The organism is Limnohabitans sp. (genome assembly GCF_034680285.1).
Taxonomy (GTDB): domain Bacteria; phylum Pseudomonadota; class Gammaproteobacteria; order Burkholderiales; family Burkholderiaceae_C; genus Limnohabitans_A.
This window is the reverse complement of the sequence record NZ_JAXITC010000013.1, coordinates 1-57671: the sequence shown is the minus strand read 5'-3', so window position 1 is coordinate 57671 and position 57671 is coordinate 1. Positions and strand designations below refer to the sequence as shown.

Below are 57671 nucleotides of genomic sequence, written 5' to 3'. Positions count from 1 at the left end.
GGGGAAAACACCAAGCAGCAAATGGCCATCGGCTGATCACAATATGGTTATCAATAATAACCTTCTTGGCCTTTAGGTCAAGTCTGCTGAAAGCGCTTGCGATGACAAATACCAACCACCCCATCCTCGAACGTGCAGCCGCCAACGGCGTGGCTTTGGACATGCAAGGAGCCGTTGCCGTGGTCCGCCTGTGCCGTCCGGCCAAGCGCAATGCCTTGAACGATGGCCTTATCGAAGCGCTGCGAGATGTGTTCCAGAATTTGCCACCAGAAGCGGGTGCTGCCGTCATCCACGGCGAGGGCGACCACTTTTGTGCCGGCCTGGATTTGTCTGAATTGAAAGAGCGCGATGCCGGCGAAGGCATTCACCACTCGCGCAGCTGGCATGTGGCCTTGAACGCGGTCGAGCAAGGTCGCGTGCCCGTGGTGGCTGCTTTGCATGGGGCGGTGGTGGGCGGCGGCCTGGAACTGGCCAGCGCCAGCCACATCCGCGTGGCCGACGAGAGCACTTTTTACGCGCTGCCCGAAGGCACACGCGGCATCTTCGTGGGTGGTGGTGGCTCCGTGCGTGTGCCCAAGCTGATTGGCGCAGCCCGAATGACCGACATGATGCTCACCGGCCGCGTGTACAACGCGCAAGACGGTGAACGCGTGGGTTTGGCGCAATACCTCGTGCCCACGGGTACTGCATTGGCCAAAGCCATCGAGTTGGCCACCCGCATTGCCACCAATGCGCCACTGACCAACTTTGCTCTGACGCACGCCCTGCCTCGCATCGCCGAGCAACCCGCTGACCACGGCTTGTTCACCGAAGCATTGATGGCCTCGATTGCCCAATCCGCTCCAGAAGCCAAAGCCCGCGTTCGTGCCTTCCTGGAAGGCAAGGCCGCCAAGGTGCAAAAGAGCTGAATCGGAGACACGCATGAACGCCCCCAAATTCCGCCCACTCAAATTTGGCGTGACCCGTGTCAACTTGCAAAGCGGTGAGCCCGGCACGCAGTACCTCAAAGCTGACCAAGACCTGCAAGCTTTTCCAGACCGCCTGACTGACCGCCTGCAACATTGGGCGCAAACCAAGCCCCAACACACCTTCATGGCTCGCCGCGTTAAAAACGCCGATGGCACCTTGGGCAACTGGCGGCATGTCACTTATGCAGAGGCTTGGACCCAAGCACGCAGCATTGCGCAAAGCCTCATCGACCGCGGCTTGAGTGAAGAGCGACCTGTGGTCATCCTGAGCGAAAACAGCCTGGAACATGCCTTACTGGCTTTGGGTTGTCTCGTGGCCGGCGTGCCCTACGTGCCCACCTCGCCCCCCTATTCCTTGGTCAGTGTGGACTATGACAAGCTCAAGCATGTGCTGAGCACCGTCACGCCTGGAATGGTGTTCGCCTCGGACGATCGTTATGCCAAAGCCATCGCCGCCACGGTGAGCGACGACATGGAAGTCGTGATGGTCGAGGGTGGTGTGCCCGGCCGAAGTATCACGGCCTTTGAGAGCCTGTGTGCACTGCCCGCCACACCCGCCGTGGATGCGGCCATGGCCGCTACCGGGCCTGACACCATCGCCAAGTTCTTGTTCACCAGCGGCTCCACCAAGCTGCCCAAAGCCGTCATCAACACCAACCGCCTGTGGTGCGCCAACCAGCAACAAATTGCCCAGTCCATGCCTGTCTTGGCTGAACAGGACTTGGTGCTGGTCGACTGGCTGCCCTGGAACCACACCTTTGGCGGCAACCACAACTTTGGCATGACCGTGTTCCACGGAGGCACTTTGTACATCGACGATGGCAAGCCGACGCCTGCCCTGATGCACGAAACCCTGCGCAACCTGCGCGAGATCGCTCCCACGGTGTACTTCAACGTGCCCACGGGTTTTGAAGCCATCGCCAACGCGATGAAGACCGACGATGCGCTGCGCAAAACCCTGCTCTCGCGCGTCCAGATGTTTTTCTACGCCGGTGCCGCTTTGGCGCAACCCATCTGGGACAGCCTCTACGAATCGCAAGAGCGTGAAGTGGGCGAGCGCATCGTCATGGGCACGGGCCTGGGTATGACCGAATCCGGGCCGTTTGGCATCTTTGTGACCAACCCTTTTGTGCAGGCGGGCGACCTGGGTGTGCCCACACCTGGCCTTGAACTCAAGCTGGTGGCCATGCAAGGCAAAACCGAGGTGCGCTACCGCGGCCCCAACATCACGCCGGGTTACTGGCGCAACGCCGAAGAAACCGCTGGCGCCTTTGACGAAGAAGGCTTCTTCAAAACGGGCGACGCGGTGAAATGGATCGACGAAACCGATGTGCATTTGGGCCTGAAATTCGACGGCCGCATCGCCGAGGACTTCAAGCTGGCCACAGGCACCTTCGTGAGCGTAGGCCCCTTGCGCGGCAAGATCATTGCCGCTGGCGCGCCTTACATCCAGGACGCGGTGTTGACGGGCATCAACTTGAAAGAAGTCGGCGCCATGATTTTCCCGACTCCGGCTGTGCGCGCTTTGAGCGGCTTGCCGGCTGACGCCCCCATGTCGGATGTGCTGGCATCAGCTCCTGTGCTGGCCAAGTTCCAGGACATCGTGAACACCTTGGCCCAAACCGCTACCGGCAGCGCCAACCGCATTGCCCGGCTGTGCCTTTTGAGCGAACCACCCACCATCGACAAGGGCGAGATCACCGACAAAGGATCGATCAACCAACGCTCAGTGCTCACGCATCGGGCGAGTACCGTGGCGGCTCTGCACGAAGGCACATTGCCACACATCGTCCAACCACAATGATTCCCCTGTAGGAGCGACGCCCCCGTCGCGATGGCTCAAGCAGCCCCTTTTCAGGGGCACCGCTCCTACACAAACGAAAGAGAAAAAATGACCGCCAAAGGATTTTTCAACGCATTTGCCGATGTGTGGATGCACGAAGGCGTGCGCACACCCATGGTCGATTACTGCGGCGCATTGGGTCACATCTCGCCTACCGATCTTGGCATCAAGGCCGCACGCGAAGCCTTGAAGCGCGCAGGCATTGCGCCGACCGAGATCGGCTCGGTCATTACCGGCAACATGGCCCCTGGCGACTTCGACCAGTTCTTTTTGCCGCGCCACATCGGCTTGTATGCTGGTGTGCCAGAAGAAGTCCCCGCCATCATGACCCAGCGCATTTGCGGCACCGGCTTTGAGCTGTTCCGCCAAGCGGGCGAACAGATTGAAGCGGGCGTGTGCGATGCCGCACTGGTGGTGGGCACTGAGAGCATGACGCGCAACCCTATTGCCGCCTTTGACCACCGTACAGGCTTCAAACTGGGCGCTCCCGTGGGCTTCAAGGACTACATGTGGGAAGCGCTGAAAGACCCGGCCGCTGGCATCAACATGATCCAGACGGCCGAGAACCTGGCCAAAAAATACAACATCACCCGCGAAGAGGTGGATCAGTTTGCCTCCGACTCATTTGCCAAGGCCATGGCCGCGCAAGCAGCCGGTTTCCATGCGGGCGAGATCGTGCCTGTGGTCACTGAAAAGTTTGAACTCGAAGGCTACAAAGCCCGAGGCATCAAGTTACAAGGCAAAGTGACCGAGGTCAGCACCGACACCCACCCCCGCATCTCGCCGCCCGAAGTGTTGGCCAAGCTCAAATCGGTCTACGAAGGCGGCGTGCAAACCGGAGGCAACAGCTCGGCCTTGGTCGATGCGGCTGCGGCCTGCGTGGTCACCTCAGGCGCTTATGCCAAAGCACAGGGCAAAAAGCCGCTGGCCCGCGTGGTCGCTGCAGCCGCTGTGGGCGTGCCGCCCGAGATCATGGGCATTGGCCCTGCGCCCGCCATCCGCCTGCTGCTCGAGCGCACGGGCCTGAAGCTGTCCGACATTGGCCGCTTCGAAATCAACGAAGCCCAAGGCGCGCAAACCCTGGCCGTGGGCCGTGAGCTGGGCCTCGACTTGGCCAAACTCAACGTGAATGGCGGCGCGATTGCGCTGGGCCACCCGCTGGCTGCGACGGGCGTGCGCCTGACCATCACGCTGGCACGCGAACTCAAGCGCAGCGGCTTGCGCTATGGCATCTCCAGCGCCTGTGTGGGTGGCGGTCAAGGCATTGCGCTGCTGATCGAAAACCCGGAAGGCGTTTGAACCATCCTGTAGGAGCGGCGCCCCGCCGCGATGAATCACTGCAATCGCGGCGAGGGCGCCGCTCCCACAACAACTGAAAAGGCAAGCAAATGAACATTCAAGGACAAGCAGCACTGGTCACCGGCGGTGGCTCCGGTTTGGGCGAGGCCACTGCCCGCGAACTCGCCCGTCTGGGCGCCAAGGTCGCGGTGCTCGACCTCAACATGGAGAACGCTGAGCGCGTTGCCAAAGACATTGGCGGCGTAGCGGTGCATTGCAACGTATCTGACCCGGACAGCATGGCCAAAGCCATCGAGACCGCAGCAGCAGCCCACGGCCCGGCCCGCATCTTGATGCAAATCGCAGGTATCGGCACCGCCAAACGCGTGGTCGGCAAAGACGGCACTGCAGCACCCTTGGAAGAGTTCGCCAAGGTGATCAACGTAAACCTGATCGGCACCTACAACGCGGCCCGTCTGTTTGCAGCCGCCTGCGCCAAGCTCGACCCCATGGACGACAACGCCCGTGGCGTGATGGTCTTCACCGCCTCGGTCGCGGCCTTTGATGGTCAAGTCGGCCAGCAGGCCTACAGCGCCTCCAAAGCCGGGGTGGTCGGCATGACCCTGCCCATGGCCCGAGACCTGGCGCAACACGGCATCCGCGTCTGCACCATCGCCCCCGGCCTGTTCGCGACCCCTCTGCTCAAAGGACTGCCCGAGCCCGTGCAGCAATCGCTGGCGGCCAGCATCCCCTTCCCGGCACGTCTGGGCAAACCCAGCGAATTTGCCGAGCTGGCCTGCCACATCGTGAGCAATGACCACTTGAACGGCGAAGTCATTCGGCTGGATGGCGCACTGCGCATGGCACCCCGCTGAAAGCACCAGATGAGCAAAACCGTTGTTTACGAAGTTCAGGTGATGTTCGGTGACTGCGACCCCGCAGGCATCGTCTTCTTCCCCAACTTCTCCAAGTGGATGGACGCCTCTTCACTGAACTTCTTTGTGAAGTGTGGCGTTTTGCCATGGCGGGAGCTGGTCAAGACGCGCGGCATCATCGGCACGCCCCTGCTGGAGATCAACACCAAGTTCATCCGCCCCGCTACCTATGGTGAAACCCTGCAGATCCACACCAGCGTGCAAGAGTGGCGCGACAAAGTGTTTGTACACAAACATGTGGTCATGCGTGGCGAGACGGTGCTCTGCGAAGGCACCGAGGTGCGCGCCTTTTGCATCAAGCACCCTGACGATCCCGACCGCATCAAAGCCATCCCGGTGCCCGAGGACATCAAAGCCTTGTGCAGCTGAAGCAAAGATCTGAGCCATGTACTACGAACCCGGCGTTACCCCCCACGGCTTGCCGCATGACCCGTTCAAGTCTTGCGTGATCCCACGCCCTATCGGCTGGATCTCGACCGTGGATGCACAAGGCCGCCACAACCTGGCGCCTTACAGCCAGTTTCAGAACGTGACCTTTGATCCCCCGATTGTCATGTTCAGCGCCAACCAAACCACCCAAGGTGAGCGTAAGGACTCGGTGCGCAACGCTGAGCAGACCGGTGAGTTCGTGTGGAACATGGCCACTTACGCTTTACGCGATGCGGTCAACATCTCGACCGAAGAAGTGCCCCATGGTGTGGACGAGTTCGAGCGTGCAGGCCTTGAAAAACTGCCCAGCCACCTGGTCAAGCCCATGCGGGTCAAGGGCTCGCCCATCCAGTTCGAGTGTGTGTACCTGAACAGCCTGCGCTTTCCCGGCAAACCGCCCATGGGCACCGCCGATGTGGTGTTTGGCCGCGTGGTCGCCATCCATATCGACGATGAAATCATCAATGGTCAAGGCCTGATCGATGTGCTCAAGATCCAGCCGCTGGCGCGAATGGGTTACTACGACTACACCTTTGTCGAGAATCAATTTCAAATGGTCATCCCCGGCAACAGCAAAGCTTTGTTGGCAGGGCTGGAAGGCTCGGCCGATAAAGCGGCCCGATCATCAACCCCCTGAAATCATCTATCCCCTTTCACCCTTTCATCCACCTGTTTTTTTACCACCCTAAAAGGAGACAAGCATGACCAACCGTCGTGAATTCATTCAATCCACCATCGGAGCTGCCGTCTTGGGCAGCACCGCTTTCCAGCAAGCTTGGGCACAAAGTGGCTTGCCGATCGAGCAAGTCAAAGTGCTCTACGGTTTCCCCCCCGGCAGCTCGGGCGACATCTGCGCCCGCCGCGTAGCGGAAAAATTTGGAGGCACGCCTTACAGCAAGAACGCCGGCATCATTGACAGCAAGCCAGGTGCGGGCGGCCAGATTGCCCTGAACCTGCTCAAAAGCGCCCCAGCCGACGGCTCGGTGCTGGCCATGACCCCCTTCTCTGCCATCTCTCTCTACCCCCACATCTTCAAGAACTTGCAGTACAAGCCCTTTGAAGACTTCACGCCCGTGGGCACCGCTTCCATGATCCACCATGGTTTTGCCGTGGGCCCTATGGTGCCTGCCAGCGTCAAAAACGTGAAAGACTTCATCGCTTGGGCCAAAGCGAACCCAGCACAAGCGAGCTACGGCTCGCCTGCTGCAGGCTCCACACCCCACTTCATCGGCGCTTTGCTCGGTCTGAACCAGAACTTCGAGTTCAAGCATGTGCCTTACCGCGGCTCGGTGCCTGGCGTGACCGATGTGGTGGGCGGCCAGATCGCTTGCATGTTCACCCCACACGGCGATTTCATTGCCAACCACAAGGCTGGCAAGATGCGCATCTTGGCCACCTCGGGCAAAACCCGCTCGCCATTTGTGCCTGATGTGGCCACCTTTGCCGAGCAAGGTTTCCCAGAACTGACCGTCGAAGAATGGTTCGGTTTTTATGCCCCCGCCAAAACGCCGTCCAACGTGATCCAAGCCGCCAACACGGCCATCAATGCAGCCCTGAAAGACAAGGGCGTGCAAGACGCTCTGACCGTGGTGGGCCTGATTCCGTTTGGTGGCTCTGCTGCTGACCAGCTCAAGAGCTCGCAAGTGGAACTCGAACGCTGGGGCCCACTGATCAAGCGCATCGGCTTCAGCGTGGACTCCTGATCGGCTGGTCTGATGACCCTCCCGGAGCACCCCTCGGTGCTCCGGCGTCTTTGATTGAACCCAACATCCCATGAACGCCTACCAACCCCGCACCGACGACATGCAGTTTGTATTGTCCCGCGTCCTGAACGCGCCCGCCCAACTGCAAGACCTGCCCGCCTTTGCCGAGGTGGATGCAGACTTGATGCAACAGGTGCTGGATGAAGCTGGCAAATTCGTGGGCGAGGTTGTGGCCCCGCTCAACCGCGATGGCGACGAGATCGGTGCCCAGTGGAAAGACGGCGTGGTCACCATGCCGCCGGGCTTCAAGGACGCCTACCAATCCTTCTGGCAATCGGGCTGGCCCGCCTTGGCCGCCAGCGCCGAAGACGGCGGCCAAGGCCTGCCCACCGTGCTCGAAGCCATGCTGTACGAAATGCTGAGCGCGGCCAACCACGGTTGGACCATGGCGCCCGGTCTGCTGCATGGCGCTTACGAGTGCATCAAACACCACGCCAGCGACGAACTCAAAGCGCTGTACCTGGACAAAGTCGCTACCGGCGAATGGCTGGCCACCATGTGCCTGACCGAGCCCCATGCGGGCTCCGACCTGGGCCTGGCCCGTACCAAGGCAGTCTCTATGCCTGATGGCCGCTATGCCGTTAGCGGCACCAAAATTTTCATCTCGGGCGGCGAGCACGACCTGACCGACAACATCGTGCACCTGGTACTGGCCCGCCTGCCCGACGCACCGCCCGGGCCCAAAGGGCTGTCGCTGTTTCTGGTGCCCAAGTTCTACCCGGACGGCAGCCGAAGCCGTGTGCACTGCGACCGCATTGAAGAAAAAATGGGCCTGCACGGCAGCCCCACCTGCGTGATGCGTTTTGACGAAGCGGTCTCTTCAATAGTGGGCGAGCCGGGCAAGGGCTTGGGCGCGATGTTCGTGATGATGAACGCCGCCCGCTTGCATGTGGCCCTGCAAGGCATTGGCCTGCTGGACGCTGCTTGGCAAAAGGCCGATGCCTATGCACAAGAGCGTCGCCAAATGCGTGCACCGGGCAAAGGCAAAAGCCCGGGTGAAGCCGACCTGATTGGCGAGCACCCCGCCATGCGCCGCATTTTGGACACGCAGCGTGCCTGGGTCGATGCCGGTCGTGTACTGGCCTACCGCACCGCGCTCGAACTCGACCTGATCAAGCACAGCCCCGACGCCGCCACGCAAGCCGCCGCCCAGCGCTGGTGCGCCCTGGTCACGCCGGTCATGAAATCGGTGTTCACCCACCAGGCCTTCCACGGCGGCAGCGACTGCCTGCAGGTGTTTGGCGGGCACGGCTATGTGCGCGAATGGGGGATCGAGCAAATCGTGCGCGACGCCCGTGTGGCCATGATTTACGAAGGCACCAACGAGATTCAGGCGATCGACCTGCTGGTGCGCAAGGTGATGGCCGATGGTGGCCAGAGCATGAACGCCCTGCTGGACACGATCGCGGCCGACTTGCCAAAAGGCGCGAAAGCCAGTACCGCCGCGCAAGCACGCATCCAGACACTGCGCGCCGTGACTGAACAGATCGTCAAAGCCGCGCCGCAAGACGCTGCGCTTGCCTTCCGCGTGGCCGACGATTACCTGCGTGCTGTGGCCCTGGTGCTGATGGACTGGGCTTGGCTGCGCATCGAGGCAGGTGTGGACGCCGAAACACCCAACGCACAGACGCGCTGGTTGGCCCCGGCCCAAGCCCTGCGCAGCTGGGTTTTGCCTGAGTTTCAAATGCGCAGCTTCATCATTGTTCAGCAATGCGCGGCTGCGGGATGAACGACACCGTGCCAAGTGCAGAGCCTCAACCCAAAGCGACTCGCGCTTTGGCCGCATCGACTGCAGGACCGAAAAAGCGCACAGTCGCGGTCAAGGCAGCGCGGCAGCGCGGCAGCCTCAAGGATTCAGCGGTCACCTGCATCGACAAAGTGGACTCAACTTATTTGCAAACCTTGATGGGCTACAACGCGCGCCGAGCTGCGCTGAGCATCATCGAACTTTTTTTAGAACGGCTGGCACCTTACGGACTCAAGCCAGTCGACTTTTCGGTCATGTCCACCATCCAGCACAACCCTGGCGTGACCTCGCGCCAGTTATGTGCTTCGCTCAACCTTCTGCCCCCCAACTTGGTCGGACTGATCCAGTCCTTGGAGTCTCGCGGCCTGATCGAGCGCAAACCACACCCGCACGATGGCCGGGCAGTGGGTCTGCATGCCACCCCAAAAGGCCAGGCATTGATGGTGCAAGCCGAGCAAACGGCCACTGAACTAGAGATCGAAAAAACCGCCAAACTCACGCCTGCAGAACGCAAAACCTTGCTTAAATTGCTGCAGAAAATTTACCTCTGAAATTTGCTCATGAATACATCCACCCTGCCTTCCATTTGTGAACATGCCCTGCTGATCGGCCGAATCTGGCAGCCACAGACGGGCCCCGTGGTGGTTGCAGTCACACCGCAACACGTTCATGACCTTTCTGGTCTCGCCTTGACGAGCAGCGACTTGCTCGAACAAGACCAAGTGGCCAAAAAGGTCCGACATGGGTTGGCCTCTGGACAAGCCAAGGCTTTGGGCAGCACGCACGCCATCTTGGCCAACAGCGACGAGACCGCACGCGATCCGACCCAAGCATGGTTCATGGCCCCCTGCGACTTGCAAGCGGTCAAGGCCGCTGGCGTGACTTTTGTCGCCAGCATGCTGGAGCGGGTGATCGAAGAGCAAGCCCGGGGCGATGCCAGCCGTGCCGAGGCCGTACGACAGGCGGTTGTGGCGGTGATTGGTGACAACCTGCGCAGTGTGAAACCGGGCTCCCCCGAATCGGCCCAGCTCAAAGAAGTTTTACTGGCCCAAGGCATGTGGTCCCAGTACTTAGAGGTGGGCATCGGGCCCGACGCTGAAATTTTCACCAAAGCCCAACCCATGAGCGCTGTGGGGCCCGGTGCGCGGGTGGGCATCCACCCGGCCAGCCAATGGAACAACCCCGAACCCGAAATCGTCTTGGCTGCGAACTCGCGCGGTGAAGTGGTCGGCGCCACATTGGGCAATGATGTGAACCTTCGCGACTTTGAAGGCCGTAGCGCCTTGCTGCTCGGCAAAGCCAAAGACAACAACGCCAGCTGCGCCATCGGCCCGTTCATTCGCCTGTTCGATGAACACTTCAGCATCGACGATGTGCGGCAGTGTGAGTTGACCCTCAAAGTGGAAGGCCCTGAAGGTTTTGTGATGCAAGGCAGCAGTGCCCTCAGCCAAATCAGCCGTGACCCTCTGGACTTGGCGGGTCAAGCCATGGGCAAGTACCACCAATACCCGGACGGCATGATGCTGTTTTTGGGAACCATGTTTGCCCCAACACAAGACCGCCACGGGCCAGGTCAAGGCTTCACCCATGTGGTGGGCGACCGGGTCAGCGTGTCCACGCCCCTGTTGGGCACCTTGGTCAACCAAGTCACCACCTCAGACCAAGCGCCGCCTTGGGCCTATGGTGTCAGCGCGCTCATGCGCGATTTGGCTCGGCGTTGAGGATCACTTCGCCCAGACAGGTTCTCTGGGACTGGCATAATTTTGCGTTTTCCACACCCCTATGTCCTTTTTTTGAGACTTCGGGTCATTTCTGACAGGATTCCCCATGAACACCACTCCCTCAGGCCTGCAATACGAAGACACCGTTGTGGGTGAAGGCGCTGTGGCCACCGCTGGCCAAGACGTGACGGTCCACTACACCGGCTGGCTTTTCAAAGATGGCGAGCAAGGTGCCAAATTCGACTCCAGCCGCGACCGCCGTGATCCATTTGTGTTCGGTTTGGGCGCAGGCATGGTCATCAAAGGCTGGGACGAAGGCGTGGCCGGCATGAAGGTGGGCGGTCAGCGAACCCTGATCATTCCTGCCGAGTTGGGCTATGGCGCGCGTGGAGCAGGTGGCGTGATCCCCCCCAATGCCACACTGAAGTTCGACGTGGAATTGCTCGCGCTGGACTGATTTCGACCCCCAGACCAGGTCTTTGGGGCACCCCTGCCCCCGACTGATCTGGTTCAGGCTCGGACTGCTGCCCGCCATTTGGCGGGTTTTTTGTGGTCTGGCCCAGGCGCCCGAAATCCTCTCTTGAAGTTGCAGTCTTCGCCCCTAATTAACAGGGGTATTCATTTTTTGCGGACCCCGTTCATGTCAGAAGCCACCTCCACACCCGACAACAACCCTTCCAGCGAAGAAGCCAAGGCCGCTACGGCAACGATGGCTTCGACCGACCCCTTGGCCGATGCGCAAGCAGAATTGGTCAACCTGAAGGCCCAAAACGCTGACTTGGCAGACCAGTACCTTCGGGCCCAGGCCGATGTACAAAATGCCCGCCGCCGTGCCGATGACGAAATTGCCAAGGCTCGGAAGTTCGCGGTCGAGGGCTTTGCCGACAGCCTGCTGCCCGTGTTGGACAGCTTGGAAGCCGGGCTGGCGATCCCCAATGTGACGATCGAGCAGATCCGCGAAGGCTCTGAAGCCACCTTGCGCCAACTCAAAAGTGCATTGGAGCGCAATAAAGTACTCGAAATCGCACCGCCAGCTGGCACCAAGTTCGACCCACACCACCACCAAGCCATCAGCGTGGTACCAGCCGAACAAGAAGCCAATACCGTGGTCACGGTGCTGCAAAAGGGCTACTCCATCGCTGACCGCGTGCTGCGTCCGGCTTTGGTCACCGTCACAGCACCCAAATAACAAGCCTTTATCTGCTCTTGGGCGAGGGCATCACCATTTTTGCAGTGTGGGGACTTGAAAATTTTCCACCCCGCCCCATTTGCAAACCATCTGTATTTCTAACTTTTTCGGAGCATCCTCATGGGAAGAATCATCGGTATTGACTTGGGCACCACCAACTCGTGCGTGGCCATCATGGAAGGCAACACGACCAAAGTGATCGAGAACGCCGAAGGCGCTCGCACCACCCCGTCGATCATTGCGTACCAAGAAGACGGCGAAATTCTGGTCGGCGCATCGGCTAAGCGCCAAGCGGTTACCAACCCGCGCAACACCCTGTACGCGGTCAAGCGTTTGATCGGTCGCAAGTTTGCCGAGAAAGAAGTCCAAAAAGACATCGACCTGATGCCTTACACCATCGCCAAAGCCGACAACGGCGACGCCTGGGTGGAAGTGCGCGGCAACAAATTGGCCCCCCCACAGATCAGCGCTGAAATTCTGCGCAAGATGAAGAAAACCGCCGAAGACTACCTCGGCGAAGAAGTGACCGAAGCCGTCATCACCGTCCCCGCTTACTTCAACGACGCACAACGTCAAGCCACCAAAGATGCAGGCCGCATTGCTGGTTTGGATGTCAAACGCATCATCAACGAGCCCACCGCAGCAGCATTGGCCTTCGGTTTGGACAAGACCGAAAAAGGCGATCGCAAGATTGCTGTCTATGACTTGGGTGGCGGCACATTTGACGTGTCCATCATCGAAATCGCTGACGTGGATGGCGAGAAACAATTCGAAGTGCTGTCCACCAACGGTGACACCTTCTTGGGCGGTGAAGACTTTGACCAACGCATCATCGACTTCATCATTTCCGAATTCAAGAAAGAATCCGGCGTTGATTTGGCCAAAGACGTGTTGGCTCTGCAACGTTTGAAAGAAGCCGCTGAGAAAGCAAAAATTGAGCTGTCCAGCTCCGCTGCGACTGACGTCAACTTGCCTTACATCACGGCAGATGCCACAGGCCCCAAGCACTTGAACATCAAACTGACCCGCGCCAAGTTGGAGCAGTTGGTTGAGGAATTGATCGAGCGCACCATCGCCCCTTGCCGCATGGCCATCAAGGACGCAGGCGTGTCGGTTGGCGACATCGACGACATCATCTTGGTCGGCGGTATGTCCCGTATGCCCAAGGTTCAAGAGAAGGTCAAAGAGTTCTTCGGCAAAGAGCCGCGCAAGGACGTGAACCCTGACGAAGCCGTGGCCGTGGGTGCTGCGATCCAGGGTCAAGTGTTGTCAGGCGACCGCACCGACGTGTTGCTGCTCGACGTGACCCCCCTGTCTTTGGGCATCGAAACCATGGGTGGCGTGATGACCAAGATGATCACCAAGAACACGACCATCCCGACCAAGTTCGCGCAGACTTTCTCGACAGCCGAGGACAACCAGCCCGCCGTGACGATCAAGGTGTTCCAGGGTGAGCGCGATATAGCCAGCGGCAACAAGGCGCTGGGCGAGTTCAACCTCGAAGGCATCCCTCCTGCAGCACGCGGCACACCTCAGATCGAAGTGTCATTTGACATTGACGCCAACGGCATCTTGCATGTGGGCGCCAAAGACAAGGGCACCGGCAAAGAAAACAAGATCACAATCAAGGCCAACTCCGGTCTGTCAGAAGCCGAAATTCAGCAAATGGTGAAAGACGCCGAGTTGAACGCCGAAGAAGACAAGAAAAAGCTGGAACTGGTGCAAGCACGCAATGCAGGTGAAGCCGCTGTCCACAGCGTGAAAAAGAGCCTGACCGAGCACGGCGACAAGATCGAAGCGTCTGAAAAAGAAGCGATTGAAGCAGCCACCAAAGCTCTGGAAGAAGTTTTGAAGGGCGAAGACAAAGACGCCATCGAAGCCAAAACCGAAGCCCTGATGACCGCCAGCCAGAAATTGGGCGAAAAAGTTTATGCCGACATGCAAGCGCAGCAAGCCGCTGCGGGTGCTGCTGCATCTGGCGCTGAAGCTCAACCACAAGATGACAATGTGGTGGATGCTGAAGTCAAGGAAGTCAAAAAAGGCTAAGACCCTACCCTCTGCGGCCTTGCCGCAGTCCCGCCGCGCAAGCTGATTCAGGTGACTGAATCGCCTTCGCGGCGTTCTTGTTCTAACGGTTGGATTTGCCCCATGGCGACAAAACGAGATTTTTACGAAGTGCTGGGCGTTGCCAAGAACGCCTCAGACGAAGACATCAAAAAGGCTTATCGCAAGCTGGCGATGAAGTACCACCCTGACCGTAACCAGGGGGATGACGCCAAAGCCAAAGAAGCCGAGGCCAAATTCAAGGAAGTCAAAGAAGCCTACGAAATGCTGTCGGACGCCCAAAAGCGCGCGGCCTATGACCAGCACGGCCACGCCGGCGTCGACCCCAACATGCGCGGTGGCGCAGAAGGCTTTGGCGGCTTTGGTGATGCGTTCGGCGACATCTTTGGTGATATTTTTGGTGGCCAAGGTCGTGGCGGTCGAGGGGGTGGCCGTCAGGTTTTCCGCGGTGCCGACCTGAGCTACGCGATGGAAATCACGCTCGAAGAAGCCGCCAATGGCAAAGACTCGCAGCTGCGCATTCCCAGCTGGGACTCGTGCGACACCTGCAGCGGCACTGGCGCCAAGCCAGGAACCAGTGTCAAGTCTTGCGGCACTTGTAACGGCCAAGGCCAAGTGCAGATGCGCCAGGGCTTTTTCAGCGTGCAACAAACCTGCCCCAACTGCCGAGGTACAGGCAAGATCATTCCAGAGCCTTGCGGCACCTGTCATGGCCAAGGCAAAGTCAAGAAACAAAAAACGCTGGAAGTCAAAATCCCGGCAGGTATCGACGACGGCATGCGCATCCGCAGCGCGGGCAATGGTGAACCGGGTACCAATGGCGGGCCTCCGGGCGACTTGTTCATCGAAATTCGCCTGAAGAAACACTCGATTTTTGAGCGCGATGGCGATGACTTGCATTGCGCCGTGCCCATCAGCTTTTCCAAAGCGGCTTTGGGCGGCGAAATAGAAGTACCGACATTGGGCGGCAAAGCGGCCATCGACATCCCTGAAGGCACACAAACGGGCAAGCAGTTCCGTTTGCGCGGCAAGGGCATCAAGGGCGTGCGCGGTAGCTATCCGGGCGATCTGTATTGCCACATCACTGTAGAGACACCTGTCAAGCTCACCGAGCACCAGAAAAAGCTGCTCAAGGAGTTTGAAGAGTCATTGACCAAAGGGGGCGGTAAGCACCAACCCAGTGGAGAAACCTGGACCGATAAACTCAAAGGCTTTTTTGGCGCTTGAGCCCAAAGCTAAATATAAGGCTGTTGGACCATGGACCAACAGCCTTTTTCTTTGGTACGCCGCCTAGAGCGCCAGGCTTCAGAGGAAACGGTCCAGCAGTTTTCTTGAGTGTTTGTCCATGGCCGCCAAGTCACGGATCATGAATTGCACGCCGTTGGCATCGTTGATCAGCAGCACGGTGCCTGTCAATCGCCGAATGTCTTCTTCGCCCTTGAGCAAAAATTGTGTAGCACCCCGATCTGTTTGCACAGACCAAGTGCTGGGCGTTGCAAAACTGCTGACGGCTGACAACTGCAAAATTTCTGGCAAAAATTCCCGTTCATTGAGCGCTTGCACCACCTGTGAACGCAGGGGTTCGGCCAAATGGGCCAAGGCATCGATCCAGAAAATCTCGTGTCCTTCCGCATCCATCAGCGCCACGCCTTCATCGGGCGCAGACACAGGATAGGCCCGCAAGGCCGTGATGGGTGAATGGCGCGTGCCATCGGGCATCACCAACACCCAAAGGCCGAAGGCATCGCGTTGCAGGTCGAACGGGTTCATGCACTCACCTTTTGTTCTTCAGAGAGGCTTCCGCCCAACACCGTGTCAGCTTCAGCCTGGCGCTGCTGTGCTTCGTACAAGCGCCAGTAAGCGCCTTGTGCCTCAATCAACGCATCGTGTGTCCCTTCTTCCACCACGACACCTTTGTCCATGACGACCAGACGATCGGCTTTGCGCAAGGTGGACAAGCGGTGGGCAATGGCAATCGTGGTGCGTCCGCGCACCAGGTTGTCCAGCGCACGCTGAATTTCTTTTTCAGTTTCCGTGTCCACGGCCGAGGTGGCCTCGTCCAGAATGAGGATGCGCGGGTTGATCAGCAAGGCACGGGCGATCGAAATACGCTGGCGCTCTCCGCCCGACAAGCCCTGCCCCCGCTCACCCACCAGCGAGTCATAGCCTTGAGGCATGCGCAAGATGAATTCGTGGGCGTGGGCTGCACGGGCAGCGGCCACTATTTCTTCCCGGGTTGAGTCGGGCTTGCCGTAGGCAATGTTGTCGGCAATGGTGCCGAAAAACAAGAAGGGCTCTTGCAACACCAATCCAATTTGGCGGCGGTAATCGGCCACCTTGAGCTGGCGGATGTCGGTGCCATCGAGTTCAATGGCGCCGTCACTCAGGTCGTAAAAGCGGCAGATCAAGTTGACCAAGGTGCTCTTGCCCGAACCGCTGTGACCCACCAGACCAATCATCTGGCCCGGTTGGATGTCCAGGTTGAGCTGGCGGATCACCGCGCGATTGCCGTATCGGAAACCCGCATCGCGCACCCGAATGTGGCCTTGTACACGTTCAGGCAAAGCCACAGGGTTGACCGGTTCGGGCACGCTGGAGACGTGGTCCAGGATGTCAAAAATGCGCTTGGCACCCGATGCCGCTTTTTGCGTGTTTGAGACGATTCGGCTCATGGAGTCGAGTCGGCTGTAAAAGCGGCCAATGTAGGCCAAGAATGCGGTCAGCACACCCACGGTGATTTGGTCATCGGAGACCAACCAAATCCCAAAACCCCAGACCACCAGCAAGCCGATTTCGGTCATCAAGGTCACGGTGGGTGAGAACAGCGACCACACACGGTTGAGCCGGTCATTGACTTGCAGGTTGTGTGCGTTGGCATCCTTGAAGCGTTGGGCTTCGCGGTCTTCTTGCGCAAACGCTTTCACCACGCGGATGCCGGGAATGGTGTCGGTGAGCACGTTGGTCACTTCGGCCCAAACGCGGTCGATTTTTTCAAATCCGGTGCGCAGTTTTTCGCGCACCACATGGATCAGCCATGCGATAAATGGCAAGGGCAACAAAGTAACCAAGGCCAAGGTCGGGTTGATGGTGAACAAGATCACAGCCGTCATCAAAATCATCAACACGTCGGTCGCAAAATCCAACAGGTGCAAAGACAAAAACACGTTGATGCGGTCGGTCTCGCTGCCGATGCGGGCGATCAAGTCACCCGTGCGCCGACCGCCAAAATATTCGAGTGACAGTTTGAGCAAATGCTCATAAGTGGTGGTGCGCAAATCGGCCCCGATGCGTTCAGACACCAAGGCCAAGATGTAGGTTTTCGCCCAGCCTAATCCCCAGGCCAACAAAGCCGACGCCAACAAGCCCAACAAATACAAAGACACCAATTGAGGGTCAATATCCTTCCCGTTTTGATAAGGGATCAGGATGTCGTCCATCAAGGGCATGGTGAGGTAGGGGGGCACCAAAGTGGCCGCTGTGGCCGCTAAGGTCAACAAAAAACCGGCCAGCAAAGAGCCTTTGTAAGGATGCGCGAAGCGCCACAACTTGAACAGGGTCCAAGTCGACGGGGGTGCCAAATCCTCACGACCACAGCTGGGGCAATCCTCATCGTCCTCGGCCATGACGGTTTGGCATACCGGGCAAACCGAGCCAGACAGCACGGTTTGCAAGGGGCGTCCTTCTTCAGTGCCACCACTTTGGGCCAGTTGCCCCTCAAATTGTGCGACCCATCGCGCCACGGCCGCTTGCAAGCCCAAAGTGAATCGCCAGACCGCCAATTGGCCAGCGGCACTGCTCAAGACCAAGCAACCCACACCTGCGTGGTCCGTCAATTTGAGAGACAAACCAGCTTGCAAAGCCAAAGTGGACCAGTTTTTTTCGCCTTCAGGCCGATATAAGACCCGCTGATCGGTCAAAATGATGGCACTTTTGGCGAATCGCAAGCTGTTGTCAAGGTCAACCTCCAGCCACGCTGTTGCGTTTTCTTGGGGTTGTAGACAAGACTGAACTTCAACCTGCCATGCATCAGGCAAGACCTGACGAGAAGCAGAGGACAGAGGGGAAGTTGATGTCATGAAAGAAGAACCGGAAACGACTCGCATGCGCCAGACGGCCAACGAGACAAGAAACAACCATGGATGTCGCACACCACGGCACAAGAATTGCCCATGTATCTTTTGAATCCTGAGCTATCTAGCAGCGCCACGACGGGCTTGCCATTGTATCGCCGCCCCTTTCAGCCATGAACGCTCACAACATCCAATTTCTGCGCATGACCCATTTGCGCGGTCCCAATATCTGGACTTACCGTCCTGTCCTAGAAGCCCTGATCGACATCGGTGCCTTAGAAGACTTTCCCTCCAACACCCTTCCAGGTTTCAATGAGCGCCTGACCGCTTGGTTGCCTGGTCTGGTGGAGCACCGCTGCAGTGTGGGTGAACGCGGTGGATTTCTGCAACGACTGGAACAAGGCACTTGGGCTGGACATGTGCTGGAACATGTGGCGCTGGAGCTGCAAACCCAAGCGGGCATGCAAACCGGCTTTGGCAAAGCCCGAGAAGCCGGTCCACGCGGCATTTACAAAGTCGTGATTCGCACCCGCCATGAGGCCGTCAGTCGCAGCGCCCTCGAAACCGCAAGAGACTTGATTCTGGCGGCCATTGAAGGTCGTACTTTTGATGTTGATGCCGAAATCAATCGACTCAAACAAATGGTGGACAGCCTGTGCATTGGGCCCAGCACGGCCAGCATCGTGGATGCCGCCAGCGACCGCGGCATTCCATCCATCCGCCTGAACGATGGCAACTTGGTGCAACTGGGCCACGGCGCCCAACAACGCCGGATCTGGACAGCCGAAACCGACCGCACTGGCGCCATTGCTGAAGGCATTTCCAAAGACAAGGACCTGACCAAGCAATTGCTCAGCATGTGTGGCGTGCCTGTGCCTGAAGGCCAAATCGTGGACAGCCCCATGGCCGCTTGGGAAGCGGCTCAAGACATCGGCTTGCCGGTGTGTGTCAAACCGACCGATGGCAACCATGCCCGAGGCGTATCTCTGGAGCTCTCCAAACAGGAAGACATTGCCGCCGCCTACGACATTGCACTGGCCGAAGGCAGCGAAGTCATTGTGGAGCGCTTCATTTTGGGCGAGGAACACCGACTCTTGGTGGTCGGCGACCATGTGGCAGCTGCCAACAAAGGTGAAACCGCCAGCGTGGTGGGCGATGGTGTGCACACCGTGGCCGAACTGATCGAGTTGCAGATCAACTCCGACCCCCGCCGTGGCGAAGAAGAAGACTTTCCACTCGACACCATCCGGCTGGACGAACACACCACCTCCGTGCTCGAGCTCAAGCGTCAAGGCCTGACGGCCGACAGCGTGCCTGAAAAAGACCGCGCCGTTTTGATCATGCGCACTGGCAACATGGCTTTGGATGTGACCGATGAGGTTCACCCCGATGTGGCCGCACTGGCCGTTTTGGCTGCACGCGTCGTTGGCTTGGACATCGCGGGTGTCGATTTGGTGGCGCAAGATATTTCACAGCCCTTGGCGGCTCAAGGCGGTGCAATTGTCGAAGTCAACGCAGGCCCCGGCTTGTTGATGCACCTGAAGCCCGCCTCTGGCAAACCGCGCCCGGTGGGTCAAGCCATCGCCAACCATTTGTTCAAACCCTCTGAGACGGGCCGTATTCCTGTTGTGGGCTTCATGGGCAATGGCGACACCACTCGCCCGGCCAAGTTGGTGTCTTGGTTATTGCACCTGAAGGGCCTCTACACCGGTTTGGCTTGTGCGGACGGCTTGTTCATGAATCAGCGCCAGCTTCAAAACCAAGATGGCATGGATTGGGACAATGCCCAAAGGCTGTTGATCAACCGTTCGGCTCAAGTGGCGGTGTTTGAAAGCGATGCACGCCATTTGCTGGCCGAAGGCCTGCCTTATGACCGCTGCCAAGTGGGCGTGGTCACCAGCATGCCCAAGGCTCAGGGCCTGGACGATCTGTACCCCGGCAGTGACGAAAAAATGCCCAACTATGTGCGCACCCAAATTGATGTGGTGCTGCCCCACGGCACGGCCGTCCTCCATGCGGCAGATGCACAAGTGGCCGAATTGGCCAGCTACAGCGATGGCGGCGTGATTTTTTATGCCGATGATGAGAACACGCCCCGATTGCTGGCCCACCGAGAACAAGGTGGTCGTGTCGGTTTTTGGCGTGACGGGCAGCTGATGCTGTGTGAAGGTCAGCGCGAGTCGATGGTGCTGTCGATCAAACGCCCCGCCGTGGCTCGCTTGTTGCAAGATGGCAAGCTGGGCACCACCGACATGTTGGTTGCAGCTTGCGTGGCTTGGGCCTTGGACATCGGAACAGACCTGATCCGCGCCGGCATCAAAAGCTTCGGCCAGAACACCTCTCATTAACGCCTCAAGTGCCCTCTGGCCCTCGCGCATCAAAGGAATCCCGGTTCATGGAAGTGTCAAGAATTCGCGCTCTGCGCGGTCCCAATTTGTGGAGCCGTCACACGGCCATAGAAGCCATCGTGACCTGCCATGAAGCCGAGCGCAGCTTGGCTTCTAACCATCCGATCGAGCAGCGCTTGCGCCGCATCTTCCCCGAGGTGGGTCCCATTGAGGGCACACGCCCAGGCCAATCGCCATCCATGGCCCATGCCTTCGAAAAAGTCACACTTGCATTGCAAGCCCACGCTGGCTGCCCAGTGACTTTCAGCCGCACCACGGCTACTGAAGAATCTGGTGTTTACCAAGTGGTGGTGCAGTATTCCGAAGAAGCTGTGGGTCGCTTGGCGCTCGAATTGGCCGAAAAGCTTTGTCAAGCCGCCATGGCGGGTCACGGTTTTGACCTTGAAAGCGCACTGGCGCAATTGCACGAACTGGACGAAGACGTCCGCTTGGGTCCCTCGACCGGGGCGATCGTGGATGCGGCCGTGGCACGAGGCATTCCATTTCGGCGCTTGACCGATGGCAGCTTGGTTCAATTTGGCTGGGGCTCTCAACAGCGTCGCATCCAAGCGGCCGAAGTGGACTCCACCAGTGCCATCGCCGAATCGATTGCCCAAGACAAAGACCTGACCAAAAAACTGCTGCATGCGGCGGGTGTGCCCGTGCCCTTGGGGCGCCCGGCCGAAACCCCAGACGAAGCCTGGGCCATCGCCCTCGAAGTGGGGCTGCCTGTGGTCGTGAAACCACAAGACGGCAACCAGGGCAAAGGCGTTTCCGTCAACATCACCGAACGCGCCACTTTCGACAAGGCCTACGCCACAGCTGAACGCTATGGGACGGTGATGGTCGAAAAGTTCCTGCCGGGCAGCGATTACCGTTTGCTGGTGGTGGGCAACAAACTTATCGCTGCGGCCCGCCGCGAGCCGCCCTTGGTTGTCGGCGACGGCAAACACACAGTTCGCCAACTGGTGGATTTGGTGAATGCTGACCCTCGCCGTGGCACAGGTCACTCGACTTCGCTGACCAAAATCCGGTTTGACGACATCGCCATTGGCCGTTTGCACGCACAAGATTTGGAGCCCGAATCGGTCCCCGAAAAAGGGCGCCGCGTGATTTTGCGCAACAACGCCAACCTGTCGACGGGGGGCAGCGCCACAGATGTGACCGACGACGTGCACCCTGAGGTGGCTGCGCGAGTGGTGGAAGCGGCCCAAATGGTAGGCCTCGATATTTGCGGTGTCGACGTGGTGTGCGAATCCGTTTTGCGCCCCCTGGAAGAGCAGAACGGTGGCATCGTGGAGGTCAACGCCGCGCCAGGCTTGCGCATGCACATCAGCCCATCGTATGGCAAAGGCCGAGACGTGGGCAATGCCGTGATTGACCAGATGTTTCCGAATGGTTCAACAGGCCGTATCCCCGTGATCGCGGTCACGGGCACCAACGGCAAAACCACGACCGTGCGCCTGACTGCGCACCTGCTCAAAACACAAGGATTGCGCGTGGGCATGACCAACACGGACGGTGTGTATGTCAACGGGCGTCAAACCGACTCGGGCGACTGCAGCGGTCCGCGCAGCGCCCGCAACGTGCTGATGCACCCTGATGTGGATGCCGCTGTTTTTGAGACCGCCCGCGGCGGTCTGCTGCGAGAAGGCCTGGCCTTTGACCGCTGCAACGTGGCCATCGTGACCAACATGGGCGGCGGTGACCACTTGGGCCTGAACTACATCACCACCCTTGAAGACTTGTCCGTGCTCAAGCGCGTGATTGTGCTCAACGTAGAGCAAAACGGCATGGCCGTGCTCAACGCCGCAGATCCGGCAGTGGCCTTCATGGCGCCCCACTGCCCGGGCGAAGTGACCTTTTTTGCACTCGATGGCAATCACCCTGTCTTGGCCACACACCGGGCGCAAGGCAAACGAGTGGTGTTCACCGAAGACGGCCATATCGTGGCCCAAAAAGGCAAACAGGTGCTGCGCATACCGCTGTCACAAGTGCCGATCACCCGGCAAGGCCAAATTGGGTTCCAGACCGAAAACGTCATAGCCGCCATTGGTGCGGCTTGGGCTGTTGGTGTTCCTTGGGATGCGATCGCTCAAGGCGTGGCCACCTTCATCAGCGACATCCAGGGCGTCCCTGGCCGCTTCAACGTGTTCGATTACCGTGGGGCCACCCTGATTGCCGACTACGGCCACAACCCAGATGCCATTCAAGCCTTGGTGCAAGCCGTGGACAACATGCCCGCCAAAAAGCGCATGGTGGTCATCAGTGGTGCGGGCGACCGCCGTGACCAAGACATCCGCGACCAGACCAAAATCTTGGGCCAGGCGTTTGACGAAGTGCTGCTTTACCAAGACGCCTGCCAACGTGGGCGTGAAGACGGCGAGGTCATTGCTTTGCTGCGAGAGGGTTTGCAAGGCGCTGTTCGCACCACCCATGTGCAAGACATTCAGGGCGAATTCAACGCCATTGACACAGCGCTTGCGCGCTTGTCACCGGGCGATTTGTGTTTGATCTTGATCGATCAAGTGGAAGAGGCTTTGGCCTACATCACTGAAAAAGTCCAAGCCAGCAAAGCCAATTGAGGGCTACACCGTGCGCATCAGCCCACTGGGTTGATGAGCACGGTCAGCGCCACGCTGGCCTTGAAAAACCCGGCCCAAACCCACCAATGCCACCATGTCGGTGCTTGGCGCTCCACGAATCGGTAGAGCATTCCCCCGCAGCCCAAAGACACCAGCAATGACAGCAGCATGCCCATCGCATTGGCCCAGAGAACATCGGGCCACGCGGCAGTGATCCATGCGCTGATGGCCAAGCTCACGCCAAAATGCATCAGGAATACCGAATAGGACACGCCAGATACCCACTCCACACCCCGACGCCAGGGTGATTGAGACAAGACATCACCAAAGAACCAATGTGCTGGCGCAGCGATCAACAAAGCCGTGATGCCAAAGGCCACAGCCATTCGCCACCTGGGGCCCAGCCACCATGCGACAAGCCACAAGACCAGCAAGCCAAGCCACAACGCCCATTTTTGATGTGTTGAGGGTGAACTGTGGCTTGACCAAGATCTGATCTCCCAAGCCAATAGACCCAAACCATAGGCCCCAAAAAAATACACGCCATGGTCGTCAAGATCAGCATCCAGATTCCACCACCACCAAGACGCCGTGGTCAGAACGCACCACAGCCCCAAGCGCATGGCTCTGACCGAATACAAAGCTTGAGCGGAACGACAGAGACTCACCATCCACAAGCTGAGCAAAGTCATGGCATACAGCTGAAAATCAATGGCCACATACCAAATGCCCGCTGACAAGGCGTCCATGTCCAAGAGATGCTGCAGCAACAACATGTGCGCCAAAGCCTGCCCCCAATCGGGCGTGTCCGATAAGCTGGCGTGGTCAAAACTGGGGCGCACCCACTCTGTGACAAGCACAGTGAAACTGAGCGCCGCCAGCAAGGGGATCGCCAAACGCAGATAACGGTTACCCGCCAACTTGAAGGCGTCCGTCAAAGACAGCGTCTCCAAGCGGGCCAAGTGGTTGGCCGTGAGAAAACCTGCACACACCAAAAACAGCTGGACGGCGAAGCGGCCATGGTCATAAAGCCAGCGCACCACGGCTGGCCAGGCATTGGCCACCACATCCGACATCGGCCCGTAAAAAGCCATGTGGTGCAACACAATCAACAGGCAACCCGTGGCCTTGATCGCATCGATCAAAAAAGAGCGCCCCAACGCATGCTGTGGCGCGGTGATGCGCGAAGTGCGCAAGTCGCTTCCCGGAGAAGTTGGTGTGGGTCGGTCGAGGTCAGAGTGCCAAACGGGCGCGAGCAGCTTGGTACTGCGCCTTGAACTGGGCCACCAGATCTGCCGTGCTTTGCACCGACTGGATCGCGCCAATGCCCTGACCGCAGCCCCAGATGTCTTTCCAGGCCTTTTTGGCGTCACCGCCAAAGTTCATCTTGCTGGGGTCAGACTCGGGCAGGTTCTCGGGGTCCAGTCCCGCTGCGCGGATCGACGGGGCCAGGTAGTTGCCGTGCACACCTGTGAACAGATTGCTCAAGACGATGTCATCCGAGTCGCAATCCACTACGGCTTGCTTGTAATCGTCTGTGGCTCGGGCCTCTAGGGTCGCGATGAAGGCCGAACCAATGTAGGCAAAGTCTGCGCCCATGGCCTGCGCGGCCAAAATCGCGTCGCCCGAGGCAATAGAACCTGACAGAGCCACCGGGCCATCAAACCACTGACGGATTTCCTGAATCAAGGCAAACGGGCTCTTGACACCCGCATGGCCACCAGCACCCGCAGCCACAGCGATCAGGCCATCTGCACCTTTTTCAATCGCCTTGTGCGCGTGCTTGTTGTTGATGATGTCGTGCAACACCACGCCGCCGTAGCTGTGGGCGGCCTCGTTGATTTCTTCGCGAGCGCCCAGCGAGGTGATGATGATCGGCACTTTGTACTTCACGCACATGGCCATGTCGTGTTCAAGGCGGTCATTGCTCTTGTGCACGATCTGGTTGATGGCAAAGGGCGCAGCGGGTTTGTCTGGATTGGCCTTGTTGTAGGCGGCCAGGGTTTCGGTGATTTCGATCAACCACTCTTCGAGTTGCGCGGCAGGGCGAGCGTTCAAAGCGGGCATGGAGCCGACGATGCCCGCCTTGCACTGCTCAATCACCAGCTTGGGGTTGCTGATGATGAACAAGGGTGAAGCGATGGCGGGAAATGGCAGGTTGGCCAGAACAGAGGGCAGCTTGGACATGTTGTCTCCTAAAGATTATTTTTGAAATCGAAATCAGAATGCGTCGAGCGCCATGGCGGTCACGCTACCCGCACCTTCAACGATGCTGTCGCGGATGCCGGGAGCTTTGGACAGGATGTGGTCGGCGTAAAAACGCGCGGTGGTGACCTTGGCAGCCATGAAGGCAGCGTCTTGAGCTTGCGCCTCGGGTGTGAGGGCCACCAACAAGGCCCGGCCCATTTGCCAGCCGGCCATCAGGTTACCCGCTAGCATGAGGTAAGGCACGCTGCCTGCAAACACGTCGTTGGGGTGGGCCTTGGTGTTGCCCGCGACAAACTCGACCACGTCCACAAAGGCTTCGCGGGCGGCTTTGAGGCGACGGGCCACGGCCTGCGCGTCAGCGTTGCCAGAAGCGGCGAGTTCGCTTTCGGTCTGGGCCACTTGCGCAGCCAGTGCTTTGGCGGTTTGGCCGCCGTCGCGTGCGGTTTTGCGGCCTACCAAGTCATTGGCCTGAATGGCGGTCGTGCCTTCGTAAATGGTCAGGATCTTGGCGTCGCGGTAATACTGCGCAGCGCCGGTTTCTTCAATGAAGCCCATGCCGCCGTGCACCTGCACGCCCAGGCTGGTGACTTCCAAGCTCATCTCGGTGCTGTAGCCCTTGACCAACGGCACCATGAATTCGTAGAACGCGGCGTTTTGCTTGCGCACCTCGGCATCGGGGTGGTGGTGCGAGGCGTCGTAGGCCGCAGCGGCCGTGGCCGCCATGGCGCGGCAACCTTCGGTGTAGGCGCGCATGGTCATCAGCATGCGGCGCACATCGGGGTGGTGAATGATGGGGCCAGCAGCGGGTAAGCTGCCGTCCACTGGGCGGCTTTGCACGCGGTCGCGGGCGTACTGCACGGCACGCTGGTAAGAGCGCTCGGCAATCGCGATGCCCTGCACACCCACCGCATAACGGGCCGCATTCATCATGATGAACATGTATTCGAGGCCGCGGTTTTCCTGACCCACCAAAAAGCCCACGCCACCGCCGTTGTCGCCGAACTGCAAAACCGCTGTCGGACTGGCCTTGATGCCCATCTTGTGCTCAATGCTCACGCAGTGCACGTCGTTGCGATCGCTCAAAGCGCCATCGGCCTTGACCATGAATTTGGGCACCACGAAAAGGCTGATGCCTTTGACGCCTTCCGGTGCGCCCACCACACGGGCCAACACCAGGTGCACGATGTTCTCGGCCATGTCGTGTTCACCGTAGGTGATGTAAATCTTGGTGCCGAAAATTTTGTAGGTGCCATCGGGCTGAGGCTCGGCGCGGGTGCGCACGGCGGCCAAGTCTGATCCCGCTTGTGGCTCGGTCAAGTTCATCGTGCCAGTCCACTGTCCAGAGATCAGCTTTTCCAGATAGGTGGCTTTGAGTTCGTCGGAACCCGCGGTCAGTAACGCTTCGATTGCGCCATCGGTGAGCAAGGGGCACAACGCAAAAGCCATATTGGCCGAGTTGAGCATTTCGCCGCAAGCTGCGCCAATGGTTTTGGGCAGGCCTTGGCCGCCAAAGTCGGCCGGGTGCTGCAGGCCTTGCCAGCCGCCTTCGGCGTACTGTTGGTAAGCCTCTTTGAAGCCAGGCGTGGTGGTCACGCCACTGCCGTTGTGGAAGGACGGGTTTTTGTCGCCTTCCCAGTTCAGGGGCGAGATCACGTCCTGGTTGAGCTTGGCACACTCTTCGAGCACCGCTTGCGCCGTTTCCAAACCCGCATCTTCAAAGCCGGGGATCTGCGCGATCTGATCAATGCGAGCCAAATGCTCGATGTTGAAAAGCATGTCCTTGAGGGGAGCGATGTAACTCATGTCTTGATTCCGTTCATGGTCAGAGGAGATGGGGGTTGGGTACAAAAAAGACCTCTCTTGGAGGCCTTTTTTGCTATCGTCGAATCATCACAGTGCGTTGGTCAACTCAGGCACAGCCGCGAACAAATCGGCCTCAAGGCCAAAGTCCGCCACGCTGAAGATCGGCGCTTCTGGGTCCTTGTTGATCGCCACGATCACCTTGGAGTCCTTCATGCCCGCCAAGTGCTGGATCGCGCCCGAAATGCCGCAAGCGACATACAGCTGAGGCGCCACGATCTTGCCGGTCTGACCCACTTGCAGGTCGTTGGCAGCGTAACCCGCATCGACCGCTGCGCGGCTGGCACCGATGGCGGCGCCCAGCTTGTCGGCCAGCGGCGTCATCACTTCGTTGAACTTTTCCGAGCTGCCCAATGCGCGGCCGCCGGAGACGATGATCTTGGCGGCCGTGAGTTCGGGGCGGTCGTTCTTGGCGATTTCACTGCGCGTGAAGCTGCTCTTGCCGCTGTCGGCTTGTGCAGCGGCGCTTTCCACTGCGGCACTGCCACCTGTGGCGGCTGCGGCGTCAAAGCCGGTGGTGCGCACGGTGATGACTTTGGTGCCGTCCGTGCTTTGCACAGTCGCGATGGCGTTACCCGCATAAATTGGGCGCTCGAAAGTGTCGGCCGAGATGACTTGCGTCACATCGCTGATTTGGGCGACGTCGAGCTTGGCGGCCACGCGAGGAGCCACGTTTTTGCCAGCGGCAGTCGCGGGGAAAAGGATGTGGCTGTAGTTGGCGGCGATGGCGATCACTTGGGCTGCGACGTTTTCAGCCAGACCATGGGCCAGCGCCTCACTGTCGGCGTGGATGACTTTGGCAACGCCTGCGATTTGGGCGGCAGCTGCAGCCGCAGCACCTGCATTGTGGCCTGCGACCAGCACATGCACGTCTCCACCGCAAGCTGCTGCGGCTGTGACGGTGTTCAAAGTTGCGCCTTTGATGGAGGCGTTGTCGTGTTCTGCAATAACGAGGGATGTCATGTTCTTCAGTCCTTAGATCACTTTGGCCACGTTCTTGAGCTTGTCCACCAGGGTGGCGACATCGGGCACCTTGATACCAGCGCTGCGCTTGGCAGGCTCGGCCACTTTCAGGGTCTTGATGCGGGGGGCCACATCGACGCCCAAGTCTTCAGGCTTGAAGTTGTCGAGTTGCTTTTTCTTGGCCTTCATGATGTTGGGCAGCGTCACGTAGCGCGGCTCGTTCAAGCGCAGATCGGTGGTCACCACCGCAGGCAGACTGATGGACAAAACTTCCAAGCCACCGTCGATCTCGCGGGTCACTTGGGCTTTGCCGTCGACGATCTCGACCTTGCTGGCGAATGTGGCTTGTGGCAAATCGGCCAAAGCGGCCAACATCTGACCCGTCTGGTTGCAGTCGTCGTCAATGGCTTGCTTACCCAGAATGATCAAGCCGGGTTGCTCTTTGTCCACCAAGGCTTTGAGCAACTTGGCCACAGCCAGAGGCTGCAAGTCCAAATCAGCGGGAGTCTCAACCAAGATGCCGCGATCGGCGCCAATGGCCATGGCGGTACGCAAGGTTTCCTGGCATTGGGCCACGCCACAGGACACAGCGATGACTTCGGTAGCGAACCCTTTTTCTTTCAGGCGAACGGCTTCTTCGACGGCGATTTCGTCAAAGGGGTTCATGCTCATCTTGACGTTCGCAATGTCCACACCTGAACCATCGGATTTGACTCGGACCTTGACGTTGTAGTCCACGACCCGCTTCACGGGAACCAAAATTTTCATGAAAACTTCTCCATTGAAAGATCAAAACAGGTCAAACATGGTTGCGTAACGCAGACGAACTTCGCGATTGACGTATACGTCAATTGTGCACGAAAACATCACACCAGACCCGCCATTATCGATAAAAAAGCACGGTCGTTCGAATTTTTTTACATTGCCCATGTTTTTTAAGACGCACATGGCAACAATTAACCGACCAAAAGGTCGGGAAATCAGGGTAAGCATGGATTCAGTCTGCCCCCAATACCGTTTAGATTATGTTTTGTAACCAATTAAACGGAGCTTCCACATGAAGAAAACCCTGATTTCCATGGCTGCACTGGCCTTGACCAGCTTGACTGGTGTTGTCCAGGCTCAAACCGTATTGACGGTCTCCAGCTGGGTACCACCCACACACGGCTTGACCATGGCGCAAAAAGATTGGTGCGATGCACTGACTGCCAAAACATCCAACCGTGTTCGCTGCAACATCTTGCCCCGTGCCGTCACCCCTGCACCCGGAACTTTTGATGCCGTGAAAAACGGCTTGGTTGACGTGTCCTTCACCGTACATGGTTACACCCCCGGCCGTTTTGTTTTGACACAAATGGCCGAGTTCCCCTTCCTGGGCGACCGTGCTGAGCCACTGTCAGTGGCTTTTAACCGCATTGCCAGCAAACACCCTGAATTCACAGCCGAGCACCAAGGCGTGAAAGTGTTGGGCTATTTCACCCATGGCCCAGGCATCGTGTTCAACACCAAAAAGCCCATTGAGAAAGTCGAAGACTTGTCGGGCCTGAAGTTCCGTGTGGGTGGTGGAATGGTGAACGAGATCACCAAGACTCTGGACATGAACGTCACCCTCAAACCTGCACCAGACTCTTATGAGTTGCTCTCCAGCGGTGTCATGGATGGCACTTTGTTCCCAGCAGAGTCAACCGACTCTTTCAAAATCGACAAAATCATCAAGCACGCCACCACATTCCCAGGCGGCCTGTACAACACCAGCTTCGTCTTCATGATGAACCCAGCCAAATACAACAGCCTGTCGGCTGAAGACAAAAAGGCTGTGGATGAGTTGTCTGGTGACGCTGTGGCCAGCCGCTTTGGCAAATCTTGGGACCGTGTGGACGATCTGGCCTTGGCCAACATGCAAAAGAACGGCGTGAAGGTCATCAAAGCCAACAATGGCTTCATCAGCGGCGTCACAGTTCGCGTCAGCAAATTGGAGCGCGACTGGGCACAGGCAGCCAAAGCCAAAGGCCTGAAAGACCCCTCTGGTGCCCTGTCAGAGTTCCGCGCTGAAATCGCCAAATTGCAAAAGCAAAAATAAGCGTCAGTGCGTTGGTCAAGTCACCCACCGTGGTGAAATAACGGTACCTGCCAAAATAGCAGGTACCGTTTTTTTTAGGAATGTCGAGTGAAAAAATCTCTGGAAATTGTCTGTGGAACCTTGGCAGGATTGGCTTTGTTGGCCATCATGTTGCTGACGTTTCTCGATGTCTCGGGCCGAAAACTGTTGTCTCAATCCATCACGGGCTCGTTGGAGTTGACCGAATTGCTGATGGTGGTGGTGATTTTTGGTGCACTGCCTCTGGTTTCTCTCAAAGGCGAACATGTGGTCTTCGACTCACTGGACGCCATACTTCCCAATTGGTTTCAGCGCGTTCAACGGGCCTTGGTGGACATCGTTTGTGCCGCCTTGCTGCTGGGACTGGCTTATCTGATGTGGAACACAGGTGCCGATTTTGCGGTCACCGGAGAAACAACGGCACAGCTGAAAATCGCCAAATCGCCTTTCATTCAAGGCATGGGTTTGCTGTGTGGGCTAACAGCCTTGGTTCACTTGGTCAAAGCATTCTGGCCTACCGAAGATGATGCGTCTGAAGGAGGCACACTGTGACCGAAGCATTGCTTGGATTTGCCGCCATTTTTGTGCTCGCCCTCATGCGCATGCCCTTGGCTTTTTCTATGGGCCTGGTGGGTATCGTTGGCATTGGTCTAACACGCGGCTGGATGCCAGCCCTGGCCAGTACCGCGCAAGTCGTTCATGAGACGGGTTTTGCTTACACCTTGTCGGTGATTCCACTGTTCATCCTCATGGGCAATTTTGTGGCCCGCGCAGGCTTGGCGCATGAACTTTTCCATGCGGCCTACACTTTCATTGGCCACCGCCGGGGTGGGTTGGCGCATGCCACCATTGCAGCTTGTGCTGGTTTTGGTGCCATTTGTGGTTCATCCATTGCCACCGCCGCCACCATGAGCAAAGTGGCCTACCCCTCGATGAAAAAGATCGGGTACAGCGATGCGCTGTCCACGGGTGTGATCGCGGCTGGCGGCACCTTGGGGATCATGATTCCGCCCTCTACCATCATGGTGATCTACGGCATCATCACGGAAACCCACATCGGGAAACTGTTTGCGGCAGGTGTTATTCCGGGCATCCTGACGGCCATCTTGATGATGGTTGCCGTGGTCATCATGACTTCACGCGACCCCGAACACGCGCCTCCAGGTGAAAAGTTCACATGGGCACAGCGCTGGGCTGCTTTGCGCGGTATTTGGGGCGTGTTGCTGCTGGTTTTCGTCGTACTGGGTGGCATTTATGGCGGTTTCTTCACCGCCACAGAAGGTGCCGGCATGGGCGCCATGGGCGCTTTCCTGTTTGCATTGGGGCGCAAAGCATTGACCAAAGAAGTGCTGCTCCAGGTGCTCATCGAGTCCGCCAGAACGACCGCGATGCTGTTTACCTTGCTGATTGCCGCCACGATTTTTGCCAACTTCGTGAACTACACCAGCTTGCCTTTTGAGTTGAAAGATTGGATCACGGGTCTTGGCTTATCGCCCATCATGATCGTCGGCGCCATGATGCTGATATACGTGTTGCTTGGCACCGTGATGGAAGAGCTCACCATGGTCTTGCTGACCATTCCCTTGTTCTTCCCCATCGTGATTCAACTGGGCTTTGATCCGGTCTGGTTCGGCGTGTTGATCGTGATGGTCATCCAAATTGGCTTGATCTCGCCACCTGTGGGCATGAACCTTTTTGTGCTCAACACCTTGTTGCCCAAAGTTGGCTTGATGACCATCTTCCGTGGTGTCTGGCCTTTGGTGTTGGTGCTGGTCATCACCCTGGGGATCTTGCTGGCTTTCCCGGGTCTGAGCTTGTGGTTGCCATCCATGATGGACTGAGCACTCAGAACTTCAAACTCCCAAGGCACACCCCAGGGTGTGCCTTTTTTCATGCCGACATGTGCACCACCCGCTGCGGAAACGGAATCTCGATGCCATGCGCCTGCAGCGTTTTGAGAATAGCCAAATGGATGTCTGACTTGAGGTTCAGCGGCCCGATGTCCGAATCGTCGAACCAATAGTTCACGGTGAACTCCAGCCCATTGACGCCAAAGGCCGACAAAGCCACCGAGGGCGCTGGTTCGGCCAACACTTTGGGGTGAGCCTGACAGGGTTGCAGCAGCCAGGCAATGACCTCATCCACAGGTGCGTTGAAAGCCACTGTCACGGTGGTCGACTGTGCGATCTTCGAATCGGACAGAGACAAATTCTCCACCCGCTGGGTGATCAGCATTTCGTTGGGCACGATCGACTCGCGCCCGTTCGGCGACCGGATGACGGTGTAGCGGGCCTTGATGTCGGTGATGCGGCCTTCAAAGCCATCGACCTTGACGTTGTCGCCGATGCGCATGCTCCGCTCGGCCAAGATGACAAACCCGCTGACGTAGTTGGCCGCAAGCTTTTGCAGACCAAAGCCAATGCCCACACCCACGGCTCCACCCAGCACTGACAAGGCCGTGAGGTCAATGCCCACGGACGACAGCGCCAGCAGCAAGCCCACGAACATGAGCAAGGCTCGAACCGTGTTGCTGATGACTTTTCGCAAAGACAAATCACTGCCTTTAGCGGATTTGAGCAAGCTTGACTCCAAGGCTGCAGAAATCCAAAGGGTGACGATCAAGACCAAGCCAGCTGTCAAAGCACCTTCCAGCAATGTGCGAACCGACAACATGGAGCCACCCACCTTCCAGCGGATCTGATCCAACTCATCCAGGATCAAAGGCAACACCCCGGTGACCCACAACACGACCGCCAACCAGGCGATCCAGGAAATCGTGCGCTCCAGCACCCGCACAAAAGGCGCTTCGTGAAAAGCAACCTGCAAGACCTTGACGCCCAAACGGATCACCGCAAGCGATATGCATACGGGCAACAAGATGCCGAATATGGGGCTGGGCTGTGCGTCAGTCAACAAGGTGCGCGCCGCGAAAGTCAGTGCCAGTAAAAAAGTGGGGAACAACACCCCGTCAATCAAGCGCTTGCCCAGCAAAATCGATAAAGCTTGGTCGGCAAACGCTTTGCGAATCCCCCAGACCATCAGCCACGCAAGAAGCACGCACATCGCAAACGCGATCAACACTTGCAGCGACTCGGCACGGGCCAATGTACTCAGCCAAGTCAAGGGGTCGGCAATGTTCAATGACTTCAACCCCGCCATGTTGGTGCCCTTTTCTCGATGAAAGCCTGCACGCCCTCTTGCGCCACCTCGTGCACCATGTTGCAGGCCATGGTTTGGCCTGCCAGCTGATAAGCGGCTTCAATGCCCATTTCGCGCTGTTGGTAAAACAAAGCCTTGCCCAAGCGCACCGCCTCGCGTGGTTTGGCCAAAATGGACTGGACCAAGGCATCCACTTGGGCATCCAACTCGGTGGCCAGGCAGACCCGATTCACCAGTCCGCGGTTTTGGGCCTCAGCCGCTGAAATGAAGCCTCCCGTCAGCAGCATTTCCATGGCCTGTTTGGCGTGCATGTTGCGCACCAGCGGCACGCTCGGTGTGGCGCAAAACAAGCCCACATCGATGCCGTTGACGCCAAATGTGGCGGTATCGACAGACACCGCCAAATCGCACTGGGCCACCAACTGGCAACCCGCCGCCGTGGCCAAGCCCTGGACGCGGGCAATCACGGGCACAGGTAATTTTTGAATTGACAACATGACGCGGGTGCACTGCGCGAACAACTTTTGGTAGTAGGTCAGCTCAGGTTGGGCACGCATTTCTTTGAGGTTATGCCCCGCACAAAAGGCCTTGCCCGCAGCTTCCAGCACAAGCACTCTGGCTTGATCGTCGCGAGCGATCAGATCCAGGGCTTGCTGGAGTGCGCTGAGCATGGCTTCACTCAAAGTATTGAAGCTGCTGGGGCTGTTCAAAGTAAGGCGGTGAACGCCCCGCGCATCACGCTGATGCAGCAGCAAGTCAGGGGTATGAGGGTGGGTAGATTCGGTCATGTTGACCATTGTGCCGAAACAATATGACCACCCCGATCAAGTCCAGCCCATTTCAGTGCTTTTCTCAGACGTCGGCCAGCACGCGCAAATGGGCCTCAACACTTCGGCCCAGCGCGCTCAGGTTGTAGCCGCCTTCAAGGCAGCTGACGATACGCCCCTTGGCATGGCGCAAAGCCACCTCTTTGATGCGTTGCGTGATCCACGCATAGTCTTGCTCTACCAGACCCATCTGCCCCATGTCGTCCTCCCGGTGGGCGTCAAATCCAGCGCTGATGAAAATCATCTCTGGCTTGTGCGCCTCTAGGCGGGGCAGCCACATCATGTCGATCAGCTCGCGAATGTCCATGCCCTTGGTGTAAGCAGGCACAGGCAAATTGACCAGGTTACTGGCATTCGACTGAGAGCCGCCTTCGGGATAAAAGGGGTGCTGAAAGAAGCTCACCATCAAAATTCGATCATCGCCCGCCACGATGTCCTCGGTGCCATTGCCATGGTGCACATCAAAGTCGACGATGGCGACCCTTTTGAGGCCATGCCGCTCCAGCGCATATTTGGCGGCAATCGCCACGTTGTTGAAGAAGCAAAAACCCATGGCCTTGTCACGGCAAGCGTGGTGTCCTGGTGGCCGCACCGCACAAAAAGCGTTTTCCAACTCTCCCGCCAGCACGGCATCCGTCGCATCGATGGCCGCACCCGCCGAAAGCAATGCCGCATCCCAAGTATGGGCATTGATCATCGTGTCCGGGTCCAGTGAGGTGTGGGTCGGTCCGCCAGCGGCCAAGTCTTCTCGCAAAGCGTCGCCCAAACCGCGCAGAGCAGCCACGTGCATGCGGCCGTGCGCCAATTCGATGTCCCCCAAAGACGCCGGACGGGGCTCTCTGCGCTGCAAAGCCATGTCCAAGCCACTGATGAGCAACCGGTCTTCAATGGCTCCCAAGCGCTCTGGGCATTCGGGGTGCCCCGCGCCCATCTCATGCTTCCAGAATGTGGGGTGAGAAAAATAAGCTGTCGCGCCCATAAGGCTTGTCTTCCTGCATGCTCAGCGCCGTGGCAGCGCTGTGGGTTTTCTGGATAAAGCAATGATTTTTGTTTCAGCTTATCACGCCCGTCCCATGCTCTCGCCACTCGGCCTTGGCGCGTTTAAACTGAAGGCCGCATGAAAATCTACACGCCATTTTTTCGATCAAGCCAGGCGTTCCGCCTGAAAGCATTTTTCACCGTTGTTTTTTGCCTTTTATTCTTGACGGCCTGGATGAACGCGGCCCAAGCCCAAGCCACCGAGAAAAAAGCCAACAAACCCGGCAAAAGCAGTCAACAGGTACAGAAGAAGCCCAAGAAAAAAAACAAAGCCAGCGCCCACAAACACGCGCCTAGCAGCCCATCGTCTTCGGCGACCACTGCCCGACTGAATGCCAATCCCGAAGTAGGAGCATGGGTGCAAGAGGCCGCAGGCCGCTTGCAACTCGACCTGGTCTGGACAGAAAAAACCATGGCACAAGCACAACGCTTGCCCTTGGTTGAAAAATTGGTCTTGCCCCCAGCCAGCCCCGTTGCCAAAGACTGGGCCGCTTACCGGGCGCGCTTCATCGAGCCCATCCGCATTCAAGCAGGCTTGCGGTTTTGGCAAAAACACCAAACTGCACTGGAGCGGGCGGAACGTGAATACGGCGTGCCCGCCTCCCTCATCGTCGGCATCATTGGGGTCGAAACTTTGTATGGCCAAAACACAGGTAATTTCAGGGTACTGGACGCTTTGGGCACCTTGGCCTTTCATTTCCCGCTGGCCCACCCCAGAGCCGCAGAACGCCAAGCATTCTTCCGCAGTGAGTTAGAGCAGTTTTTGCTGCTGACCTCGCGGAGTGGGGCCGACCCCTTGTTGGTTAAGGGTAGTTACGCAGGCGCCTTGGGATTGCCACAGTTCATGCCCTCGAGCTGGGCCAAATTTGCGGTGGACTTTGATGGGGACGGACGGCTTGACTTGTTTGGCAGCCCTGCCGACGCCATCGGCTCAGTCGCCAACTATTTCAAAGCATTTCAGTGGCGCCCCGGCATGCCCACGCATTACCCGGTGACCTTGACCCCTAGCCAAACCGACATGGACAGCCTGATGGCCCCAGACATCTTGCCCACCTTCAGTGTGGCCAGCTTTATGGCTAAGGGAGCCGCACTCGAGGGTGCAGCTTTGGCACACACAGGCCCTTTGGCCTTGATTGAATTGCGCAACGGGCCAAACGCCCCCAGCTATGTGGCTGGCACTGAGAACTTTTACGCCATCACCCGATACAACTGGAGCAGCTACTACGCCATGGCGGTGATCGAGTTGGCCGAGGCTGTGGCGCGGGAAATGCCGACCAAGCGCTGAAGGTTTAGAACCATGAACCCGCTGAACCCGAAAAAACTGCTGCTGACCAAATGGACCGCGGTCAAGCCCGTGGCCAAGCAAAAACACTTCTTGGTCAGCCGAGTCATTCAACCTGAGCAGCCCACCGATCCGATAGTGTCCGTGGAAATCGAATCGGTTTTCTCAAAGGCCACACAGGTCATCGCCTGGCGGGAACTGCAGGATGACGGCGTTTGGCGGCAGGGTTGGGTTTGAGTTTGGCTCAACAGCCGTGAAACTGAATACAGCTTTATTGGAATTCCAGATAGCATAAATGAGATCTCATTTATGCAACCATTGCTTTATTTGCTCCGCTGCTGAGTTAATTGTGGCCTCCTCACGCCCTATAAAACTGTGAGGAGCAAAGGGTCCACAATCACCACTCATTGCATCAACCCCGCCCTCTACCCATAAAGTAACTTTCTCGGGTGCTATTAAACGCTCCACGAAATTTGCAACGCCGTTGGACGGCGAGACTGAACATCTATCACTACGATGATGAATGATTAACACTGGAGTAGTATGCTCCACACGAGATAAGATGTCTGCGCCTCGACCCATGAAAGCAGAGCCACTGTAAATAAATGCCTTCACACTTGGATTTTTAAGTTGCGCAATATTCGCATTTGATATTGCTCCGTTTGAATGGCCATGAATAACAAGCGGCATCTTAAAACGTTTTTCTATTTCCAAAACCACTGCTTGAAGATCCGCTTGGTGGTCTTTTCCAGTTCTCCACAAGGTATCCCCTATCCCATTTTTATCCAAACGATCAGAAGGCGCATCGACAAGAAAAGTGGCAAACTTATTTTTCCACCAATAATCTCTACTTCTTGGCTGAAAGCTAAATGATCTATCTAATCTTTCATTAACTATAGATAGAACGCTAGTACCACCCAATAGGAAAATCACGCCATACTCTGCATTTGCAGGGACATTCGAAATAACATCTATAGTCACATTGCGTGGCGAAGTGACTTTAAATAAGGTTTCTTCATCTTGTTGCCGCAAAAAAAGTCTTATTTTATTTTTATTTCTTTGTTCAGCCTTTGGGAGAAACTCATCGGCATCATCAAACCTGTTAACTTTTATTGGCTGTGCAAAGGTTTGGCAAGTTATCGCCAATAGAGTGATGAGAATTATCCGTAATTTCATATGGGTCCAGTATTTATCGCTTGTTAGAAGTAAAACAAATCCTAACATCATTCTTGAATCAACAATCATCTTTTAGCAATAGCCCAAATCCCTAGACATTTTTCATAGCGCATGTTTACGCTGGCGCTCGCGATGATGGGGGCAGCGGATTGGTCAATCTGACTACTACCTGCTGGCCCATAGCGTTGATGTCAGTTATGCATGACATATAAAAAGCCAGCAACACTGGCTTGTAAAAGACAGTGACAACTTCTATCGACAACTGACATAGGTATCAAACCAACACTCGCATGAGCACATCACGCTTCTGCTCCAGTGTGTAGCCCACTGTGCCGTAGGTGTTGAAGTCCGACCCGCCACTTGAATGCCCCGTGATGCTTTCTGCAAGCCGAGTGGGCACATCGTTGCATGCCTTGAGTCTGTCAATCAGGGCATGCCTAAACATGTGGCTGCGGAACTCCAAATCACGAAGATGCTTGTTGATTATGGCGGAACAACTGGCATTGCCGTTCTCTTTGGCGTATCGCGGCACCAACCACTCGCTACTGGCCAGCACCGACATGCGATGCAGCTCCTGAGCAGCTTGCAATGACACGCCCACAAGCGGCACTGCGCGGACGCTGGACTTGGTTTTTCTATCCGACAGACTATTCCTGCGAATCCAAAGATGCGGAATCTCATGGTCCAGCACCAGATCATTACGCCTAGCAAACAAGGGTTCGGACAAACGAAATCCCGTGTTCAGCTGAACCAAGGCCAGCAGTTTGTAGGGTGTTCTTCGAATCAGCAAGCGACTCTTGACCGACTGCAGCAACTCGGGTGTGATCTTTCGCATATAGCGTTTGACTTCACCTTCTCCTGGAATGTGCAGACCGCGAAATGGACTCAGGCGATCAATGTCCAAATGTTTAAAGGACAAGTTAAGCATGGAGTTGAGTGTTGCAAAGTGCTTTCGAACAGTCGTGGGGTTCAGACCCCGTGCAATCTGTGCGTCACGATACTTGGTGGCGTGTGAATGCCGCAACTCTTGCAGAGTCAAATCACCAAACTGGGCCAGAAAGTAATTGAAATCTCGCGTGGCGTTGTCACGGAACTTTTTACGGTTCACAGCTGACTTTTCATGCATGTAGATCTCAAACGCCGTTGTCAGTGTTGGCTGCTTGAGGTGTCCTCGCTGGCTCATGTGCTTGGCAACAAGTCCAGCTAGGAATTCTTCATCAAATTCAACGCCGTTGATGGCCACTCGCTTGATGATGCGTGTATCGATGTAGTTGTCTGTGATGACTTGAAGATCGTTGATCATGGCTTTGCTTCAAAAAGCCACATCTATAAGGCATCGGCGTGGATGCCTACAAATAGGCTTGAATTTAATGCTCACACGGCAGCTTGATTGCTGCCGTGCAACACGCATGTCACTTGCCGAAGCCTTCGCGCACCTTATATGGAACTGTTCAAAAACCAAGTGCTCATCTCGCCCTTGCCTTTGACTTCAATGACACCGCGCTCTTCCAGTGCAAAAGGCTGAATCAATGCCTGGCGGGTGGCCTCACTCAAGTGAATGCGCCCAGCGATGCCGTGTGACTCCATTCGGCTGGCGGTGTTCACCACATCGCCCCAAAGGTCGTACAGGAATTTGCTCTTGCCAATGACCCCCGCAACAGCCGCACCCGTGCTGATGCCAATCCGGATGTTGAGCGGGTGCTGGGTTTTGGCGTTGAAATCTTCAATCGCCTCGATCATGTCGAGTGCCATGTGCGCAGCACGGTCAGCATGGTCTGATACCACGGTGGGCAAACCTGCTGCGGCCATGTAACAGTCGCCAATGGTCTTGATTTTTTCAAGGCCGCGATGCTCGGCAATGTGGTCAAAGCGTGTAAAAAGGTCGTTCAACACACCCACCAACACCTCCGGGCTCACGCCCTGCGAAAAAGCCGTGAAACCCACAATGTCCGCAAACAACACCGTGACTTTGTCGTAACTGTCCACGATGGCTTGGTTGAGGTGGTCGGCGGTGAGCTTGGATCGACCTTTTAATCGCTCTGCAATGGCTTGAGGCAACACGTTGTGCAGCAACATATCGGACAACTCCTGCTCTACAAGAACTTGCTTGTAGAGTTTTTGAGTTTCCAGATTCAACAAGCGCACTTGCAGCAGGTTCTGAACCCTGGCCAAGACTTCGGCAATGTCAAATGGTTTGCTGACAAAGTCCAAGGCGCCGGCTTTCAGGGCGCGCAGCTTTTCGTTCGGCTGGGCCGTGATGACCAGCACAGGCAAGCTGCCATCGCCCTCCTCGCTTTTGAGAGCTTCCATCACTTGAAACCCATCCATCTCCGGCATGTTCAGATCCAAAAGAATCAGGTCATATCGGTTTTGGCGATGCAGGTCCACCACCTCTTGCGGGTTTTGCGTCGTTGAGATGGCGCTGTAACCTGCGCTGCGCAGCAAGCGCTCAAGCAAAAGCACGTTGGCGGCTTGATCGTCAACGATGAGCAGTTTGGCCCTCAAGATATCGGAAGTGTGAATCACGCGTTGTCCCTACAAAAGTGAAAAGCTGAAGCCGTGGTGTGTAAGCTGAAAACGAACGAAACAACGCATTCAGGATGAAATCACCCCGGTATTTTTTTGAGCGCTCTCGAGCGCCAGATCCAAAGTCGTCATGAACTCTTCCACCACGATGGGTTTGGTCAAATATCTGAAAAAACCCAGTTGCCGACCCACCTCAATGTCTCGCAGCATGGCATTGGCACTGATCGCCACCACCGGGATATGCGCTGTGGCCGGGTCTGCCCTCAGCACTTTCAACGCGTCGATACCACTGATGCCTGGCAAATTGATGTCCATCAAAATCACATCAGGTAATGTCGACCGCGCCAGCGCAATCCCCAGCGTGCCGTCAATCGCCGTCAACAGGTGGATATCCGGTCGCCGATCGATCAAGCGCTCAACGAGCTTCATATTGGCGGGGTTGTCCTCGATGTACAAAAGGGTTTTTTGTGGGGCGTTGACCCGATCAACAACGGGCTTGGGCAGCGCATCCTCTGGCGCTGTGGACTTGAGCTCAGGGGTTGGCGTGCTGCGCAACTCCACCCAGAACTCACTGCCCTGACCCACGGTGCTGTTGACCCCCAGCACCCCGTCCATCAGCTCGACCAGTTGCTTGGTCACCACCAAACCAATGCCCGTGCCAGCCACATTGCCAGCCTCTTGGCCTAAACGGTTGAAGGGTTGAAACAGTTGCGCCAGTTTGTCGGGCGGCAGCCCTGCACCCGTGTCTGTGAAACTGATCCGAATGCGATCCGGCGACACCAGAGCGCAGGCCACCTTCACTTGGCCCTGGGCTTGGTTGTATTTGATCGCATTCGACAAGAGATTGATCACAATTTGCTTGAGCCGTGTCTGATCCGCCCAAACAAAGCTGGGCTGATCAAACTCGGGAAAAGTCAAAACGATGCCTCGTTCTTGGGCTTGCGCCTCCATCATGGCGTGGCATTCGGACAAGACTTCTGGCAAGTCCACAGGTTCCAAAGACAAAGACACTTTGCCGGACTCGACCACGGAAAGGTCTAGGATTTCGTTGATCAACTTCAAGAGGTGCCAACCCGCTTGCAATATTTGGGTGATGCTTTCCTTTTGCGCATCAGAGGGCGCTGGCGATGCCGTGGCCATCAGTTGCGCAAACCCCAAAATGGCATTGAGTGGCGAGCGCAGTTCGTGGCTCATGCCGGACAAAAAGTCGGACTTCGCCAGATTGGCCTTCTCTGCGGCGGATTTGGCACTCTCCATCTCCACATTGGTTTCTTGCAAAGCTTGCTCAAAGCGTTTGCGTTCCGTGACATCACGCGCAGCCGCAAACACGCCTTGCAAGGTGCGGTCACGGTCATAGAAGGTGGTGGCGTTGTAGGACACCACCGTTTTCTTGCCATCCCGCGCACAGGCCGTGAGTTCGTAATCTGTGACTTTCTTGTCACTCAACACCAGCTTGATGCCCGCCTCGGCCCGCGCCGGATCGGTGAAATAACTCTTGAAAGGCGCGCCTATCAGCTCATCACGGGTGCAGCCCGTGAGGGCTTCCATTTGCTTGTTGACGTCGGTGATGATGCCGGCCGGGTCGGTGGTCATCAAAGCGTCAATGTTCGACTCGATCAGTGAGCGGGTGTAAAACTGTTGATCACGCAAACGCTGGTCGAGCTTTTTTTGATCCGCCTCCACCTGTTTGCGGGCGGTGTTGTCGGTGCCGATCAACAAATACCCAATGATGACTTTGTCGATGTCACGCAGCGCGGTCACTGAAACCACGGCTGGGAAACGGCTGCCATCTTTGCGGATGTAGGTCAGCTCGTAAATGTCTTCAATGCCCCTTGAGGCTTTGAAGACCAATGCTTCAAAGCCGGGGGTGATGGGTGTGTCAAATTCAGCACTCAAGGCACCCGCTCGGGTGATCAACTCTTGAGGGTCGGAAATCTCTGCAGGCGTGATGGTGTTCATCACATCGGCAGCCAAATAACCCAACATGCGCTCCGCACCCACGTTGAAGATCTGAATCACCCCCTTGGCATCAGTGGCGATGCTGGAGAAGTTGGCGCTGTTAAAAATGGCGTTTTGTAACGCCCCAGTTTTGATGACGGCCTCTTCCAGCCGAACTTCAGTGACACCCTCCTGCGCTGCGTGACCAAGGTCGAGAGACAGGTTTGGATTCATGAGGTGATGTTGCGGTCGGTCGTGCAGGGTAGAAATTGATCGGAATCAAGAAGAGCCCTTTCAACATATTGGGGGGACATCTGAAGAGTGCGAGCGGGCCAATTGGGCGAGAGACCCAGCTCGGAAGATGCCCCCACGATAACAGCAGACGCCAATTTCTTATTTGGCCTTCAGGGACTGCCATGGTTGCAGCGGCCCCGAACGGCCTTGAAATTGCCATCAACTGTTGATGTGCGTCAAAACAAACATGGATTGAAGTACAGAGAATTCCACGCAATTGACGGAGTTCTCTCATATGAAATACAAAAATATCGTTCCGACGCAAGTTGAAAGAATTTTGGCCGATAACGAATTCATCATCTCCAAAACAGATACCAAGGGCAAGATCACCTACGGCAACAGACCATTCAACGACTACTCGGGGTTCACAGAAAATGAATTGCTGGGTGTTCAGCACAATATTGTTCGCCATCCTGACATGCCTCGCGCAGTGTTCAAGTTGCTGTGGGATGAAGTGCAAGCCGGCCGAGAAGTGTTTGCTTTTGTGAAGAACCTCAGCAAAGACGGCTCGTTTTATTGGGTGTTTGCGAACGTCACCCCTTCATTTGACATGAAAAAAAACATCGTGGGTTACTTCTCTGTGCGCAGAAAACCCAAGCGCAGCGCATTACCCCAAATTGCGGATCTCTATCAAAAAATGTTGACCGCTGAGCGCCAAGCAGGATCTCGTGATGCCATGGAAGCATCGACCCAAATTTTGCGCGATGCCTTGAAAAACGCCCGCTCCAACTACGAAGACTGGGTCTTGAATTTACAAAACTCTTGATTGGAATGGGTAGATGTGGTCTACCCATTCACTGAGCGCCAGCAATTGACTGCTATCAGCCTTGATGCGCCGCCAAAGCCTTACCTACCTCCAGCGCACCTTGCTCGGAACCCGAGCGCGGCACCATCTCGCCTTGCCGATCCGTGACTTGCGCCAATGCGACCGCCAAACGATCGGCCGTGTCGGGGCTAACGCCCAGGTGCACGCCTTGCGTCAGGGTAATGTGCGCCACCTCAAAGCTGCCAGCACCCGCACAAATGATGGTGCGGTTGGGTGCGTCCTCACTGGCCATGACCAGCATGGCGGGGACGACAGCGCTGGGCTCCAAGGCTTTCAGCACTTGCTCGGGCATCAGGCCTTCGGTCATGCGGGTGGCGGCCGTGGGGGCCAGGCAGTTCACGCGGATGTTGTTTTTTTCGCCCTCAATGGACAAGGTTTGCATCAAGCCCGCCAACGCCATTTTGGCCGCGCCGTAATTGGCTTGGCCAAAGTTGCCATACAAGCCACTTGACGACGTGGTCATCACCACGCGGCCATAGTTTTGCGCCTGCATGAGGGGCCAAACCGCTTTGGTGCAGTGCACTGCGCCCATGACGTGCACGTCCATGACCAGTTTGAAGTCAGCCAATTCCATCTTGGCAAAGCTCTTGTCGCGCAAGATGCCCGCGTTGTTCACCAAAATGTCCACCCGTCCCCAAGCATCAACCGCCTGCTGGACCATGGATTTCACGGCCTCAAAGTCGGTGACCGATGCCCCGTTGGCCATGGCTTCGCCACCTGCAGCGCGGATTTCGTCGACCACGGCTTGCGCAGCCGACACCGAGCCGCCCACGCCGTGCACATCGCCCCCCAGGTCGTTGACGAGCACTTTGGCCCCGCGTGCGGCCAGCGCCAGCGCGTGTTGTTTGCCCAAGCCGCCGCCTGCGCCCGTGACGATGGCCACGCGGCCTTTGAAATCGATGCTCATGTTTTTTCCTTGGTTTGAATGGGTGTGAACAGGTGACAGGTCTTGGGTCCAGCGTCTGCTAACCTGACTTTGTCTCCCAATAGGGGCCCACTTTAAAACAAGCAGCCGAGAGGCTGTGTTGCACGATTGACAGCTTGCCCATGGAACTGAACACCCAAATCATCACCACACCACCGCTGGACTCAGCCTCGGTGGTTCTGCTGCGCGACAGCGCCCAAGGCCTTCAAGTGCTGCTGCTACGGCGACACCAAGCTTCCAGCGTCTTGGGTGGGGCCTACGTATTTCCAGGCGGCAAACTTGACCTTGCTGACCAAAGCCAGGCGGTGCTGGCCCGTTTGAGTCAAGACCCGTCCACCCTGCACCAACGACTGGCCGAGCCTGATTTGAGCGCAAACCGCGCCGCAGGCTTGTTTGTCGCAGCCATTCGTGAAGCGTTTGAGGAGTGCGGCATCTTGTTGGGTCAAGCTCTGGCCCAACCAGGCAGCACGAGCACGTTAACTGACTTGCAAGCCCTGCAAAATGCTTTGGCCAATGGCCAAAGTTGGGCCGATGCGTTTCAGACCTTGTCCCTTCGCCTCGCTACAGATGCCTTGGTGCCTTGGACCCGGTGGATCACGCCACGGCAAGCCTCGGTGACGCACAAGCGTTTTGACACCCGTTTTTTCATCGCCCGCGTGCCCGAGGGCCAAACCGCCGCGCACGACAACCACGAGACCACAGAAACCTTGTGGACCACCCCCCGAGAGGCCCTGATCCGATATTGGGACCATGAAATTGAGCTGGCGCCCCCGCAAATCATGGGCTTGGTCCAACTGGCACGGCACACCGACACCCACAGCGCTTTGACCGAAGCGCAGAGCCGCCAGCCCCCGGTGGTGGAGCCAGAACCCTTTGACCACGATGGCATACGAACGATTTGCTATCCCGGCGACCCCAGGCACTCGGTGAAACAGGCGGCTTTTCCGGGCCCAACGCGCCTGATGTTCAAAAACAAGCGTTTTGAGCCCGAGACGGGTTTGTCAGGTTTGCTCGATTGACAATCTTGGAGATTACAATTTGTAACCTAATTGGATACTCCCCTCTTGACTTTATGAGCTCATCTGCCGAACCGATATATCTGTCCATTGACAGGGCCATGGAATTCATTGGGGATGCCAACGGGGTCTTGACCTTGCTCAATACCTTGCACCAAACCCTGGGCGAAGACTTGCCGCGCATTCAAGCGCTGCTGGACCAAGACGATATGCATGGCGCCAACCGTTTGCTGCACCAACTCAAAGGCTTCACACCCGTTTTTTGTGTCGACAGCTTGGTGGAGCTGGTGGTGAATGTGGAACATCTGAGCAAACACGCCGAATCATCGGACGTCCGCGCTGCCTACAAGCACCTGGCTCCTCAGCTTGAAACACTCCGGACCGAAGTCGCCACGCACCTGCGCCTTCACCCAGCCGCCTGAGCGGACAGCCACTGGTCGATCTTGGCCGGGTCGTGCAACAAACGCAGCTGATCAAAGGCGTCTTGGGCCTCTGGATACACCCGGCGCAAATAATTGAGCCACTGCTTGAGGCGTCCTGCCCGGTGGCGCGGCGCCACCCTCAGGGCAATGCCCTGCCAGAACAATTGCATCAAACCCACGATTTGCATCCACGTCACACCACTTTGCACGGTGCCAGTTGACAGGGCGTCGTGCTGCGCAATGGCCAAAGCCAGCCCCGGATCGGCCACCATGCCGCGGCCGATCATCAGGCGATCACAACCGGTCACTTCGCGGCAACGCAAAGCATCTGCCAAAGTCCAAATTTCTCCATTGGCCACCATGGGCATGCGCACATGCTGGCGCAAATCGGCAATGCGCTCCCAATAGGCAGGCGGACGGTAACCATGGGCCTTGGTGCGCGCGTGCACCACCAAATCGCTGGCCCCTGCGGCTTCTATGGCCAAGGCACACTCTTCGGCGCGGCTGTCGTCGTTGTAGCCCAAGCGCATCTTGGCCGACACCGGAATGTGCGCAGGCACCGCCTGGCGCACTGCCGCCACGATCTGCCCCACCAGCTCGGGCTCGTCCAGCAAGACCGCGCCTCCCCGGTGCTGGTTCACCGTCTTGGCCGGACAACCAAAGTTCAAGTCAATGCCAGCAGGCCCTAGCTGGGCCAATGCGGCAGCATTCGCCGCCAAATAATCGGGGTCAGACCCCAATAACTGCACCCGGACCGGCACGCCCGCCACGGTGCGGCTTTGGTTGAGCAACTCCGGCGCCACACGAATGAAGGCACGGCGCGGCAGCACGGTGTTGGTCACGCGGATGAACTCGGACACACACAAATCCACCCCGCCCACCCGTGTGAGCATGTCGCGTAGGGTGTGGTCGAGCAAGCCCTCCATGGGGGCCAGCAAAATGCGGGCCCCAGAAGGAATCAGGGACATCAGCCGAGCTTGCGCTTGAGGCGCACTTCTTCAACTTTCACGCCACCCAGAGGCACGGTGCGGGCGGTATTCATCTCGCGCTTGAAACCTGCCAAGTCGTGAAAGCGCAAGGTTTGTTCGTGCAGCAAGGGCAGCCAAACCGTCACGTCGGTGCAGTCTTCGTCTTGCAGGCCTTCGCGGGCAGCGTCCCACAAGGCCAGGCCAATGCCTTGGCCAATGCGGTCGGGCGCGGCATAAATGGCCCAAATTTCGCCCGTGGTGTTCTTGGATTTCGGGTCGCGAGAACGGTCAAAACCCACAAAACCCACAATCTCTTGACCATCGATTGCCACCATGACTTGGGGTTCGCCGTATTCGATGGCCTCTTTCCAGAACGACACGCGTTTGGGCATGGGCGTGGCATCCCAATGGGCGTCAGGCACTTGTCCTGCGTAGGCGGCGCGGCAGGCGCTCACATGCAATGCGGCCACTGCGGGGGCGTCTTTGAGGGTGGCGAATCGGACTTGGATATCGGACATGACTTGAACAGGAAAGAAAAGAACAGGACGCCAAAAGCATGGGCATTCGACGAAAACCCGACATTGTCGCCGCTTCGGTTATCGTCAATCCATGAGGACTTTTTTCAACGCACGTCATTTTTACACTGGGCTGAGCGCGGGCCAGCGGATTGAACACGCAAGACAGCGCATTTTTCCTACATTGAAGAGAGCAATTCTTGGGGTGTTGATGACCACCACAGTCCTGCTGGCATCGCCCGTCACCGCACAAACCCCCGCCCGATTCACCGACGATATGGCCGAGCGCACCCGTGCTTGCACCGCTTGCCACGGCGACCAGGGCCGTGCTGGTCCTGATGGCTATTACCCTCGCCTGGCAGGCAAGCCCGCCGGTTATTTGCACAACCAGTTGCGCAACTTCGCCCAAGGCCGCCGCCATTACGACCTGATGGCCCGCTTGGTCGACCCTTTGACCGATGCATATCTGGGAGAGATGGCACAGTACTTTGCCGACCTGAAACTGCCCTACCCGGCACCCACGACGAACAATGCCATCACCCCCGAGCGCCTGGCCAAAGGCCAGCAATTGGTCACGCAAGGGGACGCCACTCGGGGGCTACCCGCTTGCACCCAATGCCACGGCATTCGACTGACAGGGGTTCAGCCGAACGTCCCCGGCCTGCTGGGCTTGCCGCTGGACTACCTGAACGCCCAACTGGGTGCTTGGCAAACCGGACAACGCCGCGCTCACGCCCCTGATTGCATGGCCGAGATCGTCAAGCGCATGCCGGCTCAAGACCTGATCGCGGTGTCCAGTTGGTTGGCCCGGCAACCACTGCCTTCAGACACCCGGCCAGCCGATCGTCCACCCGCTGGGCCTGCTTTGCCTGAAAGTCTGCGCTGCGGCAGTGCGCCGGAACTCACAGCCGCACGCCAAGCCCATTCAGGGGGCCGACCATGAAAAAGGCCATTCAGAACATGCACCCGGTCAAACGATTCCTGTGGGTCACTGGGCTCAGTGTGATCGTTTTGGCCTTGGGCGTGGTGGCAGACAACTGGGGCGACCTGATGCTCCCGTCCCAAGCCGGCCCTACAGCCCGGGTCATGGACACAAAGGCCCAGCTTGAACATGGCCGATACCTGGCTTTGGCAGGCAACTGCATGGCTTGCCACACTACTCGGGGCGGCAGCCCGATGGCGGGCGGTCGTCGCATTGACACCCCTTTTGGCGGCGTGTACAGCAGCAACCTCACACCGGACCCCGACACGGGTTTGGGCCGCTGGACCGCCCAAGATTTTTGGCAAGCCATGCACCTGGGACGCTCCAAGGGCGGTCGTTTGCTGACCCCGGCTTTCCCCTACAACCACACCAGTGTGATGACGCGAGAAGACAGCGACGCTGTATTTGCGTGGCTCAAGACCCTGCCCCCGGTAGCGCAGGCTCAGCCTGCCAACACCTTGGTCTGGCCCTTGGGCACGCAGCCTGCTTTGGCCGTGTGGCGCAGCCTTTACTTTCAGCCCAGCCCCTTTGAGACCGACAAGGCCCAAACTGCCGAATGGAACCGTGGCGCCTATTTGGTCACAGGCCTGGGCCACTGCGCCGCCTGCCACAGCCCGCGCAACGCACTGGGGGCCAGTGGCGCGGTGAACGATTTGTCGGGCGGGCTCATCCCCGTGCTCAACTGGTATGCCCCTGATCTGACCCGCGACGCCGAAAGTGGCATGGCCAGCACACCTTTGCCTGAGATCGTGCGCTTGTTAAGAACTGGCGCATCAATGAACGCACAAGCCAATGGACCCATGGGCGAGGTGGTTCAGCACAGCCTGCAGCACCTCTCCGAAGCGGACCTTCAAGCCATGGCGCTTTATTTGAAATCACGGACCCAAATGGCCCCCCAAAGCCAGACGGTGGATACCAAGCCCAAGCGCATCACCTTGCAAGTGGCGAACCAAGGTGCCAAGGTGTACGAACGCCAGTGCCTGCAGTGCCATGGTGAGCAAGGCGCGGGTGTAAAAACCACCTCAGGCGAAGTGGCCTACCCCGCTCTGGCTGGTAACCGTGCTGTGCTCCTGAAGGACCCCACCAACCTGGTGCAACTCGTGTTGTACGGCGGCTATGGCCCGGCTACAGCAGGTCACCCTCGGCCATTTGGCATGCCGCCATCTCTGCTTGAATTAGATGACCGCGACATCGCCGCCGTGTTGACCCACTTGCGCACCCAATGGGGCAACCAAGCAGACGAAGTCACGCCCCTTCAGGTCAACCGGATTCGCGCCGCACAAGGCGGCTGAGCCCAGACCCAGGCCTGTCAACTGCGGCACTGCCAGATCGGGCCGAAGTCCCTAACATGGCCTGCATGAAAAGACACCTGTACATCCTGACCGGCGCTTCACGCGGCATGGGCTTGGCCATGGCTGAGCAGTTGCTGCAGCCCGGCAACGCCCTGCTGTGCCTCTCGCGCCACGCCAACCCCAACCTGACCTCGGCCGCCCTGAAGGCGAATGTCCCCCTCACGCAATGGACACACGATCTGGCCGACGGCGAAGCTGCCAGCATGCGGCTGCGCGAGTGGCTGGTAAGCCAGAACCCTCAGGATTTCGCCAGCGCCAGCCTGATCAACAACGCGGGCGTTATCCCCCCCATCACCCCGCTGCGCCAGTCCCAGCCCGCCGATCTGGCACTGGCACTGCGCGTGGGACTGGAAGCCCCCATGGCCTTGAGTGCGGCGTTTTTGGGGGCCACAGAAAGCTGGCCCCTGCCGCGCAAAGTGCTCAACATTTCATCGGGCCTTGGCCGTTTCCCCATGGCCTCGCAAGCGGGCTACTGCGCGGCCAAAGCGGGCATGGACCATTTCACACGCTGCTTGGCCTTGGACGAAGCCCTGCACGCCAACGGTGCCAAAGTCTGCTCGCTCGCTCCCGGCGTGATCGACACCGACATGCAGGTACAACTGCGCGGTGCGGCTGGAGAGGCTTTTCCGGATCAATCAAAGTTCTTGCAACTCAAAGCCCAGGGCCAACTCAGTTCGCCCGCGCAGGCGGCCGAGCAAGTTTTGCGCTTTTTGGCCCGGCCCGACTTCGGCCGCGAACCGGTGGCCGACGTGCGGGGCTAAAAGACTCACTCACCGAACTGCGCCACTTGTCAGGCCTCTGTAGCCATTGCGCCTGACACTGATCGGCGTTGTAAACCTTAGCCATTTGTCATTTTTTATATCCAGGAGACCTCTCATGAGCCGTGAAGTTGTTGTTGTCAGCGGTGTGCGCACCGCCATTGGGACCTATGGCGGCAGCCTGAAGGACATCGCCCCCACCGATCTGGCCGCACAAGTCGTGCGCGAAGCCTTGGCACGCGCAGGCACAGAAGGCAAGGACGTGGGTCATGTGGTGTTCGGGCATGTGGTCAACACCGAGCCCAAAGACATGTACCTGTCACGCGTGGCCGCCATCAACGGTGGTTGCGCCGAAGGCACGCCCGCCTTCAACGTGAACCGCCTGTGCGGCTCGGGCCTGCAGGCCATCGTGAGCGCCAGCCAGTCCATCATGCTGGGTGACTGCGACATCGCCATTGGCGGCGGCGCTGAAAACATGAGCCGTGGCCCCTACGCTTCGCTGTCGGCCCGCTGGGGCGCCCGCATGGGTGACACCAAGATGGTCGACATGGTGGTCGGCGCGTTGCACGACCCCTTCCACACCATCCACATGGGTGTGACGGCTGAAAACGTGGCCGCCAAATACGGCATCACCCGCGAGATGCAAGACGCGTTGGCCGTTGAAAGCCACAACCGCGCCGAACGCGCCACCGCTGCCGGTTACTTCAAAGACCAGATCATGCCGGTCATGCTCAAGAGCAAAAAAGGCGAGATCGCTTACGCCACCGATGAGCACTTCCGCCCCGGCTGCAAGCTTGAAGACATGGCCAAGCTCAAGCCTGTGTTCTTGAAAGAAAACGGCACAGTGACCGCTGGCAACGCCTCGGGCATCAACGATGCTGCTGCGGCCTTGGTTTTGATGGAAGCCGGTGCCGCCAAGGCTCGGGGCGCCAAGCCCATGGCCCGCTTGGTCGGTTATGCCCACACAGGCCTAGACCCCAAGATCATGGGCGTGGGCCCGATCTCGGCCACACAAGCCGTGCTCAAGAAAACCGGCCTGAGTGTGAACGACCTGGACGTGATCGAGGCCAACGAAGCCTTTGCCGCCCAAGCCTGCGCCGTGACGCGTGAACTGGGCCTGGACCCTGCCAAGGTCAACCCCAACGGCTCGGGCATCTCCCTGGGCCACCCCATTGGCGCCACGGGTGCATTGATCACCGTGAAGGCTTTGTATGAACTGCAGCGCGTGAACGGCCGCTACGCACTGGTGACCATGTGCATCGGCGGCGGGCAAGGCATTGCGGCGATTTTTGAGCGCATGTGATGCCTCGGGTCTGATCTGAACAAAAATGGGCCTCCGCAGAGGCCCATTTTTTTCGGGGGCGCATGACAGCGGCGTCAGCCCTTGACCGCCGCCGTGACCACCACCTCAATCAAGTAGGCCGGATTGGCCAGCGCCGCCTGCACGGTGGCCCGGGGCGGTGCGCTTCCCGCAACCACCCACGCATCCCACACCTCGTTCATGGCCGTGATGTCGGAGATGTCTTTCAGGTAAATCTGTGTGCGCAGGATTCGGGTTTTGTCGCTGCCCGCCTCAATCAGGCGCTGCTCGATCTGGCGCAGCACATCGGCCGTCTGGCTGCGGATGTCGGTGGCCTCGCACTCGGGCACCATGCCTGCCAAATAGACCACACCATTGAAAATGGCCGCCTCGCTGTAGCGGGCTGCCACGTGCAAACGCTGGATGTCGTGGTTCATTCTTTTTTCTTTCCCAATTTCGACTCGGTTCCGGACAGCAAGCGGTTGATGTTTTCACGGTGCCGCCACACCAGCAGCACCGCCATCACGGCCAGGCAGAAAACCTCGGTCGCACTCGCATCCCAAGCCACGCCGTCACCGAACAGATAAAACACGGGCGCAAACACAGCGGCCACCATCGAGGCCAGCGACACGTAGCGGCTGAAATAGACCACGATGGCGAATGTGAGCACCGTGGCCAAGGCCAAGGCACCGTTGACGCCCACCAAAACGCCCACCGCAGTGGCCACGCCTTTGCCACCGACAAAACCAAAGAACACGGGGTACAGGTGCCCCAAAAAGGCCGCTAAGCCAGCCCATGCCGCCACGCTCACGCCCAAACCGTGTTCCGGTCCCCAGGTCAAGACCATCGCGACCGGCAACCAGCCCTTCACCGCATCGAGCAACAGGGTCAGGATGGCGGCTTTCTTGCTACCTGAGCGCAACACGTTGGTGGCGCCGGGGTTTTTGCTACCGTAACTGCGGGGGTCGTTCAGGCCCATCACGCGGCTGACGATGACGGCAAAACTGAGCGAGCCCATCAAATAACTGGCCAGCACCACGGCCACCGGAATCAACATGTCCATCGAAAGCTCCCTTGTTCTTGTACGGGCGTCATTCTGCCAGTGCGCAATTCACAGGCTGTGCCCCCAACAGTTGCACGCACACTTGAGGGTCAATGCCCACCAGATAACCGCGTCGACCACCATTGATGCAAATGCGCGGCAAACCGAGGATGGTTTCTTCGATGTAAACCGGCATTTGGCGGCGCGTGGCAAAGGGCGACGTGCCACCCACCAGATAACCGCTGTGGCGGTTGGCCACCTCAGGGGCACAAGGCTCCACCGATTTCAGGCCCACTTGCCGCGCCAGGTTTTTGGTCGACACCTTGCGGTTGCCGTGCATCAACACCACCAGCGGCTTGGCGTCCTGGTCTTGCATGATCAGGGTCTTGACCACGGCAAACGGGTCCATGCCCAACACTTGGGCGCTGTGCTGGGCACCGCCATGCTCCAGATACTCGTAGGGGTGCTCGGTGAAGCTCACCCCCTGCTGGCGCAAGAGCGCTGTGGCCGGGGTTTCGCTGACTTTGTCTTTCTTGGCCATCGCCCGATATCACCAAGCCAAGTCACAAAGCTGGATCGCGCATTTCCCAGCGAATGTCGTCAATCGCCTTGAGCACTTCTGGCGAAAGCTGTGTACTCCAAGCGGCCAGGTCTTCGTTGAGCTGCGACAGCGACGTCACGCCGATGATGGTGCTGGTCACACTCCAGCGGTGGTAACAAAACGCCAGCGCCATTTGGGTGGGTGTCATGCCGTTGTCGCGTGCCAACTGGTTGTAGCGGCGGGCTGCCACCAGCGCCTCGGTGCGGCCCCAGCGCTGTTTGCGCATCGAGTCGTAACGGGCAATACGGCCACCATCGGGCACCAGAGGGCCCTTCAAATCGTCGTTGTCATATTTACCCGTCAGCAAGCCAAAGGCCAGTGGCGAGTAAGCCAACATCGACACATTCAAGCGGTAGCAGGTTTCGTCCAGCCCGTTGTCGTAAGTGCGGCTGACCAGCGCGTAGGGGTTTTGCACGGTGGCCACGCGGGGCAAGCCGAGTTGTTCGGCCAGACGCACAAACTCGTGCACACCATAAGGTGTTTCATTCGACAGGCCGATGTGGCGGACTTTGCCTGCTTTGACCAGCTTGGACAAAGCTTCGAGCTGCTCGTGGATTGAGGTGAGCGACTTGTCTTTGGCCGGATCAAAGTAAGTCATGCCAAACACCGGGACATGGCGCTCAGGCCAATGGATCTGGTACAGGTCGATCACGTCGGTTTGCAAGCGGCGCAGGCTGGCGTCGCACGAGTTCAGGATGTCTTGCCCCGTCATGCCCGTGCCCTCACGGATCCAGGGCATGCCACGCGAGGGGCCGGCCACCTTGGTGGCCAGAACCAGCTTCTGGCGGGCGCCAGGGTTCTTGGCAAACCAGTGACCGATGAAAGTCTCCGTCGCACCGCAGGTGTCGGCCGAAGCCGGAACCGCGTACATCTCGGCCGTGTCGATGAAATTGATGCCCGCTTCCATCGATCGATCCAGGATGGTGTGCGAGTCGGCTTCGTTGACTTGCTGGCCGAATGTCATGGTGCCCAAGCAAATCGGGGTCACTTGCAGGTCAGATTGACCGAGTTGTACGAGTTTCATGATGTGTCCTGTGTTGAATTCAAGCCGTCCAGAGTTCCCTAGGCTGGGAAAAACGGGGTTGGTTTGATTTTGTCACGCCTCAATGTGGTTAAGCCTGCGCCGCTGTCGCGCGTGCTTCTTCCTGCAAACGCAACATCCGGCGCTGCACCTTGCCCGTGGTGGTCATGGGCAACTGGTCGATGAATTCGATCTCTTTGGGGTATTCATAAGGGGCCAGCAGGCCTTTCACATGGGCCTGCAATTCGCGGCGGACCTCGTCGTCAAAGCTGGCTTGGCCTGCCCCACTTGGCCTGCGGGCCAAGCAATCGGGTGACATGACCACATAGGCCTTGACCAGCGCACCGCGCTCTTTGTCGGGCTTGGGCACCACTGCGGCGTTGGCCACGGCCGGGTGTTTGACCAGACAGTTCTCAATCTCGCCCGGGCCGATGCGGTAACCGGCGGCCTTGAACATGTCGTCGGTGCGGCCTTGGTACCAAAGATAGCCGTCCTCGTCCGCCACGGCCATGTCGCCTGTGCGGCACCAGTCGCCCGTGTATTTGGCGAGGGTGGCCTTGGCGTTGTTCCAATAGCCCAGAAAGAACACCGGATCGGGATGACCGTGCACATCGAAACGGTTGACAGCCACCTCGCCCGGCGTGCCAGCAGGACAGATCCGGCCAGCGTCATCAATGACTGCCACTTGGTGGCCAGGATAGCCCTTGCCCATGCTGCCGGGTTTGGCCGGCCACAAACGCGTGCAGTTGCCCACCACGTAGTTGATCTCGGTCTGTCCAAACATCTCATTCACCGTCACGCCCATCTGCTGCTGAACATAGGCAAACACCGCATCGCCCACGGCTTCACCTGCACTCATCATGGCTTGCAGCCTCAAGCTGTAACGGGCTTTCACATCGGGCACCGCCTTCATCATGGCTTTGAGCGCCGTGGGAAACAAGAACGTGTGTGTCACGCCATGGCTTTGCAAAATCTCGAACGCAACCTCGGGTGAAAAACGCCCGTTGAAGGCCACGATGGGCCGCCCAAAATAGAGGCTGGGCAGCAGCGCGTCCATCAAGCCGCCCGTCCAGGCCCAATCAGCGGGCGACCAAAACACAGCCTTGGACGGACGCTCGGCTTTAAAAGGGTCAAATCCGAACCAGTTTTGACTGCAGACAAAACCCGTCAAGTTACCGATCAGCGCCCGGTGCGGGATGAGTGCGCCCTTGGGGTTGCCGGTGGTGCCGCTGGTATAGATCAGCACCGCCGGATCTTCGGCCAAGGTGCTCACCGCTTTGAACGATGCGGCTTGGCTGGCCACGGTTTGCGCGTAATCCAGATCGGCCAGAGCTGCGGCCTGCCCCACCCCGATCAAGGTTTGCAAGTCCGGGCAATCCGGGCGGGCCTGTCGCAAGGCCTCGATGGTCGATTCGTCACACACGGCCACACGGGTTTGGCTGTCGTTGATGCGAAAGGACAGCGCCTCAGGGCCAAACAACATGGACAGTGGCATGGCCACCGCGCCCATTTGCAACACCGCCATGTAGGCCACGGCGGTCTCAAAGCGTTGGGGCATGACGATCGCCACCCGGTCGCCACGCTGCACCCCCTGAGCTCTCAGCACCCGACTCAGGCGGTTGGCGTCGTCTTGCAACTGCCCGAAGGTCCAGCTGCGCCCCAAGCCTTGCCCCGCCACATGTTCACGTATGGCCTGGCGTTTGGCGGTGGCGGTTTGTGCCGCCCATTGCCCACAGCAAGCCTGCGCCATATTGAAGCGCCTAGGCACTTTCCAACCGAAACCTTGGTGAATGGCCGCATAGCGGTCCGGGGTGGCAGGGCTCGGGCGGTCCTGGTTGCGACTGACGCTCATCGTTTGTCTCCTTATGATCGAAAGTATGTACCAAGTTCAACGCGAATCACAAAGCTCCTGGGTGCCGCTGCGCGGCTGCCGTTATCACGTGCGCCAATGGGGCACACCCTCGCCCGACGCCACGCCGCTGGTGCTCGCGCACGGCTGGATGGACGTGGCTGCCTCCTGGCAATTCATGGTGGACGCCTTCAGCGAAGCTTTTGTCAGCCAGCGCCCCATCATTGCCATGGACTGGCGCGGCTACGGTCTGACCGAGGCTCCGGCGACCGACAGTTATTGGTTTCCCGACTACCTGGCCGACTTGGACGCCTTGCTCGACGAGCTGTATCCCGGGCAAACGATTGATCTGGTGGGTCACAGCATGGGCGGCAACGTGGTGATGATGTACGCGGGCTCTCGACCCGAACGCATCCGGCGGCTGGTCAATTTGGAGGGCTTTGGCATGGCGGCGACAAGCGCCGCTCAAGCCCCCAGCCGCATGACACAGTGGCTGAACGAAATCAAAGCCCAACGCGAAGATGACACCGCCCTCAAACCCTATGCAGACGCCGCTGGCGTTGCCGCCCGATTGATGAAAACCAACCGCCGCTTGGGCCAGGGTCAAGCCGACTGGCTGGCACAGCATTGGGCCCGACCGGGTCCAGATGGCCAATGGCGCATCTTGGGCGATTCAGCCCACAAGGTCATCAACCCTTATTTATTTCGAGTCGAAGAAGCACTGGCCATGTACCAGCGCATCAGCGCCCCGGTCTTGGCGGTCGAAGCGTCCGATGACTCACTGTCGCAATGGTGGAAAGGCAAATACACCTTAGCCGAGTTTCACGAAAGACTCAAATCGGTGCCTCAACTGGAAAAAGCCACGATTGAAGATGCGGGTCACATGCTTCACCACGACCAACCCCACGCACTGGCCCGCATCCTCGAAACGTTTTTGGATTGAGAAGACCTAAAATCAATCCGTTTTAATTTTGAAAACAGTCTCTCTCATGCGCATTTTTCAAACTTTGCGATTCGTTTTGTCTATCGCCATGGCCACTTTGGCTGGCAGTGCACACGCCGATTCAGCCCAGCGCTATTGCCCGGACTTTTTGGCGGTGAAAGGTGCGCCGGCACCCACTCACCGGGGAGAGCTGACGTTTTCGCCCTACACCCACCACTGGAGCCAGAACCCCGAACACAAGAAGGTGGTGCTGGTCGCGGTCGACGAGCAACTGCCCGGCGACCGCTTGTGTGGGGTCAGCTTCTTCAGCAACTCCTTCGGTCAGCCATCTGTCTACGTGTACGCAGGTCAGCAATACAACCATTTGCTGGGGGTCCCTGAGTTGTTTGCCAAAGTCACGGTGGGCTTGATGTATGGCTACGTTGCCCCTTATGAGAACAAAGTGCCCCTGAATTACAAAGGATTCAACCCGGCCATCATCCCCGCCGTGGGCTACAAGCTGACGCCGCACGACTCGGTTCAAATGAAGTTTTTGGGCAATGCGGCGCTGATGTTCTCTTATGGGCGTCAGTTTTAAGCCCTGCAGCCAGCCTCCAAGACATCAAGTCATGAGAAAATGTCCGGTTTACCGAACCGGACACTTTCCCCATGGACGCAGAACGCATCAACCAAATCGGCGCATCCCTCACAGACCTGACCGCTCGTACCCACGAGTTACGGGGGTATCTTTGACTACGATGCCAAATCTGAACGGCTGAGAACCGTCAACGCATCGCTCGAAGATCCCTCGGTCTGGAACGACC

General features: G+C 58.0%; 52 protein-coding genes and 1 pseudogene. 31 read left to right on the top strand and 22 right to left on the bottom strand.

Going from position 1 to position 57671, the window contains the following annotated elements:
- Window positions 1-161 precede the first annotated feature (161 nt).
- The 14 genes from SWE17_RS11575 to dnaJ all read left to right on the top strand — a co-directional run bounded on the left by SWE17_RS11575 (window position 162) and on the right by dnaJ (window position 15164).
- Entirely contained in the window at window positions 162-908 is a 747-nt protein-coding gene (locus SWE17_RS11575) for a crotonase/enoyl-CoA hydratase family protein (RefSeq protein ID WP_199174508.1), read from the top strand.
- A gap of 13 nt (window positions 909-921) precedes the next feature.
- Complete coding sequence (locus tag SWE17_RS11570; protein WP_322993252.1) at window positions 922-2772, top strand: feruloyl-CoA synthase; 1851 nt, start codon at window positions 922-924, stop codon at window positions 2770-2772.
- A gap of 87 nt (window positions 2773-2859) precedes the next feature.
- On the top strand, window positions 2860-4110 hold the full coding sequence (locus tag SWE17_RS11565; RefSeq protein WP_322993251.1) for a thiolase family protein: 1251 nt from the start codon (window positions 2860-2862) through the stop codon (window positions 4108-4110).
- An 89-nt stretch (window positions 4111-4199) separates the two neighbouring features.
- Window positions 4200-4964, top strand: coding sequence for an SDR family NAD(P)-dependent oxidoreductase (locus SWE17_RS11560; RefSeq protein ID WP_322993250.1), 765 nt, complete (start codon window positions 4200-4202; stop codon window positions 4962-4964).
- A 9-nt stretch (window positions 4965-4973) separates the two neighbouring features.
- Window positions 4974-5393, top strand: a complete 420-nt coding sequence (locus SWE17_RS11555; protein WP_322993249.1) for an acyl-CoA thioesterase — start codon at window positions 4974-4976, stop codon at window positions 5391-5393.
- Window positions 5394-5409: 16 nt separating this feature from the next.
- Window positions 5410-6090 (top strand): flavin reductase family protein, encoded by a 681-nt coding sequence (locus tag SWE17_RS11550; protein WP_322993248.1) that lies wholly within the window; start codon window positions 5410-5412, stop codon window positions 6088-6090.
- Between the two features lie 64 nt (window positions 6091-6154).
- Window positions 6155-7156 (top strand): Bug family tripartite tricarboxylate transporter substrate binding protein, encoded by a 1002-nt coding sequence (locus tag SWE17_RS11545; protein ID WP_322993247.1) that lies wholly within the window; start codon window positions 6155-6157, stop codon window positions 7154-7156.
- Window positions 7157-7226: 70 nt separating this feature from the next.
- A complete protein-coding gene (locus tag SWE17_RS11540) occupies window positions 7227-8945 on the top strand; it encodes an acyl-CoA dehydrogenase family protein (RefSeq protein WP_322993246.1) in 1719 nt (572 codons plus the stop codon).
- Window positions 8942-9514 (top strand): MarR family winged helix-turn-helix transcriptional regulator, encoded by a 573-nt coding sequence (locus SWE17_RS11535; protein WP_322993245.1) that lies wholly within the window; start codon window positions 8942-8944, stop codon window positions 9512-9514. Before SWE17_RS11540 ends, SWE17_RS11535 begins: the two co-directional genes overlap by 4 nt.
- 9 nt (window positions 9515-9523) lie before the next feature.
- Complete coding sequence (locus SWE17_RS11530; RefSeq protein ID WP_322993244.1) at window positions 9524-10684, top strand: fumarylacetoacetate hydrolase family protein; 1161 nt, start codon at window positions 9524-9526, stop codon at window positions 10682-10684.
- Between the two features lie 106 nt (window positions 10685-10790).
- The gene (locus SWE17_RS11525; RefSeq protein ID WP_100119989.1) at window positions 10791-11141 is read left to right on the top strand and encodes an FKBP-type peptidyl-prolyl cis-trans isomerase; all 351 of its coding nucleotides are present in this window, start codon (window positions 10791-10793) and stop codon (window positions 11139-11141) included.
- Window positions 11142-11324: 183 nt separating this feature from the next.
- Window positions 11325-11873, top strand: a complete 549-nt coding sequence (gene grpE / locus SWE17_RS11520) for a nucleotide exchange factor GrpE (protein WP_322993243.1) — start codon at window positions 11325-11327, stop codon at window positions 11871-11873.
- A gap of 120 nt (window positions 11874-11993) precedes the next feature.
- Entirely contained in the window at window positions 11994-13919 is a 1926-nt protein-coding gene (gene dnaK, locus SWE17_RS11515; RefSeq protein WP_322993242.1) for a molecular chaperone DnaK, read from the top strand.
- A 102-nt stretch (window positions 13920-14021) separates the two neighbouring features.
- A complete protein-coding gene (gene dnaJ, locus SWE17_RS11510; RefSeq protein WP_322993241.1) occupies window positions 14022-15164 on the top strand; it encodes a molecular chaperone DnaJ in 1143 nt (380 codons plus the stop codon).
- A gap of 78 nt (window positions 15165-15242) precedes the next feature.
- On the opposite strand, the gene SWE17_RS11505 is transcribed toward dnaJ, so the two are convergent.
- Together SWE17_RS11505 and SWE17_RS11500 are read right to left on the bottom strand one after the other, a co-directional pair.
- A complete protein-coding gene (locus SWE17_RS11505) occupies window positions 15243-15707 on the bottom strand; it encodes a DUF1854 domain-containing protein (RefSeq protein WP_322993240.1) in 465 nt (154 codons plus the stop codon).
- Window positions 15704-18013, bottom strand: coding sequence for an ABC transporter ATP-binding protein (locus tag SWE17_RS11500; RefSeq protein ID WP_322993239.1), 2310 nt, complete (start codon window positions 18011-18013; stop codon window positions 15704-15706). Before SWE17_RS11500 ends, SWE17_RS11505 begins: the two co-directional genes overlap by 4 nt.
- A gap of 167 nt (window positions 18014-18180) precedes the next feature.
- Here SWE17_RS11500 and cphA (SWE17_RS11495) point away from each other — a divergent pair, with 167 nt between their 5' ends.
- The gene (cphA, locus tag SWE17_RS11495) at window positions 18181-20355 is read left to right on the top strand and encodes a cyanophycin synthetase (RefSeq protein ID WP_322993238.1); all 2175 of its coding nucleotides are present in this window, start codon (window positions 18181-18183) and stop codon (window positions 20353-20355) included.
- 47 nt (window positions 20356-20402) lie between these two features.
- Window positions 20403-22979, top strand: a complete 2577-nt coding sequence (cphA, locus tag SWE17_RS11490) for a cyanophycin synthetase (RefSeq protein ID WP_322993237.1) — start codon at window positions 20403-20405, stop codon at window positions 22977-22979.
- 17 nt (window positions 22980-22996) lie between these two features.
- Here the strand turns inward: cphA (SWE17_RS11490) and SWE17_RS11485 are convergent, their stop codons facing one another.
- The 5 genes from SWE17_RS11485 to SWE17_RS11465 form a co-directional block, all read right to left on the bottom strand.
- On the bottom strand, window positions 22997-24175 hold the full coding sequence (locus SWE17_RS11485) for an acyltransferase family protein (RefSeq protein ID WP_322993236.1): 1179 nt from the start codon (window positions 24173-24175) through the stop codon (window positions 22997-22999).
- 37 nt (window positions 24176-24212) lie between these two features.
- Window positions 24213-25166: a nitronate monooxygenase family protein gene (locus SWE17_RS11480; RefSeq protein WP_322993235.1), complete on the bottom strand. Its 954-nt coding sequence runs from the start codon at window positions 25164-25166 to the stop codon at window positions 24213-24215.
- A 33-nt stretch (window positions 25167-25199) separates the two neighbouring features.
- On the bottom strand, window positions 25200-26990 hold the full coding sequence (locus SWE17_RS11475; protein ID WP_322993234.1) for an acyl-CoA dehydrogenase: 1791 nt from the start codon (window positions 26988-26990) through the stop codon (window positions 25200-25202).
- 87 nt (window positions 26991-27077) lie between these two features.
- Entirely contained in the window at window positions 27078-28010 is a 933-nt protein-coding gene (locus SWE17_RS11470; RefSeq protein WP_322993233.1) for an electron transfer flavoprotein subunit alpha/FixB family protein, read from the bottom strand.
- 12 nt (window positions 28011-28022) lie between these two features.
- Window positions 28023-28778 carry an electron transfer flavoprotein subunit beta/FixA family protein gene (locus SWE17_RS11465; RefSeq protein ID WP_100171752.1) on the bottom strand — a complete coding sequence of 252 codons (756 nt, stop codon included), beginning with the start codon at window positions 28776-28778 and terminating at the stop codon, window positions 28023-28025.
- Between the two features lie 289 nt (window positions 28779-29067).
- On the opposite strand from SWE17_RS11465, the gene SWE17_RS11460 reads away from it, so the two are divergent.
- The 3 genes from SWE17_RS11460 to SWE17_RS11450 all read left to right on the top strand — a co-directional run bounded on the left by SWE17_RS11460 (window position 29068) and on the right by SWE17_RS11450 (window position 31949).
- Window positions 29068-30090, top strand: a complete 1023-nt coding sequence (locus SWE17_RS11460) for a TRAP transporter substrate-binding protein (protein ID WP_322993232.1) — start codon at window positions 29068-29070, stop codon at window positions 30088-30090.
- An 87-nt stretch (window positions 30091-30177) separates the two neighbouring features.
- Window positions 30178-30660: a TRAP transporter small permease gene (locus SWE17_RS11455; RefSeq protein WP_322993231.1), complete on the top strand. Its 483-nt coding sequence runs from the start codon at window positions 30178-30180 to the stop codon at window positions 30658-30660.
- Window positions 30657-31949, top strand: coding sequence for a TRAP transporter large permease (locus tag SWE17_RS11450; protein ID WP_322993230.1), 1293 nt, complete (start codon window positions 30657-30659; stop codon window positions 31947-31949). Before SWE17_RS11455 ends, SWE17_RS11450 begins: the two co-directional genes overlap by 4 nt.
- A 49-nt stretch (window positions 31950-31998) precedes the next feature.
- Here SWE17_RS11450 and SWE17_RS11445 read toward each other — a convergent pair whose 3' ends face one another.
- The 3 genes from SWE17_RS11445 to SWE17_RS11435 all read right to left on the bottom strand — a co-directional run bounded on the left by SWE17_RS11445 (window position 31999) and on the right by SWE17_RS11435 (window position 35073).
- Complete coding sequence (locus SWE17_RS11445) at window positions 31999-33267, bottom strand: mechanosensitive ion channel family protein (RefSeq protein WP_322993229.1); 1269 nt, start codon at window positions 33265-33267, stop codon at window positions 31999-32001.
- Window positions 33255-34055 (bottom strand): enoyl-CoA hydratase, encoded by an 801-nt coding sequence (locus tag SWE17_RS11440; RefSeq protein WP_322993228.1) that lies wholly within the window; start codon window positions 34053-34055, stop codon window positions 33255-33257. The genes SWE17_RS11445 and SWE17_RS11440 overlap by 13 nt, the downstream gene beginning before the upstream one ends.
- A gap of 64 nt (window positions 34056-34119) precedes the next feature.
- Window positions 34120-35073: a histone deacetylase family protein gene (locus tag SWE17_RS11435; RefSeq protein WP_322993227.1), complete on the bottom strand. Its 954-nt coding sequence runs from the start codon at window positions 35071-35073 to the stop codon at window positions 34120-34122.
- 234 nt (window positions 35074-35307) lie between these two features.
- Between SWE17_RS11435 and mltB the strand changes: the two genes are divergently transcribed.
- On the top strand, window positions 35308-36417 hold the full coding sequence (gene mltB / locus SWE17_RS11430) for a lytic murein transglycosylase B (protein WP_322993226.1): 1110 nt from the start codon (window positions 35308-35310) through the stop codon (window positions 36415-36417).
- Window positions 36418-36429: 12 nt separating this feature from the next.
- The gene (locus SWE17_RS11425; protein WP_322993225.1) at window positions 36430-36651 is read left to right on the top strand and encodes a TIGR02450 family Trp-rich protein; all 222 of its coding nucleotides are present in this window, start codon (window positions 36430-36432) and stop codon (window positions 36649-36651) included.
- A 66-nt stretch (window positions 36652-36717) separates the two neighbouring features.
- Here the strand turns inward: SWE17_RS11425 and SWE17_RS11420 are convergent, their stop codons facing one another.
- The 4 genes from SWE17_RS11420 to SWE17_RS11405 form a co-directional block, all read right to left on the bottom strand.
- The gene (locus SWE17_RS11420) at window positions 36718-37659 is read right to left on the bottom strand and encodes a hypothetical protein (RefSeq protein WP_322993224.1); all 942 of its coding nucleotides are present in this window, start codon (window positions 37657-37659) and stop codon (window positions 36718-36720) included.
- Between the two features lie 205 nt (window positions 37660-37864).
- Complete coding sequence (locus SWE17_RS11415) at window positions 37865-38893, bottom strand: tyrosine-type recombinase/integrase (protein ID WP_322993223.1); 1029 nt, start codon at window positions 38891-38893, stop codon at window positions 37865-37867.
- 134 nt (window positions 38894-39027) lie between these two features.
- A complete protein-coding gene (locus SWE17_RS11410; protein WP_322993222.1) occupies window positions 39028-40116 on the bottom strand; it encodes an adenylate/guanylate cyclase domain-containing protein in 1089 nt (362 codons plus the stop codon).
- A gap of 69 nt (window positions 40117-40185) precedes the next feature.
- The gene (locus tag SWE17_RS11405) at window positions 40186-42288 is read right to left on the bottom strand and encodes a PAS domain S-box protein (RefSeq protein WP_322993221.1); all 2103 of its coding nucleotides are present in this window, start codon (window positions 42286-42288) and stop codon (window positions 40186-40188) included.
- A 295-nt stretch (window positions 42289-42583) separates the two neighbouring features.
- Here SWE17_RS11405 and SWE17_RS11400 point away from each other — a divergent pair, with 295 nt between their 5' ends.
- Window positions 42584-43114, top strand: coding sequence for a PAS domain-containing protein (locus tag SWE17_RS11400; RefSeq protein WP_322993220.1), 531 nt, complete (start codon window positions 42584-42586; stop codon window positions 43112-43114).
- A gap of 55 nt (window positions 43115-43169) precedes the next feature.
- Here SWE17_RS11400 and SWE17_RS11395 read toward each other — a convergent pair whose 3' ends face one another.
- On the bottom strand, window positions 43170-44081 hold the full coding sequence (locus tag SWE17_RS11395) for an SDR family NAD(P)-dependent oxidoreductase (RefSeq protein ID WP_322993219.1): 912 nt from the start codon (window positions 44079-44081) through the stop codon (window positions 43170-43172).
- Window positions 44082-44221: 140 nt separating this feature from the next.
- Here SWE17_RS11395 and SWE17_RS11390 point away from each other — a divergent pair, with 140 nt between their 5' ends.
- Both SWE17_RS11390 and SWE17_RS11385 read left to right on the top strand, forming a co-directional pair.
- Window positions 44222-45118: an NUDIX hydrolase gene (locus tag SWE17_RS11390; RefSeq protein WP_322993218.1), complete on the top strand. Its 897-nt coding sequence runs from the start codon at window positions 44222-44224 to the stop codon at window positions 45116-45118.
- Between the two features lie 98 nt (window positions 45119-45216).
- A complete protein-coding gene (locus tag SWE17_RS11385) occupies window positions 45217-45537 on the top strand; it encodes an Hpt domain-containing protein (RefSeq protein WP_322993217.1) in 321 nt (106 codons plus the stop codon).
- On the opposite strand, the gene SWE17_RS11380 is transcribed toward SWE17_RS11385, so the two are convergent.
- Window positions 45522-46505 carry a tRNA dihydrouridine synthase gene (locus SWE17_RS11380; protein ID WP_322993216.1) on the bottom strand — a complete coding sequence of 328 codons (984 nt, stop codon included), beginning with the start codon at window positions 46503-46505 and terminating at the stop codon, window positions 45522-45524. The two genes, SWE17_RS11385 and SWE17_RS11380, sit on opposite strands and share 16 nt — an antisense overlap.
- Entirely contained in the window at window positions 46505-47023 is a 519-nt protein-coding gene (locus tag SWE17_RS11375) for a GNAT family N-acetyltransferase (protein WP_322993215.1), read from the bottom strand. Before SWE17_RS11375 ends, SWE17_RS11380 begins: the two co-directional genes overlap by 1 nt.
- A 208-nt stretch (window positions 47024-47231) precedes the next feature.
- On the opposite strand from SWE17_RS11375, the gene SWE17_RS11370 reads away from it, so the two are divergent.
- The 4 genes from SWE17_RS11370 (at window position 47232) to bktB (ending at window position 51415) form a co-directional block, all read left to right on the top strand.
- The gene (locus SWE17_RS11370; RefSeq protein ID WP_322993214.1) at window positions 47232-47963 is read left to right on the top strand and encodes a c-type cytochrome; all 732 of its coding nucleotides are present in this window, start codon (window positions 47232-47234) and stop codon (window positions 47961-47963) included.
- The gene (locus SWE17_RS11365) at window positions 47960-49294 is read left to right on the top strand and encodes a cytochrome c (protein WP_322993213.1); all 1335 of its coding nucleotides are present in this window, start codon (window positions 47960-47962) and stop codon (window positions 49292-49294) included. Before SWE17_RS11370 ends, SWE17_RS11365 begins: the two co-directional genes overlap by 4 nt.
- Window positions 49295-49359: 65 nt before the next feature.
- Window positions 49360-50115, top strand: a complete 756-nt coding sequence (locus tag SWE17_RS11360; protein WP_322993212.1) for an SDR family NAD(P)-dependent oxidoreductase — start codon at window positions 49360-49362, stop codon at window positions 50113-50115.
- 115 nt (window positions 50116-50230) lie between these two features.
- A complete protein-coding gene (gene bktB / locus SWE17_RS11355) occupies window positions 50231-51415 on the top strand; it encodes a beta-ketothiolase BktB (protein ID WP_322993211.1) in 1185 nt (394 codons plus the stop codon).
- A 74-nt stretch (window positions 51416-51489) separates the two neighbouring features.
- Here the strand turns inward: bktB and SWE17_RS11350 are convergent, their stop codons facing one another.
- The 5 genes from SWE17_RS11350 to SWE17_RS11330 form a co-directional block, all read right to left on the bottom strand.
- Window positions 51490-51849 (bottom strand): RidA family protein, encoded by a 360-nt coding sequence (locus SWE17_RS11350; RefSeq protein ID WP_322993210.1) that lies wholly within the window; start codon window positions 51847-51849, stop codon window positions 51490-51492.
- Entirely contained in the window at window positions 51846-52475 is a 630-nt protein-coding gene (gene plsY / locus SWE17_RS11345; protein ID WP_322993209.1) for a glycerol-3-phosphate 1-O-acyltransferase PlsY, read from the bottom strand. Before plsY ends, SWE17_RS11350 begins: the two co-directional genes overlap by 4 nt.
- A 28-nt stretch (window positions 52476-52503) precedes the next feature.
- Window positions 52504-52995, bottom strand: coding sequence for an aminoacyl-tRNA deacylase (locus SWE17_RS11340; protein ID WP_322993208.1), 492 nt, complete (start codon window positions 52993-52995; stop codon window positions 52504-52506).
- A 22-nt stretch (window positions 52996-53017) separates the two neighbouring features.
- The gene (locus SWE17_RS11335) at window positions 53018-54079 is read right to left on the bottom strand and encodes an aldo/keto reductase (RefSeq protein WP_322993207.1); all 1062 of its coding nucleotides are present in this window, start codon (window positions 54077-54079) and stop codon (window positions 53018-53020) included.
- 88 nt (window positions 54080-54167) lie between these two features.
- Entirely contained in the window at window positions 54168-55928 is a 1761-nt protein-coding gene (locus tag SWE17_RS11330) for an acyl-CoA synthetase (protein ID WP_322993206.1), read from the bottom strand.
- 25 nt (window positions 55929-55953) lie between these two features.
- Between SWE17_RS11330 and SWE17_RS11325 the strand changes: the two genes are divergently transcribed.
- The 3 genes and pseudogenes from SWE17_RS11325 to prfB all read left to right on the top strand — a co-directional run.
- Window positions 55954-56868 (top strand): alpha/beta hydrolase, encoded by a 915-nt coding sequence (locus SWE17_RS11325; protein WP_322993205.1) that lies wholly within the window; start codon window positions 55954-55956, stop codon window positions 56866-56868.
- Between the two features lie 46 nt (window positions 56869-56914).
- Window positions 56915-57445: a hypothetical protein gene (locus SWE17_RS11320; protein WP_322993204.1), complete on the top strand. Its 531-nt coding sequence runs from the start codon at window positions 56915-56917 to the stop codon at window positions 57443-57445.
- Window positions 57446-57516: 71 nt separating this feature from the next.
- A pseudogene (prfB, locus tag SWE17_RS11315) lies at window positions 57517-57671 on the top strand (peptide chain release factor 2); the annotation flags it as partial.

Excerpts from the sequence above, each read along its gene's own strand:
- SWE17_RS11440 (WP_322993228.1), bottom strand. The coding sequence starts at position 34,055 with ATGACCGAATCTACCCACCCTCATACCCCTGACTTGCTGCTGCATCAG.
- SWE17_RS11350 (WP_322993210.1), bottom strand. The coding sequence starts at position 51,849 with ATGAACCACGACATCCAGCGTTTGCACGTGGCAGCCCGCTACAGCGAG.
- SWE17_RS11540 (WP_322993246.1), top strand. The coding sequence starts at position 7,227 with ATGAACGCCTACCAACCCCGCACCGACGACATGCAGTTTGTATTGTCC.
- SWE17_RS11425 (WP_322993225.1), top strand. The coding sequence starts at position 36,430 with ATGAACCCGCTGAACCCGAAAAAACTGCTGCTGACCAAATGGACCGCG.
- SWE17_RS11500 (WP_322993239.1), bottom strand. The coding sequence starts at position 18,013 with ATGACATCAACTTCCCCTCTGTCCTCTGCTTCTCGTCAGGTCTTGCCT.
- SWE17_RS11435 (WP_322993227.1), bottom strand. The coding sequence starts at position 35,073 with ATGGGCGCGACAGCTTATTTTTCTCACCCCACATTCTGGAAGCATGAG.
- SWE17_RS11560 (WP_322993250.1), top strand. The coding sequence starts at position 4,200 with ATGAACATTCAAGGACAAGCAGCACTGGTCACCGGCGGTGGCTCCGGT.
- SWE17_RS11570 (WP_322993252.1), top strand. The coding sequence starts at position 922 with ATGAACGCCCCCAAATTCCGCCCACTCAAATTTGGCGTGACCCGTGTC.
- SWE17_RS11445 (WP_322993229.1), bottom strand. The coding sequence starts at position 33,267 with ATGGCGGGGTTGAAGTCATTGAACATTGCCGACCCCTTGACTTGGCTG.
- SWE17_RS11475 (WP_322993234.1), bottom strand. The coding sequence starts at position 26,990 with ATGAGTTACATCGCTCCCCTCAAGGACATGCTTTTCAACATCGAGCAT.
- grpE (WP_322993243.1), top strand. The coding sequence starts at position 11,325 with ATGTCAGAAGCCACCTCCACACCCGACAACAACCCTTCCAGCGAAGAA.
- SWE17_RS11575 (WP_199174508.1), top strand. The coding sequence starts at position 162 with ATGCAAGGAGCCGTTGCCGTGGTCCGCCTGTGCCGTCCGGCCAAGCGC.
- plsY (WP_322993209.1), bottom strand. The coding sequence starts at position 52,475 with ATGGACATGTTGATTCCGGTGGCCGTGGTGCTGGCCAGTTATTTGATG.
- SWE17_RS11535 (WP_322993245.1), top strand. The coding sequence starts at position 8,942 with ATGAACGACACCGTGCCAAGTGCAGAGCCTCAACCCAAAGCGACTCGC.
- SWE17_RS11480 (WP_322993235.1), bottom strand. The coding sequence starts at position 25,166 with ATGTCCAAGCTGCCCTCTGTTCTGGCCAACCTGCCATTTCCCGCCATC.
- bktB (WP_322993211.1), top strand. The coding sequence starts at position 50,231 with ATGAGCCGTGAAGTTGTTGTTGTCAGCGGTGTGCGCACCGCCATTGGG.
- SWE17_RS11470 (WP_322993233.1), bottom strand. The coding sequence starts at position 28,010 with ATGACATCCCTCGTTATTGCAGAACACGACAACGCCTCCATCAAAGGC.
- SWE17_RS11550 (WP_322993248.1), top strand. The coding sequence starts at position 5,410 with ATGTACTACGAACCCGGCGTTACCCCCCACGGCTTGCCGCATGACCCG.
- SWE17_RS11370 (WP_322993214.1), top strand. The coding sequence starts at position 47,232 with ATGACCACCACAGTCCTGCTGGCATCGCCCGTCACCGCACAAACCCCC.
- SWE17_RS11415 (WP_322993223.1), bottom strand. The coding sequence starts at position 38,893 with ATGATCAACGATCTTCAAGTCATCACAGACAACTACATCGATACACGC.
- SWE17_RS11565 (WP_322993251.1), top strand. The coding sequence starts at position 2,860 with ATGACCGCCAAAGGATTTTTCAACGCATTTGCCGATGTGTGGATGCAC.
- SWE17_RS11525 (WP_100119989.1), top strand. The coding sequence starts at position 10,791 with ATGAACACCACTCCCTCAGGCCTGCAATACGAAGACACCGTTGTGGGT.
- mltB (WP_322993226.1), top strand. The coding sequence starts at position 35,308 with ATGAACGCGGCCCAAGCCCAAGCCACCGAGAAAAAAGCCAACAAACCC.
- dnaK (WP_322993242.1), top strand. The coding sequence starts at position 11,994 with ATGGGAAGAATCATCGGTATTGACTTGGGCACCACCAACTCGTGCGTG.
- SWE17_RS11465 (WP_100171752.1), bottom strand. The coding sequence starts at position 28,778 with ATGAAAATTTTGGTTCCCGTGAAGCGGGTCGTGGACTACAACGTCAAG.
- SWE17_RS11365 (WP_322993213.1), top strand. The coding sequence starts at position 47,960 with ATGAAAAAGGCCATTCAGAACATGCACCCGGTCAAACGATTCCTGTGG.
- SWE17_RS11385 (WP_322993217.1), top strand. The coding sequence starts at position 45,217 with ATGGAATTCATTGGGGATGCCAACGGGGTCTTGACCTTGCTCAATACC.
- SWE17_RS11555 (WP_322993249.1), top strand. The coding sequence starts at position 4,974 with ATGAGCAAAACCGTTGTTTACGAAGTTCAGGTGATGTTCGGTGACTGC.
- SWE17_RS11420 (WP_322993224.1), bottom strand. The coding sequence starts at position 37,659 with ATGATTGTTGATTCAAGAATGATGTTAGGATTTGTTTTACTTCTAACA.
- SWE17_RS11340 (WP_322993208.1), bottom strand. The coding sequence starts at position 52,995 with ATGGCCAAGAAAGACAAAGTCAGCGAAACCCCGGCCACAGCGCTCTTG.
- SWE17_RS11505 (WP_322993240.1), bottom strand. The coding sequence starts at position 15,707 with ATGAACCCGTTCGACCTGCAACGCGATGCCTTCGGCCTTTGGGTGTTG.
- SWE17_RS11360 (WP_322993212.1), top strand. The coding sequence starts at position 49,360 with ATGAAAAGACACCTGTACATCCTGACCGGCGCTTCACGCGGCATGGGC.
- SWE17_RS11460 (WP_322993232.1), top strand. The coding sequence starts at position 29,068 with ATGAAGAAAACCCTGATTTCCATGGCTGCACTGGCCTTGACCAGCTTG.
- SWE17_RS11330 (WP_322993206.1), bottom strand. The coding sequence starts at position 55,928 with ATGAGCGTCAGTCGCAACCAGGACCGCCCGAGCCCTGCCACCCCGGAC.
- SWE17_RS11400 (WP_322993220.1), top strand. The coding sequence starts at position 42,584 with ATGAAATACAAAAATATCGTTCCGACGCAAGTTGAAAGAATTTTGGCC.
- SWE17_RS11545 (WP_322993247.1), top strand. The coding sequence starts at position 6,155 with ATGACCAACCGTCGTGAATTCATTCAATCCACCATCGGAGCTGCCGTC.
- SWE17_RS11375 (WP_322993215.1), bottom strand. The coding sequence starts at position 47,023 with ATGTCCGATATCCAAGTCCGATTCGCCACCCTCAAAGACGCCCCCGCA.
- SWE17_RS11320 (WP_322993204.1), top strand. The coding sequence starts at position 56,915 with ATGCGCATTTTTCAAACTTTGCGATTCGTTTTGTCTATCGCCATGGCC.
- SWE17_RS11530 (WP_322993244.1), top strand. The coding sequence starts at position 9,524 with ATGAATACATCCACCCTGCCTTCCATTTGTGAACATGCCCTGCTGATC.
- SWE17_RS11390 (WP_322993218.1), top strand. The coding sequence starts at position 44,222 with ATGGAACTGAACACCCAAATCATCACCACACCACCGCTGGACTCAGCC.
- SWE17_RS11335 (WP_322993207.1), bottom strand. The coding sequence starts at position 54,079 with ATGAAACTCGTACAACTCGGTCAATCTGACCTGCAAGTGACCCCGATT.
- cphA (WP_322993237.1), top strand. The coding sequence starts at position 20,403 with ATGGAAGTGTCAAGAATTCGCGCTCTGCGCGGTCCCAATTTGTGGAGC.
- SWE17_RS11380 (WP_322993216.1), bottom strand. The coding sequence starts at position 46,505 with ATGTCCCTGATTCCTTCTGGGGCCCGCATTTTGCTGGCCCCCATGGAG.
- SWE17_RS11395 (WP_322993219.1), bottom strand. The coding sequence starts at position 44,081 with ATGAGCATCGATTTCAAAGGCCGCGTGGCCATCGTCACGGGCGCAGGC.
- dnaJ (WP_322993241.1), top strand. The coding sequence starts at position 14,022 with ATGGCGACAAAACGAGATTTTTACGAAGTGCTGGGCGTTGCCAAGAAC.
- cphA (WP_322993238.1), top strand. The coding sequence starts at position 18,181 with ATGAACGCTCACAACATCCAATTTCTGCGCATGACCCATTTGCGCGGT.
- SWE17_RS11405 (WP_322993221.1), bottom strand. The coding sequence starts at position 42,288 with ATGAATCCAAACCTGTCTCTCGACCTTGGTCACGCAGCGCAGGAGGGT.
- SWE17_RS11325 (WP_322993205.1), top strand. The coding sequence starts at position 55,954 with ATGTACCAAGTTCAACGCGAATCACAAAGCTCCTGGGTGCCGCTGCGC.